This window comes from Chryseobacterium sp. 22543 (assembly GCF_052044565.1).
Taxonomy (GTDB): Bacteria; Bacteroidota; Bacteroidia; order Flavobacteriales; family Weeksellaceae; genus Chryseobacterium.
Genome location: NZ_JBQENH010000003.1, coordinates 590179 through 647849, shown reverse-complemented (window position 1 = coordinate 647849; position 57671 = coordinate 590179). Strand labels below are relative to the sequence as shown.

General features: G+C 35.4%; 59 protein-coding genes and 1 tRNA gene (2 of these 60 only partly in view). 34 read left to right on the top strand and 26 right to left on the bottom strand.

Translation table 11 applies throughout. The annotated features are described in order from the left end of the window. Nucleotides 1-514, bottom strand: partial view of an FMN-dependent NADH-azoreductase gene (locus ACTJIP_RS13815; RefSeq protein ID WP_440704720.1) — the 5' portion only. 134 nt of this gene lie to the left of the window's left edge; 514 of the gene's 648 nt are visible here — the first part of the coding sequence; it begins with the start codon at nucleotides 512-514; its stop codon lies off the left edge, out of view. Nucleotides 515-957: 443 nt separating this feature from the next. Between ACTJIP_RS13815 and ACTJIP_RS13810 the strand changes: the two genes are divergently transcribed. From ACTJIP_RS13810 to ACTJIP_RS13795, 4 genes are all read left to right on the top strand, one after another. After that, nucleotides 958-1031, top strand: a tRNA-Ala gene (locus ACTJIP_RS13810). A 456-nt stretch (nucleotides 1032-1487) separates the two neighbouring features. Further along, nucleotides 1488-2288: an HAD family hydrolase gene (locus tag ACTJIP_RS13805; protein ID WP_077417698.1), complete on the top strand. Its 801-nt coding sequence runs from the start codon at nucleotides 1488-1490 to the stop codon at nucleotides 2286-2288. A gap of 107 nt (nucleotides 2289-2395) precedes the next feature. Beyond that, the gene (locus ACTJIP_RS13800; protein WP_077417696.1) at nucleotides 2396-2971 is read left to right on the top strand and encodes a Crp/Fnr family transcriptional regulator; all 576 of its coding nucleotides are present in this window, start codon (nucleotides 2396-2398) and stop codon (nucleotides 2969-2971) included. Between the two features lie 65 nt (nucleotides 2972-3036). Further along, nucleotides 3037-4047, top strand: coding sequence for an NAD-dependent epimerase/dehydratase family protein (locus ACTJIP_RS13795; protein ID WP_077417694.1), 1011 nt, complete (start codon nucleotides 3037-3039; stop codon nucleotides 4045-4047). A gap of 4 nt (nucleotides 4048-4051) precedes the next feature. Here ACTJIP_RS13795 and ACTJIP_RS13790 read toward each other — a convergent pair whose 3' ends face one another. Both ACTJIP_RS13790 and ACTJIP_RS13785 read right to left on the bottom strand, forming a co-directional pair. Beyond that, entirely contained in the window at nucleotides 4052-4534 is a 483-nt protein-coding gene (locus tag ACTJIP_RS13790) for a hypothetical protein (protein ID WP_077417692.1), read from the bottom strand. 211 nt (nucleotides 4535-4745) lie between these two features. Beyond that, nucleotides 4746-5429, bottom strand: a complete 684-nt coding sequence (locus ACTJIP_RS13785; RefSeq protein ID WP_077417690.1) for a hypothetical protein — start codon at nucleotides 5427-5429, stop codon at nucleotides 4746-4748. A 384-nt stretch (nucleotides 5430-5813) separates the two neighbouring features. On the opposite strand from ACTJIP_RS13785, the gene ACTJIP_RS13780 reads away from it, so the two are divergent. Continuing rightward, a complete protein-coding gene (locus ACTJIP_RS13780; protein WP_077417688.1) occupies nucleotides 5814-6182 on the top strand; it encodes a hypothetical protein in 369 nt (122 codons plus the stop codon). A 39-nt stretch (nucleotides 6183-6221) separates the two neighbouring features. On the opposite strand, the gene ACTJIP_RS13775 is transcribed toward ACTJIP_RS13780, so the two are convergent. Further along, on the bottom strand, nucleotides 6222-6860 hold the full coding sequence (locus ACTJIP_RS13775; RefSeq protein WP_219072648.1) for a hypothetical protein: 639 nt from the start codon (nucleotides 6858-6860) through the stop codon (nucleotides 6222-6224). A gap of 154 nt (nucleotides 6861-7014) precedes the next feature. On the opposite strand from ACTJIP_RS13775, the gene ACTJIP_RS13770 reads away from it, so the two are divergent. The 18 genes from ACTJIP_RS13770 to ACTJIP_RS13685 all read left to right on the top strand — a co-directional run bounded on the left by ACTJIP_RS13770 (nucleotide 7015) and on the right by ACTJIP_RS13685 (nucleotide 23173). Then, nucleotides 7015-7587, top strand: a complete 573-nt coding sequence (locus tag ACTJIP_RS13770; RefSeq protein ID WP_440704719.1) for a C40 family peptidase — start codon at nucleotides 7015-7017, stop codon at nucleotides 7585-7587. Between the two features lie 14 nt (nucleotides 7588-7601). Continuing rightward, nucleotides 7602-7931: a LytR/AlgR family response regulator transcription factor gene (locus tag ACTJIP_RS13765; RefSeq protein WP_077417682.1), complete on the top strand. Its 330-nt coding sequence runs from the start codon at nucleotides 7602-7604 to the stop codon at nucleotides 7929-7931. A 108-nt stretch (nucleotides 7932-8039) separates the two neighbouring features. Next, a complete protein-coding gene (locus ACTJIP_RS13760) occupies nucleotides 8040-8411 on the top strand; it encodes a DUF2255 family protein (RefSeq protein WP_077417680.1) in 372 nt (123 codons plus the stop codon). Between the two features lie 369 nt (nucleotides 8412-8780). Then, entirely contained in the window at nucleotides 8781-9311 is a 531-nt protein-coding gene (locus ACTJIP_RS13755) for a methyltransferase family protein (RefSeq protein WP_440704718.1), read from the top strand. Nucleotides 9312-9394: 83 nt separating this feature from the next. After that, entirely contained in the window at nucleotides 9395-10207 is an 813-nt protein-coding gene (locus tag ACTJIP_RS13750; protein ID WP_077417676.1) for a 2,3,4,5-tetrahydropyridine-2,6-dicarboxylate N-succinyltransferase, read from the top strand. Between the two features lie 29 nt (nucleotides 10208-10236). Further along, on the top strand, nucleotides 10237-11406 hold the full coding sequence (locus tag ACTJIP_RS13745; RefSeq protein WP_219072649.1) for a glycosyltransferase family 87 protein: 1170 nt from the start codon (nucleotides 10237-10239) through the stop codon (nucleotides 11404-11406). 5 nt (nucleotides 11407-11411) lie between these two features. Next, nucleotides 11412-12341, top strand: a complete 930-nt coding sequence (locus ACTJIP_RS13740; protein WP_219072650.1) for a glycosyltransferase family 2 protein — start codon at nucleotides 11412-11414, stop codon at nucleotides 12339-12341. Between the two features lies 1 nt (nucleotide 12342). Then, complete coding sequence (locus ACTJIP_RS13735) at nucleotides 12343-13119, top strand: polysaccharide deacetylase family protein (RefSeq protein WP_440704717.1); 777 nt, start codon at nucleotides 12343-12345, stop codon at nucleotides 13117-13119. Then, complete coding sequence (locus ACTJIP_RS13730) at nucleotides 13116-14213, top strand: glycosyltransferase family 4 protein (RefSeq protein ID WP_077417669.1); 1098 nt, start codon at nucleotides 13116-13118, stop codon at nucleotides 14211-14213. Before ACTJIP_RS13735 ends, ACTJIP_RS13730 begins: the two co-directional genes overlap by 4 nt. A 249-nt stretch (nucleotides 14214-14462) precedes the next feature. Beyond that, entirely contained in the window at nucleotides 14463-15320 is an 858-nt protein-coding gene (gene hisG, locus ACTJIP_RS13725; RefSeq protein WP_077417667.1) for an ATP phosphoribosyltransferase, read from the top strand. A 276-nt stretch (nucleotides 15321-15596) separates the two neighbouring features. Continuing rightward, nucleotides 15597-16871: a histidinol dehydrogenase gene (gene hisD / locus ACTJIP_RS13720; protein ID WP_077417589.1), complete on the top strand. Its 1275-nt coding sequence runs from the start codon at nucleotides 15597-15599 to the stop codon at nucleotides 16869-16871. A gap of 269 nt (nucleotides 16872-17140) precedes the next feature. Then, nucleotides 17141-18181, top strand: a complete 1041-nt coding sequence (gene hisC / locus ACTJIP_RS13715) for a histidinol-phosphate transaminase (protein WP_257468903.1) — start codon at nucleotides 17141-17143, stop codon at nucleotides 18179-18181. 166 nt (nucleotides 18182-18347) lie between these two features. Next, entirely contained in the window at nucleotides 18348-19442 is a 1095-nt protein-coding gene (gene hisB, locus ACTJIP_RS13710) for a bifunctional histidinol-phosphatase/imidazoleglycerol-phosphate dehydratase HisB (RefSeq protein ID WP_440704716.1), read from the top strand. Between the two features lie 2 nt (nucleotides 19443-19444). After that, nucleotides 19445-20023 carry an imidazole glycerol phosphate synthase subunit HisH gene (gene hisH, locus ACTJIP_RS13705; RefSeq protein WP_077417585.1) on the top strand — a complete coding sequence of 193 codons (579 nt, stop codon included), beginning with the start codon at nucleotides 19445-19447 and terminating at the stop codon, nucleotides 20021-20023. Nucleotides 20024-20025: 2 nt separating this feature from the next. Further along, the gene (gene hisA, locus ACTJIP_RS13700) at nucleotides 20026-20748 is read left to right on the top strand and encodes a 1-(5-phosphoribosyl)-5-[(5-phosphoribosylamino)methylideneamino]imidazole-4-carboxamide isomerase (protein ID WP_440704773.1); all 723 of its coding nucleotides are present in this window, start codon (nucleotides 20026-20028) and stop codon (nucleotides 20746-20748) included. Then, nucleotides 20741-21493 (top strand): imidazole glycerol phosphate synthase subunit HisF, encoded by a 753-nt coding sequence (gene hisF, locus ACTJIP_RS13695; protein ID WP_440704715.1) that lies wholly within the window; start codon nucleotides 20741-20743, stop codon nucleotides 21491-21493. Before hisA ends, hisF begins: the two co-directional genes overlap by 8 nt. After that, the gene (hisIE, locus tag ACTJIP_RS13690; RefSeq protein ID WP_440704714.1) at nucleotides 21490-22077 is read left to right on the top strand and encodes a bifunctional phosphoribosyl-AMP cyclohydrolase/phosphoribosyl-ATP diphosphatase HisIE; all 588 of its coding nucleotides are present in this window, start codon (nucleotides 21490-21492) and stop codon (nucleotides 22075-22077) included. The genes hisF and hisIE overlap by 4 nt, the downstream gene beginning before the upstream one ends. 673 nt (nucleotides 22078-22750) lie before the next feature. Then, nucleotides 22751-23173 carry a hypothetical protein gene (locus tag ACTJIP_RS13685; RefSeq protein WP_219072655.1) on the top strand — a complete coding sequence of 141 codons (423 nt, stop codon included), beginning with the start codon at nucleotides 22751-22753 and terminating at the stop codon, nucleotides 23171-23173. A gap of 75 nt (nucleotides 23174-23248) precedes the next feature. Here ACTJIP_RS13685 and ACTJIP_RS13680 read toward each other — a convergent pair whose 3' ends face one another. From ACTJIP_RS13680 to rpmI, 5 genes are all read right to left on the bottom strand, one after another. Next, nucleotides 23249-24418 (bottom strand): M28 family peptidase, encoded by a 1170-nt coding sequence (locus ACTJIP_RS13680; RefSeq protein WP_440704713.1) that lies wholly within the window; start codon nucleotides 24416-24418, stop codon nucleotides 23249-23251. A gap of 216 nt (nucleotides 24419-24634) precedes the next feature. Next, on the bottom strand, nucleotides 24635-25810 hold the full coding sequence (locus tag ACTJIP_RS13675) for a M28 family peptidase (protein ID WP_440704712.1): 1176 nt from the start codon (nucleotides 25808-25810) through the stop codon (nucleotides 24635-24637). A gap of 64 nt (nucleotides 25811-25874) precedes the next feature. Beyond that, on the bottom strand, nucleotides 25875-27056 hold the full coding sequence (locus tag ACTJIP_RS13670; RefSeq protein ID WP_440704711.1) for a M28 family peptidase: 1182 nt from the start codon (nucleotides 27054-27056) through the stop codon (nucleotides 25875-25877). 380 nt (nucleotides 27057-27436) lie between these two features. After that, nucleotides 27437-27781 (bottom strand): 50S ribosomal protein L20, encoded by a 345-nt coding sequence (rplT, locus tag ACTJIP_RS13665; RefSeq protein WP_034694451.1) that lies wholly within the window; start codon nucleotides 27779-27781, stop codon nucleotides 27437-27439. A 119-nt stretch (nucleotides 27782-27900) separates the two neighbouring features. Beyond that, nucleotides 27901-28098, bottom strand: a complete 198-nt coding sequence (gene rpmI, locus ACTJIP_RS13660) for a 50S ribosomal protein L35 (RefSeq protein ID WP_002979658.1) — start codon at nucleotides 28096-28098, stop codon at nucleotides 27901-27903. Between the two features lie 1034 nt (nucleotides 28099-29132). Here rpmI and ACTJIP_RS13655 point away from each other — a divergent pair. From ACTJIP_RS13655 to ACTJIP_RS13635, 5 genes are all read left to right on the top strand, one after another. Beyond that, nucleotides 29133-29504, top strand: coding sequence for a hypothetical protein (locus ACTJIP_RS13655; RefSeq protein WP_228408857.1), 372 nt, complete (start codon nucleotides 29133-29135; stop codon nucleotides 29502-29504). 2 nt (nucleotides 29505-29506) lie between these two features. Beyond that, the gene (locus tag ACTJIP_RS13650) at nucleotides 29507-30271 is read left to right on the top strand and encodes a hypothetical protein (RefSeq protein WP_077417564.1); all 765 of its coding nucleotides are present in this window, start codon (nucleotides 29507-29509) and stop codon (nucleotides 30269-30271) included. Between the two features lie 108 nt (nucleotides 30272-30379). Then, nucleotides 30380-32848, top strand: coding sequence for a tetratricopeptide repeat protein (locus ACTJIP_RS13645; RefSeq protein ID WP_440704710.1), 2469 nt, complete (start codon nucleotides 30380-30382; stop codon nucleotides 32846-32848). Nucleotides 32849-32909: 61 nt separating this feature from the next. Then, nucleotides 32910-35117 (top strand): tetratricopeptide repeat-containing sensor histidine kinase, encoded by a 2208-nt coding sequence (locus tag ACTJIP_RS13640; RefSeq protein ID WP_440704709.1) that lies wholly within the window; start codon nucleotides 32910-32912, stop codon nucleotides 35115-35117. 2 nt (nucleotides 35118-35119) lie between these two features. After that, the gene (locus tag ACTJIP_RS13635; protein WP_077417558.1) at nucleotides 35120-35749 is read left to right on the top strand and encodes a response regulator transcription factor; all 630 of its coding nucleotides are present in this window, start codon (nucleotides 35120-35122) and stop codon (nucleotides 35747-35749) included. A gap of 81 nt (nucleotides 35750-35830) precedes the next feature. Here the strand turns inward: ACTJIP_RS13635 and ACTJIP_RS13630 are convergent, their stop codons facing one another. From ACTJIP_RS13630 to ACTJIP_RS13615, 4 genes are all read right to left on the bottom strand, one after another. Next, nucleotides 35831-36397: a hypothetical protein gene (locus ACTJIP_RS13630; protein ID WP_440704708.1), complete on the bottom strand. Its 567-nt coding sequence runs from the start codon at nucleotides 36395-36397 to the stop codon at nucleotides 35831-35833. 114 nt (nucleotides 36398-36511) lie between these two features. Beyond that, nucleotides 36512-36673 carry a hypothetical protein gene (locus ACTJIP_RS13625; protein WP_257468906.1) on the bottom strand — a complete coding sequence of 54 codons (162 nt, stop codon included), beginning with the start codon at nucleotides 36671-36673 and terminating at the stop codon, nucleotides 36512-36514. Between the two features lie 93 nt (nucleotides 36674-36766). Then, entirely contained in the window at nucleotides 36767-37348 is a 582-nt protein-coding gene (locus ACTJIP_RS13620) for a hypothetical protein (protein ID WP_257468907.1), read from the bottom strand. 60 nt (nucleotides 37349-37408) lie between these two features. Beyond that, nucleotides 37409-37585, bottom strand: a complete 177-nt coding sequence (locus ACTJIP_RS13615) for a hypothetical protein (protein WP_228408852.1) — start codon at nucleotides 37583-37585, stop codon at nucleotides 37409-37411. A 158-nt stretch (nucleotides 37586-37743) separates the two neighbouring features. Here ACTJIP_RS13615 and ACTJIP_RS13610 point away from each other — a divergent pair, with 158 nt between their 5' ends. Next, on the top strand, nucleotides 37744-38304 hold the full coding sequence (locus tag ACTJIP_RS13610) for a hypothetical protein (protein ID WP_077417554.1): 561 nt from the start codon (nucleotides 37744-37746) through the stop codon (nucleotides 38302-38304). Between the two features lie 131 nt (nucleotides 38305-38435). Here ACTJIP_RS13610 and infC read toward each other — a convergent pair whose 3' ends face one another. Then, the gene (gene infC, locus ACTJIP_RS13605; RefSeq protein ID WP_172625635.1) at nucleotides 38436-38936 is read right to left on the bottom strand and encodes a translation initiation factor IF-3; all 501 of its coding nucleotides are present in this window, start codon (nucleotides 38934-38936) and stop codon (nucleotides 38436-38438) included. 173 nt (nucleotides 38937-39109) lie between these two features. Beyond that, entirely contained in the window at nucleotides 39110-41029 is a 1920-nt protein-coding gene (thrS, locus tag ACTJIP_RS13600; RefSeq protein ID WP_077417552.1) for a threonine--tRNA ligase, read from the bottom strand. A 451-nt stretch (nucleotides 41030-41480) separates the two neighbouring features. Between thrS and ACTJIP_RS13595 the strand changes: the two genes are divergently transcribed. Continuing rightward, nucleotides 41481-42455, top strand: a complete 975-nt coding sequence (locus tag ACTJIP_RS13595; RefSeq protein ID WP_426482844.1) for a dipeptidase — start codon at nucleotides 41481-41483, stop codon at nucleotides 42453-42455. A gap of 303 nt (nucleotides 42456-42758) precedes the next feature. Here ACTJIP_RS13595 and ACTJIP_RS13590 read toward each other — a convergent pair whose 3' ends face one another. Further along, complete coding sequence (locus tag ACTJIP_RS13590; RefSeq protein ID WP_440704707.1) at nucleotides 42759-44303, bottom strand: hypothetical protein; 1545 nt, start codon at nucleotides 44301-44303, stop codon at nucleotides 42759-42761. 148 nt (nucleotides 44304-44451) lie between these two features. Between ACTJIP_RS13590 and ACTJIP_RS13585 the strand changes: the two genes are divergently transcribed. From ACTJIP_RS13585 to leuB, 4 genes are all read left to right on the top strand, one after another. Further along, on the top strand, nucleotides 44452-45615 hold the full coding sequence (locus tag ACTJIP_RS13585) for a 2-isopropylmalate synthase (protein WP_077417546.1): 1164 nt from the start codon (nucleotides 44452-44454) through the stop codon (nucleotides 45613-45615). A 31-nt stretch (nucleotides 45616-45646) separates the two neighbouring features. Next, the gene (gene leuC, locus ACTJIP_RS13580; protein ID WP_219072661.1) at nucleotides 45647-47035 is read left to right on the top strand and encodes a 3-isopropylmalate dehydratase large subunit; all 1389 of its coding nucleotides are present in this window, start codon (nucleotides 45647-45649) and stop codon (nucleotides 47033-47035) included. Between the two features lie 232 nt (nucleotides 47036-47267). Further along, on the top strand, nucleotides 47268-47876 hold the full coding sequence (gene leuD, locus ACTJIP_RS13575; RefSeq protein ID WP_077417542.1) for a 3-isopropylmalate dehydratase small subunit: 609 nt from the start codon (nucleotides 47268-47270) through the stop codon (nucleotides 47874-47876). Continuing rightward, nucleotides 47857-48981 (top strand): 3-isopropylmalate dehydrogenase, encoded by a 1125-nt coding sequence (gene leuB / locus ACTJIP_RS13570; protein WP_077417540.1) that lies wholly within the window; start codon nucleotides 47857-47859, stop codon nucleotides 48979-48981. Before leuD ends, leuB begins: the two co-directional genes overlap by 20 nt. A 103-nt stretch (nucleotides 48982-49084) precedes the next feature. Here the strand turns inward: leuB and ACTJIP_RS13565 are convergent, their stop codons facing one another. From ACTJIP_RS13565 to ACTJIP_RS13520, 10 genes are all read right to left on the bottom strand, one after another. After that, nucleotides 49085-49267, bottom strand: a complete 183-nt coding sequence (locus ACTJIP_RS13565; RefSeq protein WP_077417539.1) for a hypothetical protein — start codon at nucleotides 49265-49267, stop codon at nucleotides 49085-49087. Between the two features lie 71 nt (nucleotides 49268-49338). Then, on the bottom strand, nucleotides 49339-49944 hold the full coding sequence (locus ACTJIP_RS13560) for a DUF4230 domain-containing protein (protein ID WP_077417537.1): 606 nt from the start codon (nucleotides 49942-49944) through the stop codon (nucleotides 49339-49341). Nucleotides 49945-49947: 3 nt separating this feature from the next. Beyond that, nucleotides 49948-50511, bottom strand: coding sequence for a TlpA family protein disulfide reductase (locus tag ACTJIP_RS13555; protein ID WP_077417535.1), 564 nt, complete (start codon nucleotides 50509-50511; stop codon nucleotides 49948-49950). A gap of 2 nt (nucleotides 50512-50513) precedes the next feature. Continuing rightward, nucleotides 50514-50981, bottom strand: coding sequence for a nucleoside triphosphate pyrophosphohydrolase family protein (locus ACTJIP_RS13550; protein WP_047374946.1), 468 nt, complete (start codon nucleotides 50979-50981; stop codon nucleotides 50514-50516). 104 nt (nucleotides 50982-51085) lie between these two features. Then, entirely contained in the window at nucleotides 51086-51817 is a 732-nt protein-coding gene (locus ACTJIP_RS13545) for a hypothetical protein (RefSeq protein WP_440704706.1), read from the bottom strand. 105 nt (nucleotides 51818-51922) lie between these two features. After that, nucleotides 51923-52333, bottom strand: a complete 411-nt coding sequence (locus tag ACTJIP_RS13540) for a hypothetical protein (RefSeq protein ID WP_077417531.1) — start codon at nucleotides 52331-52333, stop codon at nucleotides 51923-51925. 10 nt (nucleotides 52334-52343) lie between these two features. Further along, nucleotides 52344-53057 carry a glycohydrolase toxin TNT-related protein gene (locus ACTJIP_RS13535; protein WP_077417529.1) on the bottom strand — a complete coding sequence of 238 codons (714 nt, stop codon included), beginning with the start codon at nucleotides 53055-53057 and terminating at the stop codon, nucleotides 52344-52346. Between the two features lie 469 nt (nucleotides 53058-53526). After that, nucleotides 53527-56454 carry a reprolysin-like metallopeptidase gene (locus ACTJIP_RS13530; protein WP_440704705.1) on the bottom strand — a complete coding sequence of 976 codons (2928 nt, stop codon included), beginning with the start codon at nucleotides 56452-56454 and terminating at the stop codon, nucleotides 53527-53529. A gap of 369 nt (nucleotides 56455-56823) precedes the next feature. Beyond that, entirely contained in the window at nucleotides 56824-57321 is a 498-nt protein-coding gene (locus ACTJIP_RS13525; protein WP_077417525.1) for a DinB family protein, read from the bottom strand. Between the two features lie 20 nt (nucleotides 57322-57341). Next, on the bottom strand, nucleotides 57342-57671 hold the final stretch of the coding sequence (locus ACTJIP_RS13520) for an acyl-CoA dehydrogenase family protein (RefSeq protein ID WP_077417523.1). The gene runs 810 nt beyond the window's last position; 330 of the gene's 1140 nt are visible here — the last part of the coding sequence; its start codon lies beyond the right edge, outside the window — the gene reads right to left on this strand; the stop codon is at nucleotides 57342-57344.

Here is a 57671-nt window from a genome sequence, read left to right as displayed (position 1 = left end):
TTAATATGGTTCTGACATATTGGGTGGAATGATCTGCATTCACATATCTGAAATCACGGCTGTATTCACTTCCGCTGCACTGCACATACATAATCTTTTTATTGTCGGACAATAAACCTACTGAACCATTTGAAGTGTATTTAAACGTACGCCCTGCAATAAGGATGTTATCAACAAGATCTTTGAACTTTGAAGTGATGTTGAAGTTGTGCAGGGGAGAGTATATGAAAATATAATCAGCCTCAATCCACTGCTGCAACAGTTTTTCCTGTGCTTTTTGCAAAACCGTTTCCTCTTCATTGGGCGTCTCACTATTTTTTTTCCATAAAGAAAGCAATGTTTCATCTATTCTGGGAATAATGGCCGCAGTACTGTCGTACAAATTAAGAGTATTGATTTCAATGTTTTCAATCTGGGATAAAAATTCCAAGCCATAATCCGATAACTGAACCGTTGCATGGGTGTTATCATTAAAAAGTGGATGGCAGTTTATATGTAAAACCTTTTTTTTCATGTGGTATAAAATAGATTGTTAAAAAATGAATCTCCAGTACTTAATTTCTGTGCGACAAAGTTATAAAGAGAACACTGGAATATACTTAAGCTGGTTTAAGAAAGGAATTTTCTTAAAAAGAAAAACCTCCCGGACATCAGGAGGCAAAAAAATGTATGTTTTCAGAAAATAAATTTCTGGAATTCAAATTTAATTAATGGAGATGCATTAAGCTATGACTGTGATCATAATACTGTTTGGTTTATAGGGAGGATTTACATAAAAAAAATTTGAGGTAAACCAGATATATAGGGGATATTGAGACGTTATTCGATGATTAATAGTGGCTTTTATTGTCTTTGCGCATCATTTTATTTAATTTTAGTTCAATAAAAATTACAAAATAGTTGGAAATATCATTTAAATACTTACTTTTGTACCCGCTTCGCAATTAGAGAAGACATGGGGGATTGGCGCAGTTGGCTAGCGCGTTTGACTGGCAGTCAAAAGGTCACGGGTTCGAATCCCGTATTCTCCACTTGGTGTATTTGAAAAAATCTTCAAAATGCGCTAAAAGCTTATTAATCCTGCAAAATTTAATTTTTTGCAGGATTTTTTTATCTCCCAATGAACAAAATTTTCAAAGAACTCATAAAAATTGCAGCTATTCCATTTGTTTTATAAACAGTTGAACAAAGCAGTTGACCTGGATGATTTGTAAAGTTTATCACAACTATCAGACAATTATTTTCTGTGATTGATATAGATATCGTAATATAGAATTAACTGTTTTAATAGTATTTTTTAATTTTAATAATCTATCTTTAACACTAGAAATATAAGATGATGTTTTCTTTATGGAATCACGCTAATTGATCTTTTTATTCCTTAAAAGAATTTAAATAAGTTATATGTATTGTTTTATATTCAATTACATTATTTTCTATTAATGAACATCTAAGTTTTATCCTTTATTTGTTCACTGACCTATATTATGGAGCATATTAAATTAATTGTTACTGACATGGACGGAACTTTTCTGAATTCCAGTCATGAAATGAGCCCTGAATTTTCGGATGTTTACAAAGAACTGAAAAAAAGAAATATTTTATTTGTACCGGCAAGCGGAAGGCAGATGCCTGGAATTACCCATTATTTCGGGGATATAGAGAGTGAGATAGGTTTTATTGCTGAAAATGGTGGCTATGTGGTTTATAAAGATCAGGAACTTTTTGCTGATACTCTGGAGTATGAACATATTGTGGAGATCATAAAGACTGTTCGTGAAATACCGGGAGCCAAAGCTGTATTGTCAGCTAAGAAATATGCTTATTATGAAACCGATGATCAGCAGTTCGTGGATTTTTTCTCAAAGTACTATACCCAAAATATGAAAAAAGATGATCTGACGGAAAAGATTGATGATACAGCCTTTAAAATTGCTGTTTATCATCCTGATGGTTCTGAAAAGTATCTTTATCCTGCCCTTAAAAAATTTGAAGACCTGGGCCTCGAAGTTGTTATTTCCGGAGCGCATTGGCTTGATGTCATGAATAAAGATATCAATAAAGGAAATGCCCTGAAAATACTCCAGAAGTCTCTGGGAATTTCTTCTGAAAACACGATGGCTTTCGGAGATTATATGAACGATATAGAAATGCTGAAGAATGCCAAATATTCCTATGCAATGAAAAATGCCCATCCTCATGTGAAACAGATCGCTAATTTTGAAGCTTCTACTAACGATAGTTTTGGGGTATTGAAAACAATTAAGGATTTCCTGCAATTGAATTAGTTCATCTATAAAAAAATAATAATACCAGAACTATATCTTGATGAGAAGTCTTATCCATTACAGAAGTTAAGAGATTTTAAGGTAGAAGTTGTTATTTTTGTCATATTATGCATGATCAGCTGTACCAACTTATTTCGAAAAACGTAAAGCTCTCAGATTCAGACAGAGAGCTGTGTACTCAATATTTCGAACCTGTCTCGTATCTAAAAAATAGAGTAATTGAGGAAGAAGAAAAAATACCACAGTACTTGTATTTTGTGGTTTCTGGATTTGTCCGGCTTTTCCATTATAATGATAGAGGAGATGAGATAACCACCCATATCAACTGTCCTCCCGGCTTCATTACCTCTTATTCTAACTTTGCCAATCAGAGTAAATCTGATGAGAATCTGGAGTGCATTACTGAATGTGAGCTTTTACGAATTACAAAGACTGATCTTGATCTGCTTATGCAGCAAAGCCCTGCATTTAAAGACTTTAGTTTTTTGATATTTCAGCAATCATTATCCTACAATGAAAAACGTGCAAAGGAGCTGGCAACGCTTACTGCCGAAAAACGTTATTTAAAGCTGATGGCTCAAAACCCTGAAATTTTACACAATGTCCCTATGCAGTATATTGCATCTTTTTTAGGGATGAATCCTAAAAGTTTGAGCCGTATCCGAAAACAGATTGTTAAGTAACATTTGTGAAGTGATTTTGAATGGGCAACACTGAACTTTGCAGTATCATTTAAAATCAAAAAGATATGACAAGCAGAAACTTAGTATTGGTGTCAGGAGCCAATGGACATTTGGGCAACAACCTTGTAAGGTTACTCATCAATAAAGGATTTCAGGTCCGGGCATCTGTCCGCAACATCAAAAATAGAGAATGTTTCAAGGATTTAGACTGCGAAGTAGTACAGGCTGATATTACGGACAAAGTTTCATTTATTAAGGCTCTTCAGGATGTTCATACGTTTTATGCTGTAGGAGCTTCATTCAAATTGTGGGCAAAAGATCCTAAAAAGGAAATCTACGACGTAAATATAAATGGAACCCGGAATACTATTCAAGCCGCTGCTGAAGCGGGTGTAAAAAGAATTGTCTATGTAAGTTCTATTGCGGCTTTAGATTACACCAATCTCCCTACTAAAGAAAGCAATGGGTATAATCCAGACCGCCGAGATATGTATTATAATTCCAAAAACGATGGTGAAAAACTGGCCTTTCAACTTGCCAAAGAATTAGGAATAGAACTGGTATCCGTAATGCCTGGTGCGATGATAGGTGGTGAGGCATTTCTTCCTTTGAATGTCTCTTATGGTGTACTGAAGCTAATTTTAAATAAGCAAATTCCAATGGATACCAAAATAACACTTAATTGGATAGATGTAAAAGATGTCGCCGAAGGATGCTATCTTGCTGCACAAAAAGGGCGCTCAGGGGAACGATATATTTTAGCTCATGAAAAATGCATGACTATTACTGACACGACCAAATTGGCTCAGAAACTTTATCCGGAATTGAAAATCAAAATACCAGGCTCTGTTCCTAAGTTTATACTATATGCAATTGCAGGGTTAATGGAATTTTCAGCTAAAATAACTGGAAAACCTCCGTTATTAACTACAAAAGAGATTGCAATGTTTTCGGGATTACAACAGAACTTTGATATATCTAAATCCAGAAATGAACTAGGCTTTTATCCAAAAAATTCTGAGCAAACAGTGAAGGAAGCTTTCTCTTTTCTCATGGAAAATAAGAATTTGTTGTAAATGATTAGTTTGCATGACAGTTAGTAAGATATTGACGACGGATCGCTTGATATTGTTCTGTAAATAGTTCCGGTGCGGTCTTCATTTCCAGCAATGATAAGATTCTATTGAAATTTCCTTTTAAATAAAAACCTCTATGGAGTTCCAGTGATTTTTTGCCATAATATACAGTACAGACTGGAGTTTGATATTTCCCAACTATTTTCATATCTATTCCTGTAATGTCAGTCCAGAGAAATTGATGCCGTTTCAGACCTCCAGTAAATCGGATATTTGTATTTGAAATAATTAATTTTAGTCGGGTATACATTAACATACTCACAGCAATCAGCAAAAGTATAGGTACCAGAAAAATAATCTCCTTTGGAAGGTCTTTCTGCATGAGAAGACCAAATCCGGTCACAATTAAGAGAGGTCCGAAAAAATAACAGATTATTTTTAACCATTGCGGTGAGGAAAAAATTTCTTCAGTCAGTATCTGTTTCATAGTATAATAGTACAATTTTTAAGTGATGTATTCTGTTTTCGTTCAAACAAAAATAGGATGATTATCTACAGCTTAAAACAAGAATTATTAAAGTCTTTGATTAAAACATGAAAGTTAAAGTTATTAAACTAAATGGAAATGTTTGATTCTTAGATAAAAAAACAGCTACAATTGAATTGTAGCTGCCTCTTTTGAAATCAAATATCGACTATTATAAAGATCTGGAACGAGCGATGTTGATGAGATACACAAGATGTGCAAACATGTTTCGTTTCACAGACTCTACTTTTATATCTCCGGTGGTCTGGTTAATCGTTGTTACAAGATCTGTATTACATTGACCATTGAAGTTACCGCTTCCTAAATAGTTTACATTATTAGCTGTTGGGTAGGAGATTCTTGGATAATCCGGTGCAACCTGGTTGGCAACAGCAGTTGTTCCACTGAATCCTTTATTATCAACATATCGGGCTGTCCAGGTTCCTAAAAACTGTCCGTTACCCGTATTGATGCTCTGTCCCACAATAATTTGGGTGTCTACAGGATTGGTAAATCCGGAACAGGAGGTATAGTGATTTAAAGAAACGGTGCAGGAAGAAGCGTTATCAATAGGTTGAAAGCATTTTCCTTCATAGATGGTCAGCCTTTGTTCAGTGGAAGAAGTAGACGTGTTCAATAAAGCTTTCGGAGCAAAAATTTCTTCAGGAGATATAAGGGTTAAAACTCCTTGTGCATCCGCAGCAACAATTTTTTTTTCAGCATTTGAAAGTCCTCTTACTCTTACCAGACCATTGACATCTAGTGTATGAGAAGGAGTAGATGTATTAATCCCAACCTGTGCTGTTAAACTCCCGCCAATAGCAAGTGCTGCCAAAAAGAATGTTTTTGTTTTCATGTTATTATTTGAAAAGGTTAAATTTTTCACGAATATAGGAAATAACTTTAAAACTGGTGTAGAAATCGTCTGAAATCTAATATAAAGTAATTGTAAACAGATATTGAATAAAATAATATCAAATTTCAGATAGCGTTTTTTAAATAACTCAAAGCTGATACACCTTGTATTTGTTTGAAAAATATTTGTATTTTAGCCAAAATATGTTGTTTTTTAATAAACATATTGGATGCTAATTAAAATTCAGATAATTTGAATGAAAAAATTAGTAGATTTGCACGGAACAAAAAAATAATAAATATTAAGCACTATTCTCTGTGACGGAATTTTTAGGAGGGAAGTACATTGAGAATAACAGGATTTTAGGTTAAAACTACTGAAACTATGAAGAAACTTTTTTTACTTTTATTAACGGCGTTTTTATTTATCGGCTGCAGCTCTGATGATGATACTATCTATGATTATGTAGGAACATGGTCAGGTTCTTATGAAGGAAATGATAAAGGAGTTTGGAACTTCGTGGTAGATGAGAGTGGTAAAGTGGTAGGAACAATGCATTCCGATGTTAATAATGAAAACTACAGTATTTCCGGGAATTTAAGTGAGACAGGAGATCTTAACGCAAGAGTAGGACTTCCTTCACAAGGAGATTTCAAAGGAACGTTAACGACGGAAAAAAAAGGAAACGGAAACTGGTCCAACTCACTTCCTACACCTGCACAGTCAGGAACCTGGAAAGGAGAGAAAAAATAAAACAAGAAAGTCTGCAGAATCTACTGCAGACTTTTTTATTTAAACAAATCCCATGTGGGTAATCTCATCGTGATCATTCTTCAGGATCATAAAATAAAGGAGAACATCATTTTCTGAAAAATATTTTTTAAAAGGCCTTTGCTGTTGCTGATTCCAGCTGATTATTTCTTCAGCATATTCTGTGCTGTAATTTTCAGAATCTAATTTTATAGTCATAATGACGGCTTTATCAGCACTACAATCTTCACTTTGATAGAGGATCTGATCCTCAATTCTGATACAATCCGAAATATTAGGGAAAGTACCCAGCTGAAATTCTCTCAGAAGCTTTTTCCCTTCTTCAGTCTTTAATCCATTTTCAACCGTTCGTTTTCCCCTTCCGGAAATCATATCCAGGTCTTTGATCATTGTCATAACCTTTGCGAACTTCTGGTAGAGGAGAGGATCACCTGCTTCCTTGATATAGACTTCCAGGGTATTCCTTATAATCTTTCCAATTTTGGAGCAGTGCCCGAATTCCGAACTGTTCTGCCGGACTTTCTCATACGACGGATCCTTTTTAAAAGCCGCTTTATTGAACCCGCTTTTCTTCCGAACCACATTTTTGCCGTTCAGAGTATAAAATACAAGGTCGCCTACAGCCCCTGTGATCTTGATGAGACTTTCATATGTTGCCATATATTCAAAATAGAGATCAAATATACCAATAAATACTTGAAATCAAAATTTTAACATATATTTATAATATAGTTGTAGTATAGTTATATTATAATTAAAATATAAAATGTATATTTGTTGAAGAATTACTTAACCGAGTATAAATCAGACGAATATGGGATTGGGGTTATTTGAACAAAAAATAAGAATAAAGCAGTGGTCTGTTTTACTGATTGCTTCTGCTTTTGTAGTGTCATGCGGATCATCGAAAAGTGTTTCCGGCAATAAAAAATCAAATACGAAAACATTTGCAAAATCTGAAAATCTCAGAAAACTGGATTCAAAATTTGACGGAAATGTATCCAGATCAATTAATGATATTCTGAAAGATGCTGAAAAATATATCGGAACACCCTATAAATTCGGAGGAAATACATCATCAGGGTTCGACTGTTCCGGGTTTACCGTAAAAGTATTTGAAGAAAATGATTTTAACCTTCCAAGAAGATCTTCTGACCAGGCTGAAGCTGGAAAAAATATTGATATCAGAGACGTAAAACCTGGGGATCTTTTGTTTTTTGCAACAGCAGGAGGAAGCAGAGTGTCTCATGTAGGCATCGTCCATGATATTGGCCCAGATGGAGAAGTAAAGTTCATTCATGCGTCTACCTCAAAAGGAGTAATGATTTCATCTCTGAATGAAAAATACTGGAATAAAGCATACCTTCATGCCCAAAGAGTTCTGTAAAAATATCTTTTAAAATGATAGAGAACCGGACATTTGCCTTCATTAAAACAGATAAAAAGCTGGTTAAGCTTTTCTTTAAAGATATTAATGTCATCAAGGGACTCGGAAATTATGTAGAAGTTCATACCGTAGACCATAAAAGATATATTTACTACAAAACACTTAAAGACCTTATTGCAACCCTTCCGGAAGAATTTATGCGGGTTCACAATTCATACATTGTCAATCTTACCAATATAGAATCTTTTGAAGACAATCACCTCATATGCGGCGAATTGAAAATTACCGTGGCCAAAAGTTATAAAGAATGTCTCCATTCTGCGCTCGGTAAAATGATGCTTTAAAATTCATCAACATCAGAAAAAGAGTCATCTGCATTCTATTTCTTACCCCATACATAAAAAAGTTTTTATTCCTGTTTTCTTATTCTAGTTTTACCAAAAACTTATATAATGAATAAAGACAGTGCATTAGATTACATTCAAAACAATTCAATTATCGGAGTAAAAGCAGGACTTCAAAGACCGGACTTTCTGGAAATTTGGATGGTTGTTGTCCAGAACAGAGTATTTGCAAGATCATGGGGTCTCGCCGAAAGAAGCTGGTACAATACATTTTTAGAAAACCCGATAGGAGAGATCCAATGTGGTAAAACTATTTATTCCATAAAAGCGCTCATCCCACAAGATATCAATGATCTTACTGAGGAAATTAATGAAGCGTATTTAACAAAATACAATACCGGTCACAATATCCCATATTCACAGGGAATTATTCAGGAAAAACATGTTGCCAGAACAATGGAGTTCGTTATTCTGGATTAAATAGATTTAAAAATGGTGTAATTCTCCTCAAAAATAGTAGATAAAGCATTCAATAGGAACGGGCTTTAGCCCGTTCAATAAAAGATCAAACAATCAACTGGCTTTAGCCAAAACTTATAACAATATTTTTTAACCACCCGTCAAAAATTCTTTGAATTTTCGCCATCCCTCCAGTGGAGGGGAATTTCTAGGTTTCCAATTGGAAATTTCTGCAATCCTAATAAAGTTCCTGTCATTGCAATAGCATTGCACCACGAAACTCAAGAAATTTGTCCAAAATTATTATCATATGGCAGATTTATCAGATTCTTTATTCCTTTATACTTCATACTTTTCTTTGCTGTTTCCTTTGTAGGTATCAGCTACAAAATGGCAAAACAGATTGGTAAAAGCCCAAATGTTCTGCCCAGAGACGATTCTGCATATGGGCTTGTAGGGCTGTATTTTAAGATCGTTTTGTTCGCACTGTTTATGTATGTAATACTTCTTTCATTTTTTTATAACGATATTTCTTCTGCTTTTAAAATCAATTTTTTGGAGAATATTACCATTCAATTTACAGGATTTATTTTAATGATTCTGGCTTTAATTTGGGTGATCACAGCTCAGCTTCAAATGAAAAACTCCTGGCGGATCGGAATTGATAATACAACAAAAACAGACTTGGTAACCCGTGGACTGTTCAGGTTTTCCAGGAATCCTATATTTCTGGGAATGACGGTAAGCTTTGTTGGTTTTTTCCTTGTTATCCCAACTGTCATTGCTCTGACTTTCCTTTTGATCGGAAGTATTTTGATGCAGATCCAGATACGCCTTGAAGAGGAGTATTTGATGAAAGTACACGGACAAAATTACCTGACCTATAAAAATAGGGTTAAACGTATGTTGAGCCTTTATTAAAAGCATAACGTTAAAAACCGTTTTGCTGAACTTTTTTGTATCTTTGGCCGGTATAATTTTTCAAACTAATTTAAATAAGAAACATGTCGTTACAACAAACTATTGAAAATATTTGGGATAATAGAGAACTATTACAAAATGAAGACAGCCAGAAGGCGATCAGAGAGGTTATTTCTTTAGTTGATAAAGGTGAACTTCGTACTGCTGAACCTACAGAAAACGGATGGCAGGTAAATGAATGGGTGAAAAAAGCTGTAGTAATGTATTTTCCGATCCAAAAAATGGAAACTATTGAAGTAGGTCCGTTTGAATTTCATGATAAAATGCCTTTGAAAAGAAACTATGCTGAAAAAGGGGTGAGAGTTGTACCACATGCAGTGGCAAGAGAAGGAGCTTACATTGCTCCGGGAGTTATTTTAATGCCATCTTACGTAAATATTGGAGCTTATGTAGACTCTGGAACGATGGTAGATACTTGGGCTACAGTAGGAAGCTGTGCACAGATCGGTAAAAATGTTCACCTGAGTGGTGGTGTAGGTATCGGTGGAGTATTGGAGCCGTTACAGGCAGCTCCGGTAATCATTGAAGATGACTGCTTTATCGGTTCAAGATGTATCGTTGTAGAAGGAGTTCATGTAGAAAAAGAAGCAGTATTGGGTGCAAACGTAGTATTGACAGCTTCTACAAAAATTATTGATGTTACAGGAGATACCCCTATCGAAATCAAAGGAAGAGTTCCTGCACGTTCAGTAGTAATTCCTGGAAGCTATACGAAACAATATCCGGCTGGAGAATATCAGGTTCCATGTGCATTGATCATTGGTCAGAGAAAAGAATCTACAGACAAGAAAACATCTCTGAATGATGCATTGAGAGAGAATAATGTAGCAGTTTAAGATTAATATTGTAAGCTAATACCACAATCTTGAAAGAAAAATTCCTTAAAATACTATTAAACCCTAAATATATATTTGGGGTTTATCTTATTATATCGGTTGTTACAGCAATTTCCAAATACCTGAGAGGAGATTATGCGATCAATAACTATCTGATTTTTAAAAATGTATTCTTTAATACCATCCATCAGAAAAATTTATTTATCCATTATCCCGATCTTTATTTTGATTTAAACCATTATGGCGTATTTTTCAGTGCATTGATTGCACCGTTTGCCATGATGCCGGATTGGCTGGGAATTTCACTATGGAATATTGGCAATACTTTTATCTTCATCTATGGTATTTATAAACTGCCTTTTTCAGATAGCAAGAAAGCTATTTTTGGATTGCTTTGTCTTCAGGAATACATTACAGCGGCTTTAAGTTTACAGTTCAATGTAGCACTTACAGGGCTTTTGCTGCTATCTGCAGTATACATTTACGAAAGAAAAGAAGTAAAATCAGTAACAGCCATTTTAATAGGAATATTCGTCAAAATCTACGGAATAGTAGGATTAACGCAGTTTTTCTTTATTAAAAATAAAGTCAAATTTATTCTTTCAGGAATAGCCATTGCAGTATTGTTTTTAGTACTTCCGATGGCGTATTCAAGCCCACAATTTGTGATTCAGTGCTATTCAGACTGGTTTCAGTCTATTGTAGAAAAAAACAGTGAAAATCAGGTATTGGGAAATATGCAGGATATCTCTCTGATGGGCTTTGTAAGAAGAGTTTTAGGAGATGCTTCCATTTCCAACCTTATATTTTTAGCAGGTGGATTACCTCTTTTTGCTTTACCTTATATCAGAATTAAGCAATACAAACACTATGCTTTCCAACTGATGATTCTGGCTTCAACCTTACTATTTTTAGTATTGTTCAGCTCCAGTTCAGAATCTCCAACCTATATTATTGCGGTTGTAGGAGTTCTGATATGGTTTTTCCTTCAGAAAGAAAGAACACCACTTATTATAGGATTGCTTGTTTTTGTTATTATTTTCACTTGTTTTTCCACTTCCGATCTATTCCCGAAATTTGTAAAAGAAAACTATATCATCAAATATTCATTAAAAGCTGTACCTTGTATTGTGATCTGGTTGAGAGTAACTTATGAACTCCTGACTAAAGATTTTGAGAAAAATTACAGCCTGAATTAATAAATATGAAGAAAATTTCAATTGTAATTCCCGCCTATAACGAAGAAGGAAATGTCGCTATGATCCATCAGAAAATTAAAGAAGTTTTTGATGGCTTACATAATTACGACTTTGAAATCATATTTGTAAATGATGGCAGCAGAGACAATACACAACAAAAATTAGAAGAACTTTCCAACCAATATGATGAAGTGAAATTCATTGAGTTTTCGAGAAATTTTGGACATCAGCCCGCTGTAAAAGCAGGAATGGATAACGCTCAGGGAAATGCAGTTATTTCGATGGACGGAGACCTGCAGCATCCGCCAGAGCTTATTCCGGAAATGATTCAGAAATGGGAAGAAGGTTATGATGTAGTTTTTACTTTCAGAACTTATCCTAAAGAGATATCCTTTTTTAAAAGAAAAACATCAGACATATTTTACAAGCTTTTATCAAGTCTGTCAGACGTTAATTTGACGAAAGGAGGCGGATCAGATTTCAGATTACTGGATGCGAGGGCAGTGGAAGTGATGAGAAACTTTAATGAAGATGATTTATTCCTCAGAGGACTGACAAGCTGGATGGGTTTCAAACAAACAGGAATTGATTTTACCGCAGCAGAAAGGCTTTCAGGAAAAAGCAGCTACAATCTTAAGAAAATGTTCACTTTTGCCTTTACGGGAATCACAGCTTTCAGTGTAAAACCATTGTATTTGGCAGCTTATCTGGGGTTTTTATTTTCAGCACTTTCAGTAATCGGATATGGCACCTATGTGGTTCATTCTTTCATTGCAAAGACGGAGATCTCTGGTTGGGCATCATTGATTATGACCATTGTTTTCTTCGGAGGACTTCAGTTGATTATCCTCGGAATTATGGGGATTTATTTAGGTAAAATATTTAAACAGGTGAAAGACAGACCTAATTATATTATTAAAAACAAAAAATTTTAGAATGGTTTTATTGAGTTTTGATATTGAAGAATTTGATATGCCATTAGAATATAAGGGTGAAATTCCCTTTGAAAAGCAGATTTCAATTTCACAGACAGGATTAGAGAGAATACTTGACATCCTTAAAAAACATAATGCCAAAGCTACTTTCTTTTCCACAGTAGTTTTTGCAGAAAACAGCAGACACCTTATTGAAAGGTTATTAAATGAAGGCCATGAACTGGCTTCTCACACATGGTTTCATTCAGAATTTGAAAACAAACACCTGAAGGAATCAAGAGAAAAACTGGAAGAACTATTTTCCACAAAGGTGACAGGATTAAGAATGCCGAGAATGATGCCTGTAGATGAAAAAGAAGTAGAAAGAGCAGGGTATTCATACAATTCATCCATCAACCCTACGTTTTTGCCGGGAAGATATAATAATTTAAAAGTATCCAGAACCTATTTTAAGGAAGGAAATGTTACCCAGGTTCCGGCCTCTGTATCACCAAACTTCAGAATTCCTTTGTTTTGGCTGAGTTTTCACAACTTTCCGTTATCTTTCTATAAAAAGCTGGCTTCAGATACCTTGAAAAAGGACCATTATCTTAATATTTATTTCCATCCATGGGAATTTGAGGAAATCAAAGATGAAGCTTTTAAACTTCCTGGATTTACTGTAAAAAACTCAGGAAAAGATATGGTAGAAAGATTTGATTCGTTTGTAGGCTGGCTAAAACAAAAAGGACATACATTCGGTACATTCCAGGAATTCCAAAAACAGATACAACGATGAAGATTGCCTTTGATGCAAAACGGTTTTTCCACAATACCTCAGGTCTGGGAAATTACTCAAGAGATCTTGTAAGAATTCTCTCCGAATACAAACCGGATAACGAATATCTGTTACTCAACAAAAATAAATCGGAGAGAGGGAAAGGTATTCTGGAACGCCCTAATGTTCAATTTATTGAAACCTCAAAAGGGAACTTTTCACGTCAGTTGAAAATGGGTAAAGATGCCCAAAAACAAGAAGCTGATATTTTCCATGGATTATCTGGCGAACTTCCTTTAAAATGGGATTCAAGACCTATTAAAAAGGTCGTTACCATTCATGATCTGATCTTTGTAAGATATCCGCAGTATTATTCTTTTTTTGACAGGAAAATCCATTTCTGGAAATTTAAAAAAGCGGCTGATATGGCTGATAAAATCATCGCTATTTCAGAACAGACCAAAAGAGATATTATTCAGTATTTAAAAGTTCCTGAGACAAAGATTGAAGTTATTTATCAGGGATGTCATCATGCTTTTAAAGAACAGCAGTCTCCGGAACTGATGCAGGTTGTAAAAGAAAAATTTAAGCTTCCGGAAAGGTTTATACTTAATGTTGGAACCATCGAAGAGCGCAAAAATCTTTTGAATGTTGTAAAAGCAGTCAACGGTACGGAAATTCCTCTTGTAGTTGTGGGACGAAAGACCAAATATTATCAGAAAATAGAACGTTTCCTGAAAAAAAACAAAATGGAAAAGCAAGTGCTCTTCCTTGAAGGAGTTTCTATGGACGAGCTGGCTTGTCTTTATAAACTGGCAGATATTTTTGTCTATCCGAGTTTCTTTGAAGGCTTTGGAATCCCTGTGATTGAGGCGCTTTTTTCTAAAACTGTTGTCGTTACCAGCAATACCAGTTGTCTGCCGGAAGCCGGAGGAAAAGACTCTGTATATGTGAATCCGGATAATGATCTTGATATCAGGGCTAAACTAAAATTTCTCTGGGAAAATGAATCCGAGAGAAAACGCCGTGAGGAAAAGGGTTTCGAGTTTGTTCAGAAGTTTAATGACGAACCCATTGCAAAAGAGCTGATGAATTTTTATCAAAAAATTATCTGAAAAAACTTTGCATTTTAAAAATAAATCCTACATTTGCATCATAATTCAATACAATGAAACCAGTATTTTTAGCATTACATCATTACTATCATCATCTCTGTTAGGCGGAATTGATTGATATAAGTTTGTGCTAAAATCAAAAAATAATTAAAACCGTCTGAGTAAATAGACGGTTTTTTTGTTTCCTGAATTCTCCTCAGAAATTTCAATAGATCAGTTTTTATTTACTCGGACCCAAAAAAAGGCAAAATGAGTAAATTAAAAATTGCAATCCAAAAAAGCGGCCGGCTTTACGAAGAATCTCTACAGCTTCTCAAAGACTGCGGAATCTTTGTCAACAATGGTAAAGACCAACTCAAAGTTTCAGTAGATAACTTTCCGATGGAAATCATGTATCTTCGGAATTCAGACATCCCGCAATATCTGGAAGATGGAGTGGTAGATGTTGCTATTCTTGGCGAAAATCTCCTGATTGAAAAAGGTAAAAATATCACCACAATCCAGAAACTTGGATTTTCAAAATGCCGTGTTTCACTGGCTGTTCCCAAAGAAGTAGAGACCGACGAAATCTCTTATTTTCAGGGTAAAAAAATTGCTACCTCTTATCCTAATACTCTCAAAAGCTTTTTAGAAAAAAAAGGAATTGTATCAGACATTCACGTTATTTCAGGTTCAGTGGAAATTGCCCCTAATATTGGTCTGGCAGATGGAATATGTGATATTGTAAGCTCCGGAAGTACCTTATTTAAAAACGGATTAAGAGAAACCGTTACTTTGCTGAAATCGGAGGCTGTTTTGGCTCAAACGCCTCAGTTGTCAACTGAAAAAGAAGCCATTCTTGAAAAATTCGTATTCAGAATTGAAGCCGTTTTAAAAGCAAAAAATTCAAAATACATTCTGATGAATGTTCCCAACGAAAAAATCCAGAAAGTCGCTGAAGTTCTTCCCGTGTTGAAAAGCCCTACTGTTATTCCTCTTGCAGAAGAAGGCTGGAGCAGTATTCATTCTGTTATTGATGAAGTGCGTTTCTGGGAAGTGATTGATGAACTGAAAGACAATGGAGCCCAGGATATTTTAATCATCCCGATTGATAAAATGGTTATTTAGAAAAATGATAATGGTGAACGTTGGTTAACGCAAGGGAGCAATGAAAATGAATTTGATACTGCTTTAAGGCGCAAAGATTTTATCTGCGATAAAATTGAATGCTGTTGTAAGTCACAAAGCCATACTCGCATATTTGCTGAAAATTTTAGATTTCCTAGCGCCTTAAAAAAGTATAAGAATTAAAAACTTTGCGCTTTGTATTTTTAAAAAGCATTTAAAACCCTATAAATTAACAACCTAACAGTTAAAAAAGGCATTTAAATTTAAAATAATACAATGAAAATATACAGATATCCCACAAAAAATACCTGGACAGATTTAGTAAAACGCCCGGTTCTTGAGCAGAAAGAGATTTCAGGTTTGATTACAGAAATATTCACGGAAGTTGAAAAAAACGGAGATAAAGCTTTAATAGAATTCAACAGAAAGTTTGATAAAGCAGAAACGGTAACTATTAAAGTATCTGATGCAGAAATTCAGGATGCTGAAAAACAGATAAGTGATGAATTGAAACAGGCAATTCAGCAGGCAAAAGAAAATATTTCCAGATTTCACGCTTCTCAAAAACAGGATATTCAAAAAATAGAGACGACAAAAGGGGTGATTTGCTGGCGCGAAAACCGCGCTGTAGAGAAAGTAGGGATTTATATTCCCGGAGGAACTGCTCCTTTATTTTCTACAGTACTGATGCTGGCGGTGCCTGCAAACCTGGCGGGTTGTAAAGAAATCATTCTGTGTACACCACCGGATAAAAACGGAAATATTAATCCTGCGATTCTGTATGCAGCAAAGCTTTGCGGAATTTCAAAAATCTTTAAAACAGGCGGCGCTCAGGCTGTAGCAGCTATGACTTTAGGTACAGAGAGTATTCCTGCGGTGTATAAAATTTTCGGTCCGGGAAATCAGTTTGTTGTAGCTGCCAAAGAATATGCTCAGCGTTACGGAGTCGCCATCGATATGCCTGCAGGTCCGAGTGAAGTTCTTATCATAGCTGATGAGCAGGCTGTTCCTGAGTTTTGTGCAGCCGATCTTCTTTCACAGGCAGAACACGGAAGTGATAGCCAGGTTGTTTTTATTACTACAGACCTTAAAGTGTTTAAAGAGACGATAGAGGCTGTTGAACAGCAAATCAAAGACTTACCCAGAAATGAATTTGCAGGTCAGGCTTTAGAAAACAGCTCTTTTATTATAGTGAATTCGTTGGAAGAAGCCCTTGAATTCAGTAACCTTTATGCTCCGGAACACCTTATTCTTGCCATTGATGATTTTGAAAAATATATTCCGGAGGTTCAGAATGCAGGTTCCGTTTTCCTTGGTAACTATTCTTGTGAAAGTGCAGGAGATTATGCCAGCGGAACCAATCACACGCTTCCTACCAATGCTTATGCAAAAAATTACAGTGGCGTATCGCTGGATAGCTTTGTAAAGAAAATAACATTTCAGCAGCTTTCAAAAGAAGGTCTTCAGAATCTAGGAAAAACAATAGAACTCATGGCAGAAGCAGAAGGCCTGTTTGCCCACAAAAATGCAGTATCCATAAGATTAAAATAATAAACGTTGGAAAACGCAAAATAATACTCATGCCTTTGCTGAAAATCTTAGATTTTCTTGCGTCTAAAAAAAATGTATGAATAAAAAATTTTACGCCATTGCGTTTACCCAAAAAAGAATTGAACCATTAAGAAAATAAAGACTTTAAGTAAAGTTAAGATTCAAATACATTTGAATTCAGCTTACTGCTTAATAAAGATCTGAAGATATTTTCTTCACTATTCTTAATAACTCAATTCATCTTAATGGTTTAAAATTAATTTCAAAAAATGAAAAGCAATACAATGAAAAATAATAGTATCAAAACTTTAGTAAGAGAAAATATATTACAATTACAGCCCTACATTAGTTTCAGGGATCACAATGAATTTAATGCTCCTGTTATGCTGGATGCCAATGAAAGTCCTTTCGGAGAATGCAACCGTTACCCGGATTCTACCCAGAAAAAGCTTAAAAGCAGGCTTGCGGTACTTAAAAATGTTTCTCCCTCACAGATTGCCATAGGAAACGGAAGCGATGAGCTGATAGACCTTATCATTAAAATTTTCTGTGAGCCTAAAAAAGATGCCATTCTGATGATGAATCCTTCTTTTGCAATGTATGGTTTCTATGCAGCAATTAATGAAAATAAGGTCTTGAAACTAGATTTGGATGAAAATTTTGAAATCGTAAAAGACAATTTCTTAAAGACGGCCGCAGATCCTTCATTGAAGATTTTCTTTTTATGCTCACCCAATAACCCTACCGGAAACAGTATTGATGATATTGAATTTTATCTTCAGAATTTCAACGGAATTGTTGTGGTAGATGAAGCTTATATAGAATTTTCCGAGAAAAAGTCAAGTTTGGAGCTTTTGAATAAATACCCCAATCTGATTGTTTTGCAAACTTTTTCTAAAGCGTGGGGAATTGCCGGAGCGAGAGTAGGAATGGCTTATTCATCCGAAGAAATTACCAGTCTGATCAATACGGTTAAAGCACCTTATAACGTAAATATATTGAGCCAGGAACTCATTTTAAATACACTGGATCAGGAAAACAGACTTCAGGAAAATGTAAACCGTATTCTGGAAGAAAGAGCATGGCTGAAGCAACAGTTTGAAGGAATTACGTGTATTTCTAAAGTATTTTCAACGGATGCCAATTTCTTCCTGATTAAAATGGAAAATGTAGACAATGTGTATGGAAAAATGCTTGAAGAAGAGATTTTAACCAGCAGAAGAGATCCTGCCATTCCGGGATGTATCAGAATCAATGTAGGAAATCGTGCAGAAAATGAAAAATTAATTAATCTTTTAAAAGGAATATAGAATAGCTTGTTAAAATATAAACCATTAAGGAAAAATAAGATGATAAGAAAAGTTAAGTTTTATCAAAGATAAATACATATAGCTGAATGAATAGCTTCAGCTATATACTTAATAATCCTTAATCACTTAAAAAAGCTTAATGGTTAAAAATAATTTATAAAAACATATGAAAAAAGTACTCTTTATAGACCGCGACGGAACGCTGATTGTTGAACCACCTACAGATTTTCAGGTAGATTCTCTGGAAAAGCTTGAGTTTTATCCGGGAGTTTTTCAAAATCTTTCAAAAATTGTTAATGAGCTGGATTATGAATTGGTGATGGTAACCAATCAGGATGGGCTGGGAACGGGCAGTTTTCCCGAAGAAGATTTCATAAAACCTCATGAAAAAATGATACAGGCATTTGAAAACGAAGGGATTATTTTTAGTGATATTTTAATAGATAAAAGCTTTGAATATGAAAATCTTCCTACCAGAAAACCTGGAACCGGGATGCTGGGAAAATACATGTATGGCAACTATGATCTGGAAAATTCGTATGTAATTGGTGATAGAGATACGGATGTACAACTTGCTAAAAATATGAAGTCTAAAGCTATTTATCTTAATAAAAACTTTAATAATGAAGCTGAACTGTCTACAACAAAATGGTCTGAGATTTATAAGTTCTTAAAATCAGGAATGAGGAAGGCTGAAGTCTCCCGTAAAACCAATGAAACAGATATTAAAATTGAAGTTAATCTTGATGGAAACGGACGTTCAGATATTTCAACAGGGCTTCACTTTTTTGATCATATGTTGGACCAGATTGCGAGACACGGGAATATGGATCTTACGGTTAAAGTAAACGGAGATCTTGCCGTAGATGAGCACCACACGATAGAAGATACAGGAATTGTGCTGGGAGAAGCTGTTTTAAAAGCTTTAGGAAAGAAAAAAGGGATCGAACGATATGGTTTCCTGCTTCCAATGGATGACTGTCTTTCTCAGGTGGCTATTGATTTCGGCGGCAGACCCTGGTTAGTATGGGATGCTCCGTTTAAAAGAGAAAAGATTGGGGATATGCCTACCGAAATGTTTTTTCACTTCTTTAAATCCTTTACAGATGCTTCAAAATGCAACCTGAATATCAAAGCGGAAGGAGACAATGAGCACCACAAAATTGAATCTATCTTTAAAGCCTTTGCAAAAGCCGTTAAAATGGCAGTGAATCAATCAGATACTAATTACAGCCTGCCTTCTACAAAAGGAAGTTTATAAATATGATAGCCATAATAAAATACAACGGCGGAAATGTAAACTCTGTTCAGAATGCCCTCAACAGACTCAATATTGACTCTGTGATTACTGATGACCCTGAAAGGATTTTAAAAGCTGATAAAGTAATCTTTCCCGGAGTTGGAGAAGCTTCCTCAACAATGAAGCTGTTGAAAGAAAGAGAACTTGATCTCCTGATTCCGAGCCTTACACAGCCTGTTTTAGGAATATGTTTAGGAATGCAGCTGATGTGCAAAGAGAATGAAGAAGGAAATACGGAAGGGATGGGGATTTTTGATATCAATGTCAGAAAATTTCCAGCAAAAGATATTGTTCCTCATATGGGTTGGAATACAGTTTCAGGGCAGACCTCACCACTGTTTTCGGGAATTGAAAAGAGCAGTGATGTTTATTTTGTTCACAGCTATTATTGTGAGCTTTCAGACTTTACAACATCTGTTTGTGATTATATCCTGCCATTCAGTGCATCATTACAGAAAGATAATTTCTATGCGGTGCAGTTTCACCCTGAAAAATCGGGAATTATAGGAAATCAGATAGTTAAGAACTTTATAAATTTATAATGATGAAAATAATTCCGGCTATTGATATTATTGACGGGAAATGTGTCCGTTTATCAAAAGGAGATTACAACACAAAGAAAATATACAATGAAGATCCTGTAGAAGTGGCAAAAGAATTTGAGAGTTTTGGTATTCAGTTTCTTCATTTGGTGGATCTTGACGGGGCGAAATCAAAGCATATTGTCAACCAGAAAGTACTGGAAGACATTGCTCATTCTACGTCGTTGCATATCGACTTTGGAGGAGGCCTGAAAACTCAGGAGGATATTGAAACAGCCTTTAATTCCGGAGCAAAGCAAATTACTTTAGGAAGTATTGCGGTTCAGAACCCGGAATTCTGCTTTAAAATGTTACAAAAGTATGGTGCTGAAAAAATTATTTTGGGAGCTGACTGTGAAAACAGAAAGATTAAGACCTCAGGATGGCTGGAAGAAAGTGACAATGATATCATTGATTTTATTCTTCAGTATCAGGAAAAAGGAATGCAGACCGCGATATGTACTGATATTGCAAAGGATGGTATGCTGGAAGGTCCTTCAACTGGACTTTATATTGAGATTTTATATAAAACATCTGTTCAGCTGGTAGCAAGCGGAGGGATTTCAGGGATCGCTGATGTCTATAAAATGAAAGATATCGGCTGCGCCGGAACAATCATCGGGAAAGCAATTTATGAGGGAAAAATAAGCTTACAACAACTTCAAAACTTTATTGAAAATGCTTAAGAAAAGAATTATTCCATGTCTTGATATAAAAGACGGAGCTACGGTGAAAGGAGTTAATTTTGAAGGTCTTAAAAATGCAGGAGATCCGGTAGTTCTCGCTAAAAAGTATGAGCAGGAAGGCGCTGATGAACTTGTCTTCCTTGATATTACCGCTACTATTGAGGATAGAAAAACATTTATAGAGCTGGTAAAAGAAATTGCAAAAGAACTTAGTATTCCTTTTACGGTAGGAGGTGGAATTTCGTCTGTAGAAGATGTTAGAAAGCTTTTGGAAGCGGGAGCCGATAAGATCAGCATCAATTCCTCTGCGGTAAAAAATCCAGAACTTATTTCTGATTTAGCCAAAGAATTCGGCAGCCAGTGTGTTGTGGTAGCCATTGATACAAAGCAAATTGATAATAAAGATCTGGTTCATATCAAAGGTGGAAGGGAAGCAACCGAACTTTTTACGGCAGAATGGGCAAAAGAAGCAGAACGTTTGGGAGCAGGAGAAATTCTGCTGACTTCTATGGATGGAGATGGTACCAAAAACGGTTTTGATCTCCGTATCACAAAGTTGGTTTCAGAAAATATCAGTATCCCTGTGATAGCTTCCGGAGGTGCCGGTACTGCAAATGACTTTGTTAAAGTATTTAATGAAACAAAAGCTACAGGAGCTCTGGCAGCCAGTGTTTTCCATTTTAATGAAATAGGGATTCAGGATTTAAAAGAACAGTTAAAAACTCAAAAAATTGAAGTACGATGAACATAGATTTTAATAAAGATAATGGGCTTGTTCCTGTGGTTATTCAGGATAGCAGAACATTGCAGGTGCTGATGCTGGGTTATATGAACGAAGAAGCATTTGAAAAAACAAAAGCAGAAGGGGTTGTTACTTTTTTCAGCCGTTCCAAAAACAGACTCTGGACAAAAGGTGAGGAGTCCGGAAATTTTTTATCCGTAAAGAGTATTGATATAGATTGTGATCAGGATACCATTTTAATCAAAGTTGTTCCTAAAAATGTGGTCTGTCACACCGGAAGTTTCAGCTGTTTCGGAGAAAAGGATATAAAAGGATTTATGTATGAACTGGAAGATAAAATATCTCAGAGAATAGATACTAAAGCTGAAGGTTCTTACACTTACTCATTATACCAGAGAGGAATCAATAAAATGGCACAAAAAGTAGGAGAGGAAGCTGTGGAACTGGTGATAGAAGCAAAAGACAATAATGATGACTTTTTTAAAAATGAAGCCGCAGATTTGCTCTATCACTTCTTGATTTTATTAAAAGCGAAAGGTTTTTCAATGGAAGAGATAGAAGAAATTCTTCAAAACAGAAGTAAATGAAATCTTGAATATTTCAAAGATTGCTTTAGTGGTGAAAGAATACTAAAAAGTTTAATATATATTTGTCTTTTAATGATTACAAAAAATTCATCAAATAACTTGAGTATAGAAAATGAAATATTTTTTAGGAATTTGGACCTTGATCTGCCTTCTTCCATTATTGTTTTTTTTGTTTCAGGATAAATCTACTAAAGGTATTAGTATCATTGATTTAAAAAATGCTCTTCTGATCTTTATTGGTGGAGTATTACTTATTATTTCAATAGGAAAAGGAATCAAGTATTTTAAATAATATTTTGAAGATTACAATACAATGAGAAAAATATTTATACTAATTTCTTTTCTTTCATTGATCAATTATAAATCGCAATTGAAGCAAGGAAGATATGCTAATACTTGCTATAGTTTTGATGCTCCAGCTAGTATACTTTTACTTAAGAAGAACAGTAAATTTCTTTTGATGTATCCAAGTTCTGTCGAACAGTTTTCAGGAATATGGATTGTGAAAAGGGATACTTTGTTTCTGGCATCACAATACCATAGCACGCTGGGACAAAGTGACAGTGTTTCTGTAAACGAAGAAGAGTATTTCATAATAAAAAGAAAGAAATTAATACCTTCCCAAAATGCAAAATGTTTTTTAGTTTTAAAAAATAGATCAATCTCCTAAATCATGATTCCTTTACAAAAAGCTAAAGATTTAATGGATAGTGGACAGTACATGCCCTCACTTACTATTTTAAATACATTAAATGGTTTATCCTCAAAGTCTGAAAGCTACAGGTTGTTGTTCATGGCAAATTGCTGGTATCATTTGAAAGAATTTGATTGGGCAATTGATATCGCTGATAAATTGTTGAAAAATGATGAACATAATGAACTGGCTTCTCAAATAAAATATCTGTCTTTTTGTAAATTGAAAGATTATGATAGGGCTTTTGATGAGATAATAGAGTTCTTATCAAATAATGATGCAGAGCTTTATAAAGTAACTCTGGAAGAATTATTAACAGATATCAAAGAGGGGTTTATTAATGATAAAGAGATAATTTCTAAAATTAAAGAATTAGCATTACAAAATAACTGTTTAAAGTAAGGTAAGACCTGAATAATGGTTTTCATAAAAACAGCAGGATTATTCCTGCTGTTTTTATTGTAAATTGATTGATCTTTATCTTTCAATCATAATATTCTTTACAAGAGTTTCTTCGCCTACTTTCAAAACCCCAATATACACTCCATTTTGAAGACCGGAAACATCTATCTTATTTTCATTATTTACTTTAAGCATTGTTCTTCCTATAGAATTGCTCAGTTCAAAGCTGAAATTATTTTCTTTAGCATCCGGTAATTCAATATTAAGTATATTACTGGCTGGGTTAGGATAGATTTTTACGGCTTCCAATGAGTTTTTAGAAGCGGGTTTGCTCATGGTAATAGTAGCCGTTGCAAAATGCTGTAATGCCCCTACAGTTGCTTTTCCAATCTTATATACATAGACAGGATCCATGTTGGTGAAGGTATCTTTAGAGCTGTGAGGATAGCTGCTTCTTATCCTTTCAAAAAATCCGGTAATCACTTCACCTTTCTGTTCGAAAGGAATATAATCTGTATCAGCAGCCGGATCTACCGCTGTAAGAAGAGGAGAGTAGAGTGCTGTACAGTTTCTTAACTGTTGAGTGACTGCTGCAGAAGCTGCATTGTTGCTGGAAACTCCTCCCTGGTCTTCGTCACAATATACGGTTGTGTTATTATTTCCTTTCACACCTCCTACCTGATCAAGATTGAAGACAAGTTTGATATCCAATTTACGTACACCTCCCTGATATACCACATTATTCACATAATGACTGCTTCCTTTTAATCCCTGCTCTTCACCAGAAAAATGGATGAACTTTATAGAATATTCAGTAGGCACATTTCTCAGAATTCTTGCGGCTTCAAGAATAATAGATGTTCCGCTGCCGTTATCATTCACTCCCGGGCCGTAGATGGTATCGAAATGCCCGCAGATAATGACATATTTGTTAGGATAAAGCGTTCCTGTTTTGGTAATGATTAAGTTTTTTGAGCTGGTACTTCCAAAAGTAAAAGGACTTTCTTCTATCTGACTGGCAGTATAGCCGTACGAAATATATTTGTTTTTAATCCAGTTCAGTGTATTGGTGTTTGCAGCTGAGCCTGTAGTTTTTACACCTAAATTACTAAACTCCTGAAGATTTGTAGTGATATTGGCTTGGGTGACCATATCTGCTCTGTCTTTATAAGCCTGGATAAAACTTTGAGCCCCGATACTCTGCATCATCAATGCAGTGCATAATACTGTGGTAAATTTTTTCATATATAATATTATTTTGGTAACACTAATGTAGTAAATAAATCACAATGAAGTGTTTAATGTTTTAAGATAAAATGAAATTTTTATTATGCTGTCAATATATTTCGCATTGAAAGATGTATGAATGTTGTAAATTCTTTAATATTGGTGATTGACAGAAAAAGAAAAACCTCTGAACAGTTTCAAAGGTTTTATAATTTAATGATATTGAATTGCGAACTATTTTTCGATCATTACTTTTCTTACTACAGTCTGATCTCCGACTTTTAAAATTCCAAGATAAGCACCATTCTCCAATCCGGAAGCATTGATTTTTGTTTCATTGGTTCTCTTGAAAATAGATCTTCCCTGGAAATCAGTAATCTCAAAAGTGAAATTCTTGATTCCGAAATCGGGAAGCTCAATATTGATGACATCCTTTACTGGATTTGGGTAGATTTTTACAGTTTCCAATGTGTTTTTTGCGACAGCTTCATGCGTTCCCAATGTTCCTGTAGCAACTGCGAAATGCTGAAGTGCTCCCACAGCTGCTTTTCCTATATTATAAATGTATACGGGATCTGTATTGGCAAAAGTATCATTTACCGTATGCGGATATGTACTTCTGATCCTTTCAAAGAACCCTGTGATCACTTCGCCTTTCTGTTCAAAAGGGATATAATCCGTGTCTTCTGCCGGATCTACAGCGGTCAGAAGAGGAGAATAGAGTGCTGTACAGTTTCTCAGTTCCTGGGTCACCACTGCAGAAGCCGCATTATTGGATGGAAGTCCTCCCTGATCTTCATCACAGTAAACGGTATTGTTATTATTTCCCATTACACCGCCCACCTGATCAAGGTTAAAGACCAGTTTTATATCTAAAACACGGTTACCGCCTTGATACGCTACTGTATTGGCATAGTGGCTGCTTCCCAGAAGCCCTTGTTCTTCTCCGGAAAAATGAATGAATTTTATAGAATATTCCGTTGGTACATCTTTCAGAATCCTGGCTGCTTCAAGGATAATAGAAGTTCCGCTTCCGTTATCATTAACTCCCAAACCGGTAATGCTGTCGAAATGCCCGCAAATGATAACATATTTATTAGGATATACTGTTCCTGTCTTTGTAATCACCAGATTTTTAGAGTTATAACTTCCTGCAGTAAAAGGATCTTCTGCGATTTGACTGGCTGTATATCCATAGGAAAGATATTTTGTTTTAAGCCACTCAAGAGCGTTATTGTTTGCTGTTGTGCCCGTTTTTTTGACCCCTAAATTAGCGAACTCCTGAAGGTAAGTCGTAATATTGGTCTGCGTTACCATATTCGCTCTGTCCTGATAAGCCTGAATGAAACTTTGAGCTCCAAGACTTTGCAAGGCGATGGAAGCCAGTAAAAAAGTAGCGATTTTCTTCATTTTTATAATTGTAATACATGAAATACTGATAAAATTAACCTTCATCTGTATTTTAAACTTGACATTATTTATTAATGATTATTTTCTTTGTTGTATTTCCCTTATCAGTCTTGATGGTAAATGTATAAACTCCGTTTTTAAGACCTGAAGTATTTATTTTTTCCTGATTTTCAAGGGTTAAAATAGTGTTTCCGGCCATGTCGTTTACTTCAATTTTGAATTGTTTTACTTTTTGCTGAAACTCTACGGTTACAAGATCTTTCGCAGGATTAGGATAAATTCTGATTTCTTCTGCTGATTTCTGTACCGCAGCTTCATGGGTGCTTAAAAGATTATTCGATGTTGTGGCAACGGCAAAATGCTGTAGTGCTCCCACAGCTGCTTTTCCGACATTGAAGACATACACAGGGTCAATATTGGCATAGGTGTCACTTACCGTATGCTCATTATTACTTAGGATCGTTTCATAAAATCCGGTAATCGTATATCCTTTAGCTTCAAAAGGCATATAATCTGAGCTGTAAGCATAAGAAAGATTCGTCTGAAGAGTAGAGTAAAGGGTAGTACATGTCATCAATTCCTGTGTTATGGTATTAGATGCAGCGTTATTGGAAGATATTCCTCCGGTATCTCTTTCACAAGTGATGGTATTGTTATTATTTCCTATAAGGCCTCCTACCTGGTCAATATTTAAAACAAGTTTTATATCCAGAACCTTTGTACCTCCTTGGTAAGCTACATTGTTTACATAATGATTACTTCCCACCAAGCCTTGCTCTTCCCCGGAAAAATGAATAAACTTAATAGAATACTCTGTAGGGATATCTTTCAGAATTCTTGCTGCTTCAAGAATAATAGAAGTTCCGCTGCCATTATCACTTACGCCAGGTCCTACGATGGTGTCGTAATGCCCGCAGATAATGACATATTTGTTGGGATATAAAGTTCCGGTTTTAGTGATAATCAGGTTTTTTGACGGATTGCCTCCGTAGGTGAAAGCATCTTCAGAAAAGTCATTGGCTGTATATCCATAAGACAGATATTTGTTTTTAAGCCAGTCTAGCGCATTATTATTAGCTGTTGTTCCCGTCTTTTTTATTCCAAACCCGGCAAATTCCTGAAGGTTGGTATTGATATTGGCTTGCGTGACCATATCAGCCCGGTTTTTATAAGCCTGAATAAAACTCTGTGCACCAATGTTTTGCACTGCAATGGAAGTCAGCAAAAAAACTACAGCTTTTTTCATTTTGATACTTTATTTTAAGAATTGTAAATATAGCAATAAATCATTATTTATTATTAATAATTAAGTCTTATTCTCTGTAATTGTTTGTTTTTTTAACAATAATATATCTTTTTATATTGTTTATTGTTATGCTAGATTGGTATTCATTAAATGAATTGTATTTATTTATATTTTTCTGTTATTTCAAATATTTATGTTAAAAATTTTATTAATTCATCATCCAACTAGGTAAATGTTACTAATGATATATTAAATAGCCCTGAAATCTGAAAGATCTGAAACTGGATTTCACCCTGAAAACACACGAAAAGAAAAGATATAAAACAAAAAAATCCCGGGAAACCCCGGGACTTTATATTGATAACAAAATCTATTCTACATTATTTTACTTGATCTACAACAGCTTTGAAAGCTTCAGGGTGATTCATTGCTAAATCTGCTAAAACTTTTCTGTTAAGTTCGATGTTGTTCTTTTTAAGAGCTCCCATAAATTGAGAGTAAGACATTCCGTGCTCTCTAGTTCCCGCGTTGATACGAGTGATCCAAAGTGCTCTGAAGTTTCTCTTTTTCTCTTTTCTACCACGGTAAGCATATTGCATTGCTTTTTCTACCGCGTTTTTAGCTACAGTCCAAACGTTCTTTCTTCTACCGAAAAAACCTTTAGCTTGCTTAAAAATTTTCTTTCTGCGAGCTCTTGAAGCTACGGCATTTACTGATCTTGGCATAATTTAAATTGTTTTTTTGAAAAGGGCGGCAACTGATGTTACTCTTATTTGCTCCGTTTCAGGGTTAAAATGTTGAATTTGTTTTGAATTCTTATAAACCGAATATAGATTTATAAAAACTACTTAATTGCTAATTGACGTTGTACGCTTTTCTCGTCCACTTTAGCTACGTAAGAAGTAGTAGTAAGATTTCTCTTCTGCTTAGTTTCTTTCTTAGTTAAGATGTGGCTTTTGTAAGCGTTTTTTCTTTTGATCTTACCAGAACCGGTAAGAGCAAAACGTTTCTTAGCACCTGATTTCGTTTTTAATTTTGGCATTGTTCTGCTTTTTTATTGTTTTTGTTATCAATATCTGTTTTGGTTACTCCTAAAGACATTAGGAATAATAGTGTGCAAAATTACGAAAAAAAAGTGACACATGAAAGTAATTTTTAATGCATACGAACAGGGTTGTCTTTTCTATAGCCTCTTACGGTCAGTTATTCTTATATACTATGATTTGAAAAGGGCCAAAAGATCTCTGTTAATGGTTTAGCTTCCTTAAAATATAGCTGATAATCGGGATTGCAGTGTTTTTCCATTCTCCCTAATTTTAATCTCTTAATTATAAAATATGTTATCATCTGCAGACTTACACCTGGAAAGAGCATTATTTCTTGCTGTTTTGATCGTGTTTTTCGGAACAGGATTTTTATGTACGCTCACCACTTTTATATTTAATTCTATAAGAAAGGAAAATAAAAGCGGACGGTATTATATGCTCTTATTTCTCATCTCCGGAACTATTGGAGTTGCTTTAACTGCATTTTATTTTTGTATGATATTGTTATAAAAGCTGTAATTCAGGTGTTTTAAGGAGTTTTCTAAAAAGGCGCAAATGATTAAAAAACCACTGGTATCAGGGATGTTTTTTTATAATCCCTATTTTTATCTTTGATTCAAAAGTTTACTAAAGATAAAACGGTTAAAAATTCATGGTTTTGATGATAGCTGTTGACAGTCTTTCCCTTAGATAAACATTAATTTATAACTTTTATAGCTTTCTTTTTCACACCCAATTAAAAGATAAATTCTTATTTCGAACAAACACTAAAAAAGTATGGGTAAAAACACTAGCCAAATAAAATTGAGTGAAGGAGAAGCTGTAAAAGTAATAGCTGATCCCGTCCGGATTGTTGTTTTATTTGACAAAATAAAATTATTTTGCAGAAGAAACCGATGTTCAGAAGCAAAATGCTTAGTGAATATGTATAAAACTATGGAATAGCCTCATGAATAAGACTCTTACTTTTATATTGTTGAGTATCATATTGGCACTGTTCACCAGCTGCAAGAATCCCGAGAGAAAAAAAATGAATTTTCCGAATGAGTTGAAAAATACCCATTGGATTGTTGATAGTGGAGGACTTATTGCTCCGGGTGGTGATAAAATTTATAAACTGTCAAAGAGAATAGATTCTACATTAATTCTTAATTTTTATGCTGTAAACTTTTTAGATGAAGAAAAATTTGAAAGTTATGACAGTTGGGAATGTGGAAATGATTGCTTTACAGAAGTATATGGCAGATATTATTTTACGCAGGCCGATCAAATAGAAATGGAAGTTGACAGTATCCGCAAGACAGGAACCTGTGAAGCTCCTACAAAGACTTTCAAACCGGCAAAAGACATGGCCTTTGATATTGTGAAAAAAGGAAAGCAGTTACAACTCATAAGAAAATAGAAATGAACGACTTAATAAAAATTTTTCCGGAATATGAAGACGTATTTTATGATGATATTGAAAATCATAAGAAATATTTTCTGCCGATTTGTTCAATTAATCTAAAACTTATAGATCCTCAGGATGATACGTGGCTGCACATGGTATCGGTAAAAGAACTTTTTGACGGACAAATTGGTTCTTCTACATCCCAATACCACACCCGGTTTACAAAAGCAGATATGGTTGGTTTTGATGTCATTGATGGCAAATATAAATTTGACGCAGACTGGAATTATTTTACTTTTTCCAAAGAAATTGATCCGGCAAATTATAGCGATCAGTATTCAGAGGATGAAATTGAATATAATATGAATAGTGCCATGTATTCATTATTAAAAGAATACTTCAATAAAAATGGAAAGCTCTATGACCGGGATTTTAATCGGCCGGGATTGGAGGTAGAGGATATAAGAAGGCTAGAGCGGCTTCGTAAATTGACAGTGCAGGATCTGGAAACAGATGAGCCTAATGAATATTTACATGAAAGAATTCAGGCAAAAACAGGAGGGATCTTTGATGAAATCAATACAAGTCAACTTCCTTTTGAATTATGTAACTATTCTGGATGTAACCTCTTGGAGAAACCTTATAAAACCGATAATATATTGATGGACTATATTGCGTGCCTGGAGGGATACGATTTTCAAAAAACAGCAGCAGACCAATTGTATTTATTTCATGACAAAGAGCTGCAAAAAGCAGTGATTTGTTTCGAATATACTTAATAACAAGCTCTTTGGAAGACAGTTTTACAAATTACTGTTATTTAATTTCAATAAAATTATTGTAATCAGGAATGTTTTAATGCTTTCCGACGGGATAAAATTTAACAAATGGCACACCGGATTTATTTATACAATTACGATCAAAAATCAAATCAGACATTCGATACCTATCTGGGCGAGTGGAACTATGAAATTCCATTATTGCTGTATCCTCTGCTGGCAGAAGATATCAGAGTGGAAGGTGTTGAGTTTTTCTCTGATAAATACCAGGGAATTGTTCAGTTACGCTACTTTTTCAATCTGTTGGCCGATACTTATCAGCTGCATTACAAAAAAGCTTACTACGAACCTGTCAACAAAATGTTTGAGTTCCTGGAGGCCTTGCCTTACGACTCTTTCGTATTGAATGCAACGGATGTTTTCAATATGAACGAAGAAAAACATAAGGTACAGGCAAAGGAATGGCTGGTGGAAATTCAGCAGAAAAGTAAGCTGTATAAAAAGGCTGTGGAAGCTCAGAATCTTTCGTTGTTGGATTCCTTATTCTCGCAGACAGGGTATTCTTCATTTCTCGAAATTTTACAAACCGACTGGATTAATTACGGGTTGGGATATTTTGAGGAACTTGCTTATAAAAAAGCCGCATCTTCTATATATGAAGAAGGCGGAAAATTTGGACTGAAGGATGCAAAAGGAGGTATTTTAGCTCCTGCTGTTTATGATGAGATTTTTGAAGCAGACTATAATTACAGTATATCTGTGATTCAAAAAGATACTTTATTCGGTTACCTGCAAAGTGATGGAAAAGAATGGATTCCTCCCATATATGAAGATGCTTTTGATGTATTCGATTTTATGCAGGAACCTTTAGGTGAAGTAAAAGTGAATGGAAAATCAGGTATTTTAAAAATCTATTCAAACACATGGATGATTCCTCCCGATTATGATGCTGTTGAAAGAGTAGCCTATGGATTCTTAGGCGTAGAAAAAGGTGGGGAATTTGGGATTTACAACGATGAAAATGGACTGATTATTCCTGTTGAAAGCGAAAGTCCTTATGAATATGATTATTTCCCTGAGCTATTTTTCACCAAACAAAAAGGAACCGGCAAACGTAGATATTATACAAGGGAAGGGAACTATCTGGGTGATTTTCTGGAAGGAAGTATCTTAAAAACAAGTACCTGTTTCTGGATTAAACCGAATAAATTTGACAAGAAAGGAAAATTAATAGATGAAAAAGGCAGTCTTATCATAGACGAAGCGGATCAACTGATTTTAATAGATAATTTTGAAACTCTCGCTGTTCGTAAAGATAAAAACTGGAAGATTTATCACTCCTTAAAACATCAGTTTCTGTTAGAAAATGAATCTATTATTAAAGTAAAAGCAGAATCAAATGTCGGGTATAAAACGAATGTCTTTATCCTTGAAACCCAAGTCGGATCAGGACTTTTTGATGCAGACAATGAACGTTGGTTAATCGCTCCCCAGTCAGAAATTAAACAGATCCATTATGTGGAAAATGGATTTTTATTGGTCCAAAAAAATGAAGGTTGTCAGTTGTTTGATTTTGAGAATGGTCTGTCAACCGAATTGTACGACTATATTTCCAATCCTTTGAATTACAGAACAGAAGAAGGTCTTTTGTTTCTATATCAGGGTGAAAATATGTTTAGAATGAATGAAGATAAAAGCATCCATCGGGTAGAGGCTTCCGGATATGGTGCTATTTATTTGGATCGGTATTCATTCCGGGGGAAAGATTTAGAATACTTTATTTCCTTTTATAAACGTTGGAAGAGCCAGGCAGGTAAAAACTCCGAACAATTCATGGAGGTTGGAATCATTAAAAAAATGGCTTTTGACGCAAAAGAAAATCAAAATTACCACGAAGCGCTTCGTTTGTTTGAGTTATCTGCTCAGAAAGACGACTTGGATAGCTTGGTGGAAATAGGGATATTACTCACTGATCCTGAGATTGAATCATTGTTTGATCCACAAAAAGGAATTATATATTACGAAAAAGCAGCACAAAAAAATCATCCTGTAGCCTGGAACAATATTGGGGCTTTGTATCACAACGGAACAGGATATTCTTTTAATATAAAAAAGGCGATTCAGGCTTATGGGAAAAGCGCTGAGCTGGGTGACGGAATGGCGCTTGCCAATTTAGGTGACCTGTATTATTTTGGAGAACATGTATTACAGGATTATGATAAAGCTTTGGATTTTTATCAGAAAGCAGAGAAAAAATACTATTATAATTACGATAAAATCTCAGAAATCTATTATCAGTTAAGAGATTATAAAAACCTTTTGGTGTATTTAAAGAAAGACTATGATCAGTCTTATTCAGGTATTTATTATGGTATTATCTACGAACTCGGAATGGGAGTAAAAGCAGATTTGAAGAAAGCCATCAAGTATTTTGAACAAGCCAATGCTTATAGTGCCTACGAATATGCAGCTCAACGTTTGGTGTATTACTATGGTGAAGATCCGACTTTTAAAAATGAAAAGAAATTTCAGAAATGGAGATCTTTTGCTGAAAAGCATGGTTTCAAGATAGATTAGCAGGGATTTACCTATATTTACGTTCCTTAATGGAATGAATTTTAATAGAGATAAGGGTTTGATGTACAGGTTATTATTTATATTTATTGTATGTGTTTGTCCGTTTTTTGCTCAGGCGCAGGATGTTTTAAGTAAATTAGAAAAGGAATACAGCCATGCATCAAACAATACAGCAGAACAGCTCAATCTGGCTCCCAAATACGCGACTGCCTTATTTTTTCATAACCTTAAACCGAAGTCTTATCAGGTTTTAGAAACCAATATTTCCATTGCATCAAAACAGGCAGATGGAAAGTATGCCACGATTTTATACGCTGTACAAGCCATGAACTATCGGTTGGATAATAAAACAGCAGAGTCTTCAAAAAGTCTTGACATGGCAAAGGTCTATAGCTTAAAAACCAATAGTAACGAGGCTAAAGGCTATTTTAATTACGCAAAAGGCTGGATTCTGACCCGTAATAACAAAACAACTGATGCCGTTGCGGCTTATCTGAAAGCGATCGACTATTACGAAAACTCACCAACAACCTCCACGCTGTACGGGAGATTTGGCAACGTAGCGAAAGAATTGTCCACTATTTATTCCAACCTCAATGAATATCAGCTGGAAGAGAAATATAGCAAGCAGTTTCTGTTGCTCGCATCCAAACAAAATGATCCCAATCTTATCTTCGATGCCTATATGCGAATGGGGTATGTGTATGAACAAAAATACATTCAAAATCAATCAAATACAGAGCTGAGAAATAAAACAGAGCAGTATTATCTGCAGGCTATTGCGACTTTCAACAAAAATAAAGACAGAATGCTCAACAGAAGCAGTCTTTCTTATGCAGCCATCAATTTAGCCAATTTATATACCGAGTTTGACAGTGATAAGGCGATGCAATACGCTCAGCTGGCCAATAAAGTGAGCCTGGAAACCGGTGATGCCATTCATATCGCTTCTTCATTTGGGATTCTGGCAGAACTGGCGCTGCAGAATAAGAATTATAATTTAGCCAAATCTTATTTTCTAAAAGCCTCCATGGAAATTGGGAAAAGTCCGGTCCGAGATCATAATATTGAATTGTCTATTCTTGAATCTTTATCCAGAATTAGTGAAGAGCAGGGGAATTACAAAGAAGCGCTGACTTATTATAAAAGTTATGTAGATAAATACAAAAGCGTTTACGATCAGGAAAAACTGGATATTACCAAAAGATTAGAATCACAGTTTGATAAAGAACGACAGGAACAGAAATATATCAAGTTACAGCTGGAAAGTGACAAGAAAGCACAGGAAATTAAGTTGATTAACATTTTGCGTGCACAGCGCGAACAGGTCTACAACAACTTAAAGCTGGTGGAAGAAAACCAGCGTGAGCGATTGAAATTTTCAGAACTTGAATCGGAAAAAAAAGAACAGCAGCTTCGTTTAGCAAAACTGGAAACCCGGCAGAAGAATAATGATATTAACAACTTTAAAAAGCTCTTGGCATTCAAAGAGAAGATCAATACGTACTACATTTTCTTTATTATCTTTTTCATTGTTCTGATTCTCTTATTGCTTTATGCCTATAAACAGCGTGCTAAGTCTATGAAACAAAGAGACGAATTGCATGCCCTGGCCATGGAAAAAGAGAAACAAAATTCCAAAATTTCCACACTTACTGCATTGCTTGAAGGGCAGGAGCAGGAGCGTGGCCGTCTTGCCCGTGATCTTCATGACGGATTGGGAGGATTGCTCTCAGGAACTAAGCATCAGTTGTCTTATTTAGACCCTCATCAATCCGAAAATATAGAAGAAGGAATTTCAAAATCAATTGATCAGATTGATGGAGCTGTAGAAGAGTTAAGAAGGGTAGCACATAATTTAATGCCCGATTTATTAACGAAATACGGTTTGGAGGTAGCCATTCAGGAGTTTGCTTCCCGTATCTCCAATAGTGCATTGGAGATCCATACTGAATTTATTAACTACAGTAATTCCATATCACAGGAAAAGCAGCTGATTATCTACAGAATCATTCAGGAATTGGTGAATAACGCGATAAAACATGCCGATACTTCAGAAATTATTGTTCAGGTGAGCGAAGAAGAAAATCTGTTAAACCTTACGGTAGAAGATAATGGTAAAGGTTTCGATCATACCAACCTGGACGTTAGAAAAACAGCAGGGTTTCACAATATAGAATTAAGAGTCCAATTTTTAAAAGGAACAATGAATATCACCTCCGAATTGAATATTGGTACCAGTATAGAAATTCAAATTCCTATTTATTAAACATGATAAAAGTAGCCATAACAGATGATCATCCACTTCTCTTAGAAGGGTTGAAGAATATTTTAGGAAACAGCGATACCATAGATGTTGTAGATTGTTTCAGAAACGTTTCAGAAATGAATGCAGGCCTGGCGAAACAAGCCGTTGATATTTTACTGCTGGACATCAATCTGGTAGATGTCAACAGCATCGAACTGATAAAACCTTTAAAGAAAAAGTATAGTAACCTTCAGATTATCATCCTCAGCGTTCACAATGAACTGCCTGTTATTAACAGTTCTTTGGCGGAAGGCGCTTTAGGATATATTCAGAAAAATGCTTCAGTTTCCGAAATCCTTGAAGGAATCACTGCCGTATATACCGGTAACCGGTTTTTATGCTCACAAACCAGGTCCGTTCTGGAGAAAAAATCAACAGATGGATTAAATCATGTTCCAAAACTGACACGAAGAGAAAAAGAAATTTTAGCTGAAGCAGCAAAAGGACTTACAACCAATCAAATGGCAGAAAAACTCTTTATCAGCCCGCACACGGTGGAAAGCCACAGAAAAAATCTTATTGAGAAATTTCAAACCTCTAATCTTAGTTCCGCCATTAAACTGGCTATAGAATACGGTTTGGTGATCGAATAAAATATTCATCCAACAAAAAGGCCTGCTTACATCGTAAAAGCAGACCTTTTTTATATAATCAAATAATCGGGTGTGTACTCATTAATCTTTGAATCTCAAAGCTGCCTGGAACAGATTTTTTTTTCCTACTAAATCATATTCGTCATTATATACAGGCTCATACATTAATATGAAAACCCTGTCGTTAAAATCCGTTAAATCAATAGGTTGATCTGCCATGATATCATAAAACCTTGTAATAGTGCGGGTAGCTGTCCATTGTTTTGCATTACCTTTAGGATTTTTATCGAATCTATGATCTTTAGCATCGGTATAATACCAGTATGATGGCGCAGAATCCATCAGAAACATTTCTTTGTCCTTATTATACAATTCCTCCGCCATGCCCGTATTCTGAAACCATGCAACCTCAGTGTTCAAAATGCCTAAAGCTCCTGCATAAACATCTTTATTCGTAGTGGCCCCCACTAGAAACCCTTCCAGATTGGAAGATGTAATTTCAAATTGGAACGTTGTTTTTTTCAGGTCATAAACATCGTTGACAGGTTGAATTACCTTTCCGTCCTGTTTAATAACTACTTTCAGTGATTGTGCGAAGGTTATAAAACTTAATAAACAAAAAAGGATGGTCAAACTTAATTTTTTCATTGTATCTCTTTAAATATTACCGCAAAGATATTGGACTTTATAGCTATAAACACTGGCTGATTTCAGGGGTTTTTATTCTAAACTTAAATTAATTTTACCCTTAAAAAATTTTTCCTAAAACAGATTTGCTTTCAACTGGATTTTTATATAAGCTGCTTTCTGCTTTTTACCATTGGCTGAAGCTGAATTGAGTGGATAGACTTCTGCATAAAAAGTATCATTATCAGTCCAGAATGCCTTTTTATTATCTGCTATTTTGAAGTTGGTGAAATTCACGTACAAAAGATTATCTTGCTTCTTTGTTTGTGGAAAATATTTAGAAATAACAAAATTACTCCCCACATCATTATTGGATGAAACAGAAGTAACTCAGCCTTTAGTAGGAAGAATTTGTGGATAGCCTTCTGTACCCAGCTCAAACATCACTGCGTTTTTTATACTGTAAAAAGAATAGAAGGAATCTACAACTTCGTCAGAATTTTCTTTGAAAACCTCCAGGTTTAAGAAAGGTGACTGTCCCACATATTCATTAGCAAGCGGCCCGGTTTCTGTAGAAATATTTTCATGTTGTGTAATGACTTCTTTTCTTCCATTTTCTATGTATACCCAGTTGCCATCCTGCAGTTGTATATTCGGATTTTTTACCAATGCTTCACCAATTTGATTTTTTGAGCTGGCTTTAAATTCCTGTTCTGAAATCTCAGCAATGGTACCAAATTTCTTAAAAGATTTGTTCTTAAAATCACTCGATTCCTTAAATGTGCTGCTTCTGATCTCGTAAAGATCTACGCCTTTTAAAGTAAGTTCATATGCCGGAGTGAATTCTGACTTCAGGACAAACGCTTCAATACTGTTCGAAATATTGTTATTAATGCTATAATGAATAGAGTAGAAGTCCTCAAATTCTTCAAATCCGTAATAATTATCAAACTTATTATAAGCCATTTTCATATGAGCAGCATCTTTATTCGGAGCCGCAAAAAATTGTATAGAATCCAGCTTGGTAAATAATTAAAATGGAACATCCTGTACATTATCTACCCCTTTTATTTTTTTGAAATTGGCCAGTGTTATCGTTTTTTGCTTAACTTCAGTTTCTACTTTGTTTGTTTCTGTTGTTTTATTCTGCTGATTGCATCCCACAAAAACAATCATAGATGAGATGAAGAATTGATTTAAAGCTTTCATTTTATATTTTTTGGTAAATGTATCAGTATTCAGTACAGATACCAACAAAACTACCTGGTATAGGGAATAAATGGCTGAAAACAGGGATATATTGAATGAGAGAATTTGGACAATTTTACCAAACGATAAACTAAGTATTGTAAAATTATTTATAAAAAATGAAAAACGTAATAATCAGCCTTTCAATTGTGACCGCTTTACTAGCTTCCTGTTCACCCGCTACAGACAAAAAAGTGGAAAAAGTGGCTTCTACAGATGCTAAAACAGCTCCGGTTTCTACACCTGCTCCGGAAAAAAATAATACATCAACATCAGAGCTACCGGGTGAGCTTTCAGAACTTGTTCCCATTGATCTCCTGAATAGTAAAAGTGTAAATGTGTATGAGAAATATGGCATAGAATTCTCCGGAAACTGTTATTCATGCGATTTGACAAGTGTATCCATAACCAAAGAGAAAATAATATGGACGAATGTCTGTGATGAAAAAGATACCTTTGAAATTAGTGATTTTTCATTCTCTAATGAAGGAAACAAAACCATTTTTAAAACACCGGAAAGAACTTATATCGTAACGCAAATAGATAAAGCACCCGTTTACGAACTCGTTATAGAAGGGAAAAAGCTGGAATTAAAAAACAAAAGAATATCAAAATACTTTACCACCGAAAAAGCTTTGCCACTTTTTACAGAGCATGACTGTGGTAATTTTGAGGGATAACAGGCATCTTGCCGTTGATTCAATGGGTAGAATAGTATGGATCAGCGATATTTACAGTCTTTTCTAAAATTTTTAGTATAAAAAAACCTCAAATTGCTTTGAGGTTTCTTTATATTAAAATAATGACTTAATTATTTTGCTGGTTTTTTAGGACTCATCATCATAATCATCCTTTTTCCTTCAAGTTTAGGAAGCTGGTCTACTTTACCCACGTGCTCTAGTTCCTGAGCAAGTTTTAAAAGCAAAATTTCTCCCTGATCCTTAAAGATAATCGAACGTCCTTTAAAAAATACGTAGGTTTTTAGCTTAGAACCTTCTTCAAGGAATTTTTCAGCATGCTTCTTTTTGAATTCATAATCATGGTCATCTGTCTGAGGCCCGAAACGGATCTCTTTTACAACCACTTTTACTTGCTTAGCTTTAAGTTCCTTCTGTTTTTTCTTTTGCTCATATAAGAATTTTTTGTATTCTAATATTCTTGCAATAAAAGGTTCGGCCTTATCAGAAATTACTACTAAATCCAATTCCTGTTCAGCAGCAATCTGTCTTGCTTTGTCAATTGGATAAATTCCTGGCTCTACGTTATCGCCCACCAAACGAAGCTCTCTCACACGAATTTTATCGTTGATCAAGTGTAAGTCCTCCTGTACAGGACGTCTTTGTGGGCCCCTGTTGTTAAATCTTTGTGCTATTGTATTATAATTTTATTGGTTAATTACTTAATTTAATTGATTTAAATATTTAAAAATTGAAAGATTCTGTTCTGGTATTAATCCTTTGAATCCTTCAATCTTTTAATTTTAAATTATATGGCTGCTTCTTTTTTAAAGTAAGCAACGAAATCCTCCAGTTTCATCACTCCAAGATCTCCTTCTCCACGTCTTCTTACAGAAATCGTACCTTCATTTTCTTCATTTTCCCCTACTACAAGCATAAAAGGAATCTTATTCAATTCCGCATCACGGATTTTTTTACCTGTCTTCTCGTTTCTGTCGTCAATCTGACCGCTAATATCGTGATTTTCCAAAAATTGTGAAACTTTTTTTGAATAATCTACATATTTTTCACTGATCGGTAGAATAATAAACTGCTCCGGGCTTAACCATAATGGGAAATCACCTGCTGTGTTTTCCAACAAAATAGCAATAAAACGCTCCATAGAACCAAATGGTGCTCTGTGGATCATTACCGGTCTGTGTTTTTCATTATCATTTCCGATATAATGAAGATCAAATCTTTCAGGAAGGTTATAATCTACCTGGATTGTTCCCAGCTGCCATTTTCTTCCCAAAGCATCTTTCACCATGAAGTCAAGCTTAGGTCCATAGAATGCCGCTTCGCCGTATTCCACAACTGTTTTTAATCCTTTCTTCTGAGCTGCATTGATGATGGCACTTTCTGCTTTCTCCCAATTTTCATCAGAACCGATATATTTTTGTTTGTTTTCAGGATCTCTTAATGATACCTGAGTTACAAAATCTTCAAACCCTAAAGATTTGAAAACATAAAGAGTTAAATCGATTACTTTTTCAAATTCTTCAGAAAGCTGATCCGGAGTACAGAAAAGGTGAGCATCATCCTGAGTAAATCCACGAACTCTTGTCAATCCGTGAAGCTCTCCACTTTGCTCATATCTGTAAACAGTTCCGAATTCTGCATATCTCTTAGGCAAATCTCTGTAGCTCCATTGTGAAGTCTTGTAAATTTCACAGTGGTGAGGACAGTTCATTGGCTTCAATAAGAATTCTTCTCCTTCATTCGGAGTTTTGATCGGCTGGAAGCTGTCTTCCCCATATTTATCCCAGTGTCCTGAAGTTACATAGAGTTCTTTTGCCCCAATGTGTGGAGACATTACAAACTCATAACCTCCTTTTTTCTGAGCATCTGAAAGAAAATTTTCAAGCTTTCTTCTTAAAGCAGTTCCTTTTGGTAACCAAAGTGGCAACCCGGCACCTACTTTTTCAGAGAATGCAAAAATTCCAAGTTCTTTACCTAATTTTCTGTGGTCTCTTCTTTTAGCTTCCTCTAATCTTTCAAGATATTCAGTAAGGTCTTTCTGTTTAGGGAAAGAAATACCATATACTCTTGTCAATTGAGGGTTCTTTTCATTTCCTCTCCAATACGCTCCTGCTGCATTTAAAATTTTAACCGCTTTTACGATTCCAGTATTCGGAATGTGACCACCACGACATAAGTCTGTGAAGTTATCATGCGTTACAAAAGTGATTTCTCCATCATTGAGATTAGAGATCAATTCCACTTTGTAAGGATTGTCTGCATATGTTTTTAAAGCATCTTCTTTAGAAACCGGGTAAAGGGAGAAGGTAGAACCTTTCTTCGCGTTTTCTAAGATCTTTTTTTCAATCTTTTCAAAATCTTTTTCAGATAAGCTTTCATCCCCGAAATCTACATCATAGTAGAATCCGCTTTCAATGGCAGGGCCAATCGTCAACTTAGCATTAGGATAAAAGTCAAGGATAGCCTGCGCCAAAAGGTGGGCAGAAGAGTGCCAGAAAGCCTTCTTTCCAAGATCATCATTCCAGGTCAAAAGCTGTACCGTAGAATCCGTGGTTATAGGTGTGGTTGTTTCTACTTGTTTGTCATTAACAATTGCGGAAATGGTGTTTCTAGCCAATCCCTCGCTTATAGATTTTGCCACATCTAGAGGAGTCACTGCTCCCTCGAATTCTTTGACACTATTGTCTGGAAGTGTAATTTTTATCATTGTTTACTAAGAAATTTTAAGAGGCAAAAATACGGAATTTTTAGATAAAATACTATATCCATCTGTATTTAGAATGAGAATTAATATCGAAAATAGAAAGATTTTTAACGTTTGGGAGTCATATGCTTTAGATTGCAGTGTTCTCAGAAAATAATTCTGTCACTTTTATTGCCTTAGTATAACTGGAATTTGTCGTTTTCTCGGGTTTGTTTTTTAATAGATTACAGAAAAAGCAATAGAAATTTTAAATCTTACAAAAAGAATAAAAATATAAGTTTAGAAGATTAAAAGTAATATCTTAATCCGATGAATACAGGGTATTGATACAATAATAAAAGGTTAGAATAAATGAGGACAAGAAATTGTATTTGTCTTTTATAAATTTCTGAAATACAATAGACCCTATTCAATCAGAATCCAATACATATTAATTTCAAAAATTACAATCCCTATGAACAGGATAAACATCGATTTACATTGTGATCTTTTATATTACCTTTTAAGATCAGATTCAGCGCTTGATGATAAAGAAATAGGTTGTTCGCTGCCTTATTTACAGGATGGAAATGTAAAGCTTCAGGTGATGGCAATGTATGCAGGAACAGGTGCAAACAGTACGGTTCACGGACTGGAACAAAGCAAATTATTTTCAAAGCTTATCAAAAACGAGAATTTTTTCCTTTTTAACAATGATAATTTTAACAATCCGGAAAATAAAAATCGGGTAGGAGTCATCGCTTCTATCGAAAATGCATCTGCTTTCTGTGATGAAAACCAAAGCCTGGAATCCGGATTTAAAAACCTGGAGACAATTATTGAAAATACTGAAAAAGTCTTTTATATCGGAATTACGCATCATCTGGAAAACCGTTTTGGAGGCGGTAATAATGCTACAGCAGGCTTGAAAGACGATGGTAAAGTACTGATCGACTATATTTCTAACCGGAAAATTGCCATTGATTTAGCTCACACAAGTGATCAGCTGGCTTATGATATTTTCACTTATATTGATCAGAGAAATTATTCAATTCCTATTCTTGCAAGCCATTCCAATTACAGAACTGTTTATAAAAACAATAGAAATCTCCCTGATGAACTGGCGAAGGAAGTGATCAACAGAAAAGGATTGATTGGCCTGAATTTTATCAAAGATTATGTTGATATTGAACATCCTGAAAGACTTTATGAGCATATTCAATACGGACTTGATCTTGGCGGAGAGGATAGTATAGCCTATGGTGCAGATTATTTTTACTGGAAGGATCATCCGGACACATCCCGTCATCCTTTTTTCTTTCCTGAACATTCCAACGCTTCGGTATATCCGGCAGTCAATAAAGAAATTGAAGAGCGGTTTTCAACTGAGTTGGTAGAAAAGATCAGCCATAAAAATGCACTGAATTTTATAGAGAATATGTATAAATAAAATCATTTCTTGTCGGTTGAATCAAAGCATAATTATCAGGTCGCTTCTCTGGAGCTATAATTTTAAAACAAATACGTCCTATTAACAATTAACTCCCATTGGAGTTGGATTTGATCCCATCGGGATCTGCTTTTAATAGAAAAAAAGATGAAGTCCTCATAAAAATAAAGCTCCAGAGAAGCGACCTGTTAATACTAACTCTGTGAGAGAGTATATTAAAAAGAAAACAGCTGATCTGGTGTTTGATTTTACATGAAATAAACATGACAATACTTTGTAAATTAATGGTTTGTGTGATTTTATTTAATGCTTTCTTTTATACTTTGCTTTCTGCTTGATAATCTCGATGACATCTACATTCTGGACTTTAGATTTAATCCATCCATGGATGTCAATATAAAATAACGACCGTCTGTAATATTCATTTTTAGAATATGTTTCCAGCTTTTTATCAAAACTTTCAAACGCTTTCTGCCTTTGATCCAATACCTGATTATTAAGATTCTTAAAAAACTGAATACTTTCAAAATGAAACTCTTCAGGCTTTTTCATTTTTTTGGCAAACTTTAAAGTAGAAGCGATAAATTCATCATAATCTTCATCATTGCCTGACTCATATTTTGCCATTAAAATCAGAATCCTGGTATGAAACAGCAGATCTTCCTGTACATTTCCCTTAGATTCTATGATCCTCATAGAATACTCAATAGACTTGTCAAACATTTTACTGCCGAAGAACATGGCCGCCATTTTCAGATAGAGAATCATAAAATGGTGTTCATCTATTCTTTCTCTGAGTTTTTCCATTTTTAATTCCACTTCAGGAATAAGCTTGGTTCCTGTGAAAAACTCCCCCTTTACAAAGTGAATATTCATCAGCGTATTGTAATGGGTAAGAAAAATAAGGGACTGAAGATTTTCATTCTGGATAAAATTCTCAGCATGTACCATTTTATTGAAATTCGCGAAATGCTCCTCCAGAATATCAATATTTCCATATAAAAACAGGATTTTCAACAGATAAGTATTCCCTTTGATATACCAAACCGGGTGGCTGTAGATCATTTCAGGCTTTTTATGAAAAAGATCAACCCACTGATAAGCATATTTCAAGGTGTATTTATAATCCTGCAAAAGCTGGTTTTTCCAGACATGAGCTTTATAGTACCAAAGTTTTTCTGTGAAGTTTAGCTTCTCAGGGATTATATTTTTAATCTGGGCATTAAAAACATCCATTACTTCCTGCCGGTCTGCATCATTTTTTACATAGCCGTGGGTAAGCATTTCACTGTATAATTTCAGAGAAAGATTAGACAGTTTTGTGGTGTAGCGGTTCTGTTTGCTGATCTCCTGAGATTGCTTGATAAGCTCTTCAGCACGGCCTTCAATACTTCGAGTAATGAATTGTGATTCAATTACTTTTTCAAGGTCTATGATTTCAGAAGCAATACTTTTTTCATCCAGTTCCAATGCAGACTGCTTGGTTTTGTCCAATATCTTCAGAGCCTGCTTGTAAAGTCCTTTCTGATACAGAATATTGGCGAAATCGAGCTGCTCACGAAGCTGAATTCTATAGTTTTGATGACTCGGGTTCATACGGAGACTTACGAGGATCTGTTTATAAAGATGGGCTTTAAGATTGGAAAGCTGCTGTTTGGTAGAGATTTTTTTCTCAATAATTATACTTTCATCATATTCCTTCATCTTATCCATTTCGGAAAAGAGCAGCAGAAATTTGGCATCTACATTAATTCCGAGACGGTTCACATATAACTTGAACTGTCGTTTTTCAGAGGTGGTCAATGACTTTACCAATACAAACAAAAAATCTTTCTGCAATTCTGCCATTGTAAATTTTTATAAATTAAAATACTGATTAATAAATGAATACGATTGTTTTTTCAACTGTTGAATATTGTAATTTTCAAAAAAAGTGAAAATGAAAAAATATAGCAACCCGTAGTTTTGAACCAAAATTAAGTAAAAAACTTCACTTATGGATTCCGAAAAAATTGAAATTTTTGATACAACACTGAGAGATGGGGAGCAGGTTCCGGGATGTAAACTGAACACGGAACAAAAACTGATTATTGCTGAAAGGCTTGATGAGTTAGGGATTGATGTCATTGAAGCGGGATTCCCAATTTCCAGTCCGGGAGATTTTGAATCTGTTTCAGAAATTTCGAAACTGGTGAGAAAAGCTAAAGTATGCGGGCTGACAAGAGCAAATAAAAAAGATATTGATACCGCAGCGGAAGCACTGAAGTTTGCAAAAAGACCAAGAATACACACCGGAATCGGAACTTCCGATTCTCACATTAAATATAAATTCAACTCGACAAGAGAAGATATTATTGAAAGAGCAGCGGAAGCCGTAAAATATGCCAAAACTTATGTGGAGGATGTAGAATTTTATGCTGAAGATGCAGGCAGAACAGACAATGAATACCTGGCAAAGGTTTGTGAGGCAGTAATCAAAGCAGGAGCCACTGTTTTGAATATTCCTGATACCACAGGATATTGCCTGCCGGAAGAATATGGTCAGAAAATAAAGTATCTGAGAGAAAATGTAAAAGGAATTGAAAAAGCGGTGCTTTCATGCCATTGTCACAATGATCTTGGACTGGCTACTGCCAATTCTATTGCCGGCGCTATCAACGGAGCGCGTCAGATTGAATGTACCATCAACGGATTAGGAGAAAGAGCTGGCAATACAGCATTGGAAGAAGTCGTCATGATTTTAAAACAGCATAAAGATCTGAATCTGCATACCAATGTGAATTCCAGAATGCTGAATGAAATGAGTACAATGGTTTCCGAACTGATGGGAATGTCTGTACAGCCCAATAAAGCTATTGTAGGAGCCAATGCTTTTGCTCACAGCTCAGGAATTCATCAGGATGGCGTCATCAAAAACAGGGAAACTTATGAAATCATAGACCCTGCAGAAGTAGGAGTGAATGCTTCTTCAATTATTCTTACTGCCAGAAGCGGGCGCTCAGCATTGGCTTACCGTTTCAAGCATATCGGCTATGAGGTTACCAAGAATGAGCTTGATTTTCTGTATCAGGAATTTTTGAAAATCGCTGACCTTAAAAAAGAAATAGACAACGATGACCTAAGCATGATGATGGATTCCTTCAGCAGAAAAATAGGATAGGTTTGATTTTAAAATCAAGATAAAAGTAAAAATGAACAACAGTAAAAAAACACTTTTTGATAAAGTATGGGACGCTCACGTGGTAGAAACCATTCCTGACGGACCTCAGATTATTTATATAGACAAGCACCTTATCCATGAAGTAACCAGTCCTCAGGCCTTTGCAGAACTGGAATCCAGAAATCTGGAAGTATTCAGGCCGGAGCAGATTGTAGCTACTGCGGATCACAATGTACCTACTTTACATCAGGAACAACCCATTAAAGATGATCTTTCAAGAAATCAGGTAGAGCAGCTTACAGAAAACTGTAAGAAAAACAATATTGAGCTTTTCGGATTGGGACATCAATATCAGGGAATCGTTCATATTATCGCTCCGGAATTAGGGATTACCCAGCCGGGAATGAGTATTGTATGTGGTGACAGCCACACGTCTACCCATGGAGCATTTGGTTCTATTGCCTTTGGGATTGGTACCAGTCAGGTGGCTCAGGTATTTGCCAGCCAATGTTTATTACTGAACAAGCCAAAATCAATGAGGATTACAGTCAATGGCGAATTGAATGAAAATGTTCAGTCCAAAGATGTGATTCTTTATATCATTTCAAAAATAGGAACTGATGGAGGAACGGGATATTTCTGTGAATACGCGGGTAATGTATTTGAAGATATGTCAATGGAAGGAAGGATGACCGTTTGTAATATGAGTATTGAAATGGGTGCCAGAGGCGGTATGATTGCTCCGGATGAAACCACTTTTGAATACGTGCAGGGAAGAAAATTCGCTCCGGAAGGAGAAGAATGGGAGGAAAAAGTAGAGTACTGGAAAACCTTAAAAACAGATGAAGGAGCTTCATTTGATAAAGAACTCAGTTTCGACGCAGCAGATATCTATCCGATGATTACTTATGGTACAAATCCGGGAATGGGTATTTCAATCCGGGAAGTTATTCCGGCTCCTCAAAACGAATCGGAAGAGAAAGCGTTACAATATATGGGACTTGAAGCCGGACAGACAGTGAACAGCATCAAGGTTAATTATGTTTTCATAGGAAGCTGTACCAATGCTAGAATAGAGGATTTCCGTTCTGCAGCCCAGTATATTAAGGGGAAAAGTAAATCAGAAGCGGTAAAAGCTCTGATTGTTCCCGGATCTCAACAGGTAGTTAAACAGATTTATGAGGAAGGATTGGATAAAATATTCAACGATGCAGGATTTCAGATCCGTCAGCCTGGATGTTCGGCGTGTCTGGCCATGAATGATGATAAAATTCCGGAAGGTGAATATTGTGTTTCCACTTCCAACAGAAACTTTGAAGGCAGACAGGGACAGGGTTCAAGAACTATTCTTGCCAGTCCTCTTACTGCAGCGAAAGCCGCAATAGAAGGCAAAATTTCAGCTTTTGAAAGTTTAAACTAAAAGTAATTTTAAATTATGTTTGAACCACAAAGACACAAAAGGTTGTAACACTTAAGTAAGAAGAAATTATCATTCGCTTGCATAAAAAGAGCACTTAAGCTTTTTTGAAAATATTTGATTTTCATTCTTATGCGAATTTCTTATATAGGTTCTTTTTATCCTTTCTTAAGTAAACTGAAGTGAAAAAAACTTTTGTGTCTTTTGTGGTTCAAAGTCTAACAATGTAGAATACATGCAAAAATTAGTTATTTTAAAATCCCGCGCAGTTCCATTGCCGGCAGAAAATATAGATACAGACCAGATTATTCCGGCAAGATTCCTGAAAAGTATAGACAGAAAAGGTTTTGGAGAAAATCTTTTCAGAGACTGGAGATTCAATATCCATACAGGAGAACCTAATCCGGATTTTGTTTTAAACAATCCTAAATTCAGTGGCCAGATTTTGGTTGCAGGAAATAATTTCGGGTGTGGAAGCAGCCGTGAACACGCAGCCTGGTCTTTGACGGATTATGGGTTTAAAGTAATTATTTCCAGTTATTTCGCTGATATTTTCAAAGGAAATGCTTTAAATAACGGACTTCTTCCGGTAAAAGTTTCTGAAGAGTTTTTAAAAGAAATTTTAGAAGGAATCAATGAAAATCCTGACAATGAGATTGCAATTGATGTGGAATTGCAATCAGTAAGCTTTAAAGATACAACGGAGACTTTTGAGATAGACTCTTATAAAAAAATATGTCTGTTGAACGGCTATGACGATATTGATTTTTTAATCAGCAGAAAACAGACCATCACAAATTTTGAATTAAAGACACAAAAAACAAATGAGCAACAATTATTTTAAAATCGCGGTTCTTCCCGGAGATGGGATTGGTCCGGAAATCATCAGTGAAAGCATTAAAATATTAGATGTCATTGCTGAAGCTTTTCAATGTAAATTCCATTTTGATTATGGATTAATCGGTGCAGAAGCAATTTTCAAGACAGGAAATCCTTTGCCTGAAGAGACATTGAAAATCTGTAAGGAATCTGATGCTGTGCTTTTCGGAGCTATTGGCGATCCGGTTTTTGATAATAATCCTGAAGCAAAAGTAAGACCGGAACAAGGGTTGTTGAAACTCCGTAAAGAGTTGGGATTGTTTGCTAATATCCGTCCTTTGAAAACATATGCTTCTTTAATTGATAAAAGTCCGCTCAAAAGGGAAATTATTGAGGGGGCTGACATTCAGATTTTCCGAGAATTGGTAAGCGGAATCTATTTTGGTGAAAAATTTACAGATCCGGAAGGCGCTTATGCCTATGATGTTTGTAAATACAGCCGTGAAGATATTATTCCGATTGCACACATGGCATTTCAGGAAGCTCAGAAAAGAAAGAAAAAGCTTACCCTTATTGATAAAGCTAATGTGCTGGATACTTCAAGGTTGTGGAGAAAAACGTGCCAGGAAATAGCTCTGGAATATCCTGATGTACAGCTTGATTATATGTTTGTAGATAACGCAGCTATGCAGCTGATTCTTAATCCTAAGCATTTTGATGTGATTTTGACTGAAAATATGTTTGGTGATATTATTTCTGATGAAGCAAGTGTAATTGGAGGGTCTATCGGATTGCTGCCGTCTGCTTCGGTAGGGGAAGAAAATGCTTTATTTGAGCCTATCCATGGATCTTATCCTCAGGCCAAAGGGAAAGGAATTGCCAATCCTATTGCTTCTATTTTAAGTGTGGCCATGATGCTGGATCATCTTAATTTAAAGGCTGCAGCAGATAAATTAAGACAATCTGTAGAACATGCTATTGAAAACAAATATGTCACGATTGATCTTAATACGAAACAATATTACTCAACAAGTGAAGTGGGAAGCTTTATTGCCGACCATATCAGATATTCTGAAAAATCATATTACAATTTTGAAAATATCAAGATCGGAAAATCGACGATTGTATAGAAAACAAAAAAGTTCAATTAGATAGTTAGAAAGAAAAGTTTCGCCTCATATGAGACGGAACTTTTCGTTTTTTAGTACCAATAAGCCTTAACAGCTCTTTTCGTTATTTCGTATTATCCGTTTTTCCTGACTTGTTTTTTGAAGACTTCTGAATGTCTTCTTTATCAATATCAGGTGGATTGGTCTTTTTTGCTGCTGCAGGAATATTCTGGAAATCCTGATTTTGCTTTTGGGTTTCTGCGGTGTTGGCAGATTCTTTCTTGTTGGTTTTTCCTTTTTTTTCCATGACTTTGAATTTTAAATTTCAACAATATGGAAATATCATTCAAAGGGTCTGCCAAACAGAAATATTTTATCCTAAAGTCCCAGAATACCAATTTTTCCCGTTTTATCCTCAATGGTATAATTCAGTGCTTTCGCTAAAACGAAAACATTATTAAGGTTTTCCATCAGCTGTTTACGGCCCTCATTTCTCAACTGATTCTGATCAATTGATTTTTCTGCCGTTTCTTTAGCCTTTGCAGTAACATTCTTAATATCTTTCTCCGAAATGCGGTTTATGAATGAATCATCTAAAGATTGAATTTCAACACTTGGTGTAATTCTGATCTCAGCATCAGGTAATTCTGTAATAACCAGTTTTTTGTTGATGGAATCCACTTCGATCTTCATTTTATTAAGATCATAAGAAACCTGTGCATTGGTCTTTGTATACGTAATAATGCTGTTGCTGGAAACTTCTTTCCCGAAAACTTCATAACCCATTTTGGTTTTCTGCATACTGGAAGTGTTCTGTTCTATCACCACCATCTTATTCATCTTGGAAATCTGATTGGTCAGGATATAATAATCCGACTGTTCTGTTTTAGTTCCAAGGTTCAGACAGGACTTCAGACCAAAAAACAGAAGCACCATAGCGCCGGCACCAGCTGCAAAAGACAGGATTGTTCTATAATTTCTCAAAATCTATTTAAAAATTTCTTTAATAACAGAGGAATCGTTCTTTTTAAGGATTTGAACCAAATCTCTTTCAATATAGCCTGTAGTAGGCATTTCTACAATTCTTCCAATCTCTTTTCCGTATCTTTTCAGGATAACGGTAGGGACTTTTTGAAGATTATAAAGACTTTCATCCCCGGTAGGAGATTCTTTCTTACGGTTTACGGCAATAATGTTTAATTTATTTTCCGGATAGTTTACGGCCTCCAATATTTTCATCAGTCTTGGAAAATCTCTGTGGCTGTCTTCACACCATGTTCCCATAAAAACAATAATGTCATAGGTGCCGATTTTCTCTTTTTTCAATTCACTGACTGCTTTTTGGTCAAGAGCATATTCATCATGTTCCTTTACATACCAATCTGCATAAGGAGCTTTTAAAAACTGCTCTTTCAGTTGGTTTCCTAAAAGCATTTTGCCGTCTTTCTGAGTTTCAACCTCGCGGTTTACGACTACTTTTTGAGCGCTAAGCTGTTGTGCAGCTAAAAGTAAGCTTGAAATGGCAACAATATTGGTAATAAATTTTTTCATAATTATTTCTCGATAATTGATTTTAAATCAGCAGGAGAGTAGTATTTGTTTTTTAATACTTTATGATCCGCCTGTCTGTAAACGTTAAATTTTTCTCCGGACTTTTCATAAAAAGATTCTACTTCCTTCTCTTTGTAGAATTCAACGGTTTCCTTTGCCTGCTCTTCATTATCACACGCTTTCGACATATTGGAACGCTGAACTTCGTTGAATAGCTCTACAAATTTGCTGCCAAGTCCGAATTCCAGCACAGCACCACTCAAAACATACTGAAGATCACACAATGCATCTGCAATTTCTACAATATTATTATCAGCAATTGCCTGTTTCAGTTCGTTCAATTCTTCCTGTAAAAGTTCTACTCTCAGATTGCATCTTTCCGGAGAAGGAATTTGCGGAGTATCTAAAATAGGGGCTTTGAAAGTAGTATGGAATTCTGCTACTTGGTTCAGACTATCAATTTTATCCATGAATTTTTTTATTTCCCACAAAGATAGAAAAGGATTTGTAAAATGTGAAATGTACAAGAGTAAAATATGGAACCCAAAAATGCAGACTATCCAGTGTTTTTATTTTATTCCCGTGAATTAAAGTTTATAGGCATTCTAAACCATGAACTTACTGGCACCCCTTTAGTTTTTGCAGGGCTCCACTTTCCTTTTATTTTTTTTAGTGCAAATTTTACATCTTCAAGAAGAATTTTATTGTTTTCTACTTTGGGTTCAAGATCTACATTGACGATGTCTCCATTTTCATCTATTGCAAAAGATATAATAAATGTTCCTTTAGGGTTGTAAGATTCCCAATCTAAATAATTATATAAGCTTTCAAGGACATCTTTTCGAAAAGCTTTCATTCCACCGGGAATAGCAGCAGACTGATATGCTTTAATGATATCATAATCGGGTTTGTAATTTTCAAAAAAATCTTTCGGCTGAAACAGAAAATCAAAATAAGCCGGAATTGTTTTCCCGTCTTGTTCTGCAGGCTGCCAGTTTTTCAGGCTTCCTAAAGATTTTACCACAAGAGTAAAAGCGCATTTGTTTTTCTCTATGATGCTTTCATCACTTTTCTTCTTTATTAAAGCAGGTTTGCCATTCTCATCAATCTTTAGACTTACAAAATACATTTCATTTTTATCACATGACTTAGATCCGCTTTTCAGAAAATAGTCCTGCATTTCTGAGGATAACTGGATGGTACCTCCTTTATAAGGAAACTGACCTTCCGGATATTTAGCGAGTGTTTTTTGTGAAAATGAAGATCCAAAGTATAGAGTAAAAAGAAATAAGATTATTTTTTTCATTTATAGAAGTTTTTCACGGTTCAAATTAGTTTGTTTGCTAAATTAAGAAAAAGTCTACAACTTGAAGGTTGTAGACTTTTATTATATTAAGTAAAATGATTCTAGTTATTCATATTTCCAAACGCCGGAGATGCTCAATATCATTAGTCCCGGCTGTTTTTCTCCATAGCTGAATACGCAGATGTATTTTGAATGACAGGAAGAACAATCTGTCCCAAAATATAAGGTAGGCAGATCATTAACAGTCAATTCTCCAAAATGAATCATTCTTTGAGAAGTTCCGTTGACGATTCCGTGTTTTAATAATTCATCTTTGGATATTATTTTGTCTTCATTGTACACCTGGAAGATTGGAAATCCTGATTCGTAGGGCTTTATCTCAACCGTATTTTCATGACCGCAATTACAGCAGGTAAAAGTGGTAATGGCTGCTGGAAGCGCTTCATCATTAATGAAAGTGCTTTTTGTAACTGAAGCTTTTTTAGTAATGTTTATTTTGTTTGATATTGAATACATCTGAATGAATTTATGGCTGAATAACTGTGCCCACTAAGTTAGGATATTTTCCGCTTGGACTTTTCTTGATGGTAACTTTTATATAGCCTTCTTCTGCTAGCTTATTCCACGTTTTCTGATAACCAGTGTTGATGTCAATCGGAATTTTCCACATGGTTTGCTTTCCTTTACCCGCCTGGCTAAACCAAGGAATAATGTCTGCTGTCTGTGTTTTAAACTGCATTGCATTGTTCAAGACATCAATCTCATAATAGAAGTCGTACTTGTCTTCAGGCTGGTTTAATGCTCTTTGGGTAAACGTATAGGTATATCCGTTGATGATAGGACTTGTAAAACTTCCTCCCAAAGTAGGAACACCTGTTCCGTTATAACTGCCTACAGCACCGCTGTATCTGTCAAATTTCTGTCCAGCTTGTAATGCAACATCATCAACGATATTGTAGCCTCCGTTTGCAGGCGGCCATCCGCCGTTTAAATTATTAGCCTTAAAAAGTGATTCCAGCTCGCTCCATTTTCCTCTTTTATAAAGATCATAGGCTTGGTTTCTAAGAGGCTGGCTTGCCGTATTGTTGGGGTCATAAGTTGTTGCCAGTTCATCAGCATTTTTGTAGAATACGGTTGTGACATCCGGATTGGTGTCTATTTCATCATCTCTATCTGAATTACAGGCAATAGAGAACGAAGCAATAGTAAAAAAAAAGAGGTACTTAAATAAATGTTTCATATAAAAATTTTAAATTATTTTAAAAATCAGAGGTATTAGAAGGGGTTGCCTTTTTGAAACATCATTCTTTACAAAAATCTTAAGTGGAAATGTTGATATGAATATTATTAATGTTTTTCCGTTCAAAAAATGATCGGAATCTGCCTTAATAATAGTTTTTTCTGGCAGTAAATTGTTGAAAGATCAATTCAGCCAAAATAGGATCGAGAGAAGCAACTGTATCAGACGTTCAAAAAACGACTTCGGAGCTCCCTTAAATACAAACTGGGTAAACGGTACAACAAAAGAATATTATTGTTCGTTAAATTTAAATTAAAAAACTCAAATACTAGTTATTTTATTTTAAATAAAATATTTTTATGAAATTAGTTACATTCATAAATGCATTTAATATAATATTTTACATTTTGCAAAAATAAAACTGCCCCGTAAAGGGCAGTTTTTTCACATCGTTTAATTTTAAAAGTTATTAATTTTTAATAAATCTTTTAGTTGATTCTCCAATTTGAAGCATATAAGCACCTTTAATTAGATTGCTTACATTCACAGAGCCTCTCTGAAGTTTTCCTGAATCAATTAGTTTTCCACCCATATCGAAGATTTTATAGTCTTCTGAAGTTGTATTGGAAACATAAAGTACATCTCTTACAGGGTTTGGATAAAGCTTAATATCTGTGATCAGATCTTTTGTATTCTGAAGATCTCCTTTTCCTGAAGAAACGATATTAAGAGTGTAATCTTCAACCTGGCCATACGTGAAAGCTTCACATGATGAAGTAGGTATTGAACTGTATTTCATCATTACTCTCATTCTTGTAGATCCAACAGTTGCTGTAGCTGGAATTGTGATAGATCCTGTTACTGGGCTTGTTGTAGATCCTGCTTTTGTCCATGCTAATTCTCCACTGTCTGTAAAGTCTCCATCACCGTTGTAATCAATATAAACAGCATATGCTTCGCTATATTTTGTAGAGGTCCAAACCGGAGTAACGGAGATCGTATAAGCACTTCCTCTTGTTACATTGGTAGAAACTGAAGTGAAGTTTTCGTAACCAGCTGTTCCTGTAGAAGTATTATTAATAGATCCAAATGTTACATTTCCGATTCTTTCATCTGCTGTGTTAGATGCTGATGAAGAGCAATATGAAACGCTTCCTCCTGCAAGAGTGGTAACACTTACTGTATTGCTGGAAACAGATGCGTTTCCTGCTGCATCTTTTGCCTTAACAGAGAAAGAATAGGTTGTTGATGGAGTAAGTCCTGTTACGGTATATGTAGTAGAAGCTGTAGAACCTACTAATGAAGCCCCTTGATATACATCATATCCGGTAACCCCCACATTATCAGTAGCACCTGACCATGAAAGGTTAGTTGTTGTAGCAGTAGTTCCTGAAGCAGCAAGGGTAGGAGCTGTAGGAGCAACGGTATCAGTTCCGGAACCTGCATTTACAGAGATGTTGGCATTGTTTACATCAAAGAAAATGTGATTTGATCCTTTTACCATAATTCTTCCTGTAGTGGTAGTAGAATTAGGAATAGTAACTGCCTGTGAACCGTCATTTGGTGTTCCTGCCAATAGAGTAGTCCATGTATTTCCACTGTCTGTTGACCAAAGGATATCTACATTGGCTGCATTCACACCATTAGCTGTAGTTCCTGCCACGTTCCATGTAATGGTTTGAGAGCTTCCTCCAGCGTAAGTTGTTGCTGAATTTTGTGAAGTGATATTGAATGGTCCTGCAGTTCCATTAACTGTGATTACCGCATCGTCAGAATTGTTTCCTGAACCTCCTGGCTTGTTATCACGAACGGTAAATCTGAAGTTTAATGTTCTGGCCACTGAAGAAAGTGCTTCTACTGTGATTTCAGACCCGGCTGTAGTGGTTGCACCTGTTAATACAGAAGCCATTCTTGGGAAATATCTTACAGGTGCAGTGGTAGGAGTCCATGATCTGAAGTTCGGTCCTGTAGCTTTTGTTGCACTGGCAGCTGAACTTGCTCCTGTTTGTGAAGAAGAAGCATTGTCCATTTGTTCCCAGATGTAAGTTAGAGAATCTCCGTCAGCATCCGTTCCTGTACCCGTCAGTACGAATGGAGTTCCTTTTGGAATTGTATAATCTAAGCCTGCGCTTGCTGTAGGAATTGAATTTCCTGTATTGGTATTGACAGAACAAGTTTTAGCTTTGATATTATTTGTAATCTGTTGAATACTTATCGCGTGGAAGAACGCATCAGAATGCGGTTGAATATCCTGGCTGGTAATTCCCGCATAGCCCATGATTGTTGATCCTGATCCTGGTTCCATATTGACACCTGTTCCTTCATTGTTCATGGAGAATGTATGATTTCCTCCGAACTGGTGTCCCATTTCGTGAGCCACATAGTCGATATCAAAATTATCTCCTGAAGGAATAGCATCTGCAGGGGAAGTATATCCGCTTCCTTTTGATCCGTTTGTACAGATACAGCCGATACAGCCTGCATTTCCACCGCCTCCTGAAGCTCCGAACAAGTGTCCGATATCATAGTTGGCTTCACCAATTACAGAAGTTAAAGTGCTTTGTAATTGAGAATTCCAGCTGCTCATTCCGGAAGCTGCAGAATAAGGGTCTGTAGATGCGTTGGTGTAGATTACAGCATCGTTATTAGCGATCAGAACCATTCTTGCTGCGAAGTCTTTTTCAAAAACACCGTTTACACGGGTCATTGTGGTGTTCATTGCAGCTAAAGCCTGAGCTTTTGTACCCCCGAAATAAGTAGTGTATTCTCCGGTACATGACAGTGCCAGTCTGAACGTTCTCAGTTTGGCATCATCAGCGTTAGGTCTTGCAGCAAGAGCAGAGTTGGAAACTCCTTTCTGTGCAGCGTCTACTACTGTACATTCAAACTTGTTAAGATCATCTTTTTTGTCAGATTTTCTGTACACTACATAAGAAGAAAGATCTTTAGTGTAAGGTTCAATGAAAACCGTAGATTTATCACCGTAAATTTCCATTGATGACAGTCCTAGTGGGGAAACACTGAAATAGACTGTGGAATTAGGATCATCCAGACCTTGTCCTACATAGGATTTGATATCCGGATATTTTGCTGCCAACTCAGGAGCAAAATTGGAATTCTCCCTCACTTTAAAATTTTCCATTCTGCCTTCAGAATTTGGAAAAGAGATGATGAGTTCTGATTTTTCGCCTACAGCCAGTCTTTTGGGAGCTTTTGCAAGAGCATTTTTCAATCCGTTGATGTCTAGGTTGTAAACCTTAGGATTGCTGATGCCTGTTTTGTTTTCAAAAATCTCTGATGAAGTTTTTCTGGAACCTTCAGACCAAAGACGGTCAGTCTGTGCGAAAGAAATACCCGAAATAAGGAGCATTCCAATCAGCGTTAATTGTTTTTTCATATTAAATATTAAATTTGATTGTGGAATATCAAAGCTAACGAAAAATATATTATCAAAAACAAAATTTTTTAAGAGAAATTTAGAATATTGACTTAGAATACTATGCAGTACATTGAATATAATTGAAAAAGCTTATTAATAAAAGAAAAATGAAATGATGAAATGTACTTTAATTTTTAAAAAAAATAAAATAGATATATTTCTTTATTAATTTATTAAAATGAGACAATAAAATTTGTTAATTATTTAATTATATGCAAGAATGTTAGTGAATTAAATTTTGATAACTGCTGTCATCTATTCTACATTCTGTCTACAAAAAAAGCTGTTTCAAAATGAAACAGCTTACTATATTTATATAATCCTTACTTAGAATTTATCATCAGCAGTAGGGCCGTAAAGTCCAGGGACTTTGTTTCCGGTTGATCTTAAATAAACAACTAATTCCCCTCTGTGATGGTACAAATGATTATAAAGAAAGCCTCTTACCACCTGGATTCTTGGAGATGGCGGAAAAAGTACGTTTCCGTTCATTTCCATTTTCCACTCATTGAAATAAGTATTCTCATCCGAGTTTTCCAGAACTTTCTGTGCGTTGGCAACATTTTCTTCAAATTTTGCTAGGATATTTTCCGCTTTGGAAATATCTCCTTTGTCATACTTATACGCACCCATATCAAAAGTGTCCTGATTGAAAGTGGATTCGTACCAATTGTATACTTCAGCAATGTGAGAGGCTAACTGTCCGGTTGTCCAGTTTTTTTCAGACGGTTTCCAGTCTAATGCGCTGTCAGGGATTGCCTGTAAAATTTTTCTGGTGTTTTCAGCTTCGTGCAGAAATTCACCTAAAAGTGCCTGTTTAATCATTTGTATTGGGATTTAAAGATTTATTTTGTAATATCTCTTCCAATTACCAGTCTCTGGATCTCAGAAGTACCTTCACCAATTGTGCAAAGTTTAGAATCTCTATAGAACTTTTCAGCCGGGAAGTCTTTTGTATAACCGTATCCTCCGAAAATCTGAACTGCATTGTTGGAAATTCTTACACAAGCTTCAGAAGCATATAGTTTAGCCATAGCTCCTTCTTTTGTCATTTTCTGTTTTGCGTTTTTCAGGGTAGAAGCTCTCTGAATAAGAAGCTCAGCAGCATCAATTTCTGTAGCCATATCTGCAAGCATAAAGTTGATTGCCTGGAAATCTGAAATAGGCTTTCCGAA

Bases quoted from the DNA above. Each gene is read 5' to 3' on its own strand.
- hisD (WP_077417589.1), top strand. From the start codon at position 15,597: ATGAAAATATACAGATATCCCACAAAAAATACCTGGACAGATTTAGTA.
- ACTJIP_RS13765 (WP_077417682.1), top strand. From the start codon at position 7,602: ATGATAGAGAACCGGACATTTGCCTTCATTAAAACAGATAAAAAGCTG.
- ACTJIP_RS13740 (WP_219072650.1), top strand. From the start codon at position 11,412: ATGAAGAAAATTTCAATTGTAATTCCCGCCTATAACGAAGAAGGAAAT.
- ACTJIP_RS13595 (WP_426482844.1), top strand. From the start codon at position 41,481: ATGAACAGGATAAACATCGATTTACATTGTGATCTTTTATATTACCTT.
- ACTJIP_RS13735 (WP_440704717.1), top strand. From the start codon at position 12,343: ATGGTTTTATTGAGTTTTGATATTGAAGAATTTGATATGCCATTAGAA.
- ACTJIP_RS13780 (WP_077417688.1), top strand. From the start codon at position 5,814: ATGAAGAAACTTTTTTTACTTTTATTAACGGCGTTTTTATTTATCGGC.
- ACTJIP_RS13635 (WP_077417558.1), top strand. From the start codon at position 35,120: ATGATAAAAGTAGCCATAACAGATGATCATCCACTTCTCTTAGAAGGG.
- ACTJIP_RS13685 (WP_219072655.1), top strand. From the start codon at position 22,751: ATGATTCCTTTACAAAAAGCTAAAGATTTAATGGATAGTGGACAGTAC.
- rpmI (WP_002979658.1), bottom strand. From the start codon at position 28,098: ATGCCAAAATTAAAAACGAAATCAGGTGCTAAGAAACGTTTTGCTCTT.
- hisF (WP_440704715.1), top strand. From the start codon at position 20,741: ATGCTTAAGAAAAGAATTATTCCATGTCTTGATATAAAAGACGGAGCT.
- ACTJIP_RS13760 (WP_077417680.1), top strand. From the start codon at position 8,040: ATGAATAAAGACAGTGCATTAGATTACATTCAAAACAATTCAATTATC.
- ACTJIP_RS13530 (WP_440704705.1), bottom strand. From the start codon at position 56,454: ATGAAAAAACAATTAACGCTGATTGGAATGCTCCTTATTTCGGGTATT.
- thrS (WP_077417552.1), bottom strand. From the start codon at position 41,029: ATGATAAAAATTACACTTCCAGACAATAGTGTCAAAGAATTCGAGGGA.
- rplT (WP_034694451.1), bottom strand. From the start codon at position 27,781: ATGCCAAGATCAGTAAATGCCGTAGCTTCAAGAGCTCGCAGAAAGAAA.
- ACTJIP_RS13535 (WP_077417529.1), bottom strand. From the start codon at position 53,057: ATGAAACATTTATTTAAGTACCTCTTTTTTTTTACTATTGCTTCGTTC.
- ACTJIP_RS13565 (WP_077417539.1), bottom strand. From the start codon at position 49,267: ATGGAAAAAAAAGGAAAAACCAACAAGAAAGAATCTGCCAACACCGCA.
- ACTJIP_RS13640 (WP_440704709.1), top strand. From the start codon at position 32,910: ATGTACAGGTTATTATTTATATTTATTGTATGTGTTTGTCCGTTTTTT.
- ACTJIP_RS13585 (WP_077417546.1), top strand. From the start codon at position 44,452: ATGGATTCCGAAAAAATTGAAATTTTTGATACAACACTGAGAGATGGG.
- hisIE (WP_440704714.1), top strand. From the start codon at position 21,490: ATGAACATAGATTTTAATAAAGATAATGGGCTTGTTCCTGTGGTTATT.
- ACTJIP_RS13590 (WP_440704707.1), bottom strand. From the start codon at position 44,303: ATGGCAGAATTGCAGAAAGATTTTTTGTTTGTATTGGTAAAGTCATTG.
- ACTJIP_RS13795 (WP_077417694.1), top strand. From the start codon at position 3,037: ATGACAAGCAGAAACTTAGTATTGGTGTCAGGAGCCAATGGACATTTG.
- ACTJIP_RS13655 (WP_228408857.1), top strand. From the start codon at position 29,133: ATGAATTTTCCGAATGAGTTGAAAAATACCCATTGGATTGTTGATAGT.
- leuD (WP_077417542.1), top strand. From the start codon at position 47,268: ATGCAAAAATTAGTTATTTTAAAATCCCGCGCAGTTCCATTGCCGGCA.
- hisA (WP_440704773.1), top strand. From the start codon at position 20,026: ATGAAAATAATTCCGGCTATTGATATTATTGACGGGAAATGTGTCCGT.
- leuB (WP_077417540.1), top strand. From the start codon at position 47,857: ATGAGCAACAATTATTTTAAAATCGCGGTTCTTCCCGGAGATGGGATT.
- ACTJIP_RS13525 (WP_077417525.1), bottom strand. From the start codon at position 57,321: ATGATTAAACAGGCACTTTTAGGTGAATTTCTGCACGAAGCTGAAAAC.
- ACTJIP_RS13650 (WP_077417564.1), top strand. From the start codon at position 29,507: ATGAACGACTTAATAAAAATTTTTCCGGAATATGAAGACGTATTTTAT.
- ACTJIP_RS13785 (WP_077417690.1), bottom strand. From the start codon at position 5,429: ATGAAAACAAAAACATTCTTTTTGGCAGCACTTGCTATTGGCGGGAGT.
- ACTJIP_RS13750 (WP_077417676.1), top strand. From the start codon at position 9,395: ATGTCGTTACAACAAACTATTGAAAATATTTGGGATAATAGAGAACTA.
- ACTJIP_RS13790 (WP_077417692.1), bottom strand. From the start codon at position 4,534: ATGAAACAGATACTGACTGAAGAAATTTTTTCCTCACCGCAATGGTTA.
- hisB (WP_440704716.1), top strand. From the start codon at position 18,348: ATGAAAAAAGTACTCTTTATAGACCGCGACGGAACGCTGATTGTTGAA.
- ACTJIP_RS13610 (WP_077417554.1), top strand. From the start codon at position 37,744: ATGAAAAACGTAATAATCAGCCTTTCAATTGTGACCGCTTTACTAGCT.
- ACTJIP_RS13680 (WP_440704713.1), bottom strand. From the start codon at position 24,418: ATGAAAAAATTTACCACAGTATTATGCACTGCATTGATGATGCAGAGT.
- ACTJIP_RS13540 (WP_077417531.1), bottom strand. From the start codon at position 52,333: ATGTATTCAATATCAAACAAAATAAACATTACTAAAAAAGCTTCAGTT.
- ACTJIP_RS13805 (WP_077417698.1), top strand. From the start codon at position 1,488: ATGGAGCATATTAAATTAATTGTTACTGACATGGACGGAACTTTTCTG.
- ACTJIP_RS13620 (WP_257468907.1), bottom strand. From the start codon at position 37,348: ATGAAAATGGCTTATAATAAGTTTGATAATTATTACGGATTTGAAGAA.
- ACTJIP_RS13645 (WP_440704710.1), top strand. From the start codon at position 30,380: ATGGCACACCGGATTTATTTATACAATTACGATCAAAAATCAAATCAG.
- hisG (WP_077417667.1), top strand. From the start codon at position 14,463: ATGAGTAAATTAAAAATTGCAATCCAAAAAAGCGGCCGGCTTTACGAA.
- ACTJIP_RS13775 (WP_219072648.1), bottom strand. From the start codon at position 6,860: ATGGCAACATATGAAAGTCTCATCAAGATCACAGGGGCTGTAGGCGAC.
- ACTJIP_RS13755 (WP_440704718.1), top strand. From the start codon at position 8,781: ATGGCAAAACAGATTGGTAAAAGCCCAAATGTTCTGCCCAGAGACGAT.
- ACTJIP_RS13630 (WP_440704708.1), bottom strand. From the start codon at position 36,397: ATGAAAAAATTAAGTTTGACCATCCTTTTTTGTTTATTAAGTTTTATA.
- ACTJIP_RS13770 (WP_440704719.1), top strand. From the start codon at position 7,015: ATGGGATTGGGGTTATTTGAACAAAAAATAAGAATAAAGCAGTGGTCT.
- ACTJIP_RS13670 (WP_440704711.1), bottom strand. From the start codon at position 27,056: ATGAAAAAAGCTGTAGTTTTTTTGCTGACTTCCATTGCAGTGCAAAAC.
- ACTJIP_RS13555 (WP_077417535.1), bottom strand. From the start codon at position 50,511: ATGAAAAAATTTATTACCAATATTGTTGCCATTTCAAGCTTACTTTTA.
- ACTJIP_RS13800 (WP_077417696.1), top strand. From the start codon at position 2,396: ATGCATGATCAGCTGTACCAACTTATTTCGAAAAACGTAAAGCTCTCA.
- ACTJIP_RS13675 (WP_440704712.1), bottom strand. From the start codon at position 25,810: ATGAAGAAAATCGCTACTTTTTTACTGGCTTCCATCGCCTTGCAAAGT.
- ACTJIP_RS13550 (WP_047374946.1), bottom strand. From the start codon at position 50,981: ATGGATAAAATTGATAGTCTGAACCAAGTAGCAGAATTCCATACTACT.
- leuC (WP_219072661.1), top strand. From the start codon at position 45,647: ATGAACAACAGTAAAAAAACACTTTTTGATAAAGTATGGGACGCTCAC.
- hisH (WP_077417585.1), top strand. From the start codon at position 19,445: ATGATAGCCATAATAAAATACAACGGCGGAAATGTAAACTCTGTTCAG.
- hisC (WP_257468903.1), top strand. From the start codon at position 17,141: ATGAAAAGCAATACAATGAAAAATAATAGTATCAAAACTTTAGTAAGA.
- ACTJIP_RS13615 (WP_228408852.1), bottom strand. From the start codon at position 37,585: ATGAAAGCTTTAAATCAATTCTTCATCTCATCTATGATTGTTTTTGTG.
- ACTJIP_RS13730 (WP_077417669.1), top strand. From the start codon at position 13,116: ATGAAGATTGCCTTTGATGCAAAACGGTTTTTCCACAATACCTCAGGT.
- ACTJIP_RS13545 (WP_440704706.1), bottom strand. From the start codon at position 51,817: ATGAAAAAAATAATCTTATTTCTTTTTACTCTATACTTTGGATCTTCA.